This is a genomic window from Cytobacillus sp. Hz8, from assembly GCF_042263505.1.
Lineage (GTDB): Bacteria > Bacillota > Bacilli > Bacillales > Cytobacillaceae > Bacillus_BE.
The window spans coordinates 1-57,671 of sequence record NZ_JBHKFI010000017.1 but is presented as its reverse complement, the minus strand read 5'-3'; the positions used below and the strand labels follow the sequence as shown (position 1 = coordinate 57,671).

The following is a 57,671-nucleotide window of genomic DNA, read 5'->3' as shown; positions in this document are numbered from 1 at the left end:
TACCCAAGGAGATTCATCACTATCGCCTGTGACCACTACGACCTGTTTGATGCCTAATTTATTCTGCAATTTCTTCTCCAGATCGGTTATTCCGGTTAGTTCTCTCATAACGCTCTCGAGGCTATCAAGTAAATTATTTCCTTCGGGTGTTAAACTCATACCAACATTTGTTACTGAGAGGAGGTTCTGATCTTTGAGAAAGTTGACCTCGCTTCTTAGAACTCTTTCAGTAATCCCTAGGCTTATTGATAGGTTTCTTCTCCCCACTGGCTGCATCAAATGTATGTATTGGAGGGTGTGATAGCGTTTTTGCATAACGGTAAGCAGATCAGGTAATAATTTTTTCTGAATATCAATCATAGATGACATCATGATATCCTCCTCTTCCCTGATGGACAATCAATGTCCCGTATAGACATATTATGTCCCACTCACTCTAAAAAAAAACTCCCCTGCTACGAATCTTATTTTAACAGGGGGCACTCTTTTATTCAACTTAAAAAGCTTGTTAATTTCCTGAAAGCGTTTCATATATGAACATTTTGTCAACATGACCGTACTGTACCTCGACTCCATTAATTTTCACCACTGGAATCATTAATCCATATTGCTCTGTAAGCTCATCGCTTTCGTTTATATCAATTTCCTCATAAAAAAAATCAAACTCTCGCTTTAATTCCTTGATGATTTCTTTGGCATGATCACAAAGGTGACAGCCACTTCTTGTATATAGGGTAACAATTGTTGATTTCACTGCTGCTTCTCCTTCTTATTCATATCTTTTTCGTTTCGCTGAGGATGGAATAGACATTTGATCCCGATATTTAGCAACTGTTCTTCGCGAAATAACCAAGCCGTCCTGCTCCTTAATTAAATATACTAGGTCTTGATCAGATAATGGCTTCTGTTTATTTTCCTTCTCAATAAGAGCCTTAATTATATCCTTAACTTGCTTGGAAGATGCCGTATCATTTGTCACCGTTTGTATCGTACTGGTAAAAAAAGAACGTAATTCAAAGGTTCCAAACGGGGTTTGAATGTATTTATCCCTCACGGCACGACTTACCGTCGATTCATGAATCTCTAATTCCTCTGAGACTTCTCGCATGGTCATCGGCTTTAGAAACGATGGACCTTTTTTAAAAAAATCAGGCTGCTTCTGAACGATTTTCATCGAAACATTCTTCAGCGTTTCTTTCCGCTGTTCCAAGCTTCGTACAATCCATTGATAATCCTGCTGCTTTTCTTTTAAAAATCGATTCACCTCGGAATCCTGTTTCGCTGTAAATTTTTTATAATAGGATTCATTAAAGCTTACTCTGGGAATTAATTCATCATAAATGCTAATGGAAAATTCGTCTCCATTCGGAATGATCACAACTTCAGGAATGATATAGGCCGATTTTTCTGAGACAAAAATAGCAGCAGGTTTTGGATTAAGCGTCAAAACCAAATCAAAAGCCGATTGAATGTCTTTTAAATCAAATCCTGTCAGCTTCGATATTTTTTTCCACCTTTTCTCTGCGAAAAGTTCAAAGTGTTCTCGTACCAGGGTCTCTGCCAATTCATTTGGTTTTTCAAGTCGAAGAAGCTGCAAATATAAACATTCCTTCAAATCACGTGCACCAATCCCTGCAGGCTCTACTTCTTCTTGAATACTAAGTAACCCAACCTCCAATTCTTCTGGTGAGAACGGATATTTTTTTCTAATTTCCTCAAGGTCTTCGCTTAAGTAACCGTTTTCATCTATGTGTTTTATCAATATCTTGATTACTTCTATTTCATGAGATTCTAAGCTGGTATAGTTAATTTGTGACAGCAAAAAATCCTGCAGCGACATCACATGTTCACCAATCTGCTCAATCCAAGCCTTCTGGTCCTTCTCACTTCCGCTTCGTTTTGATTTTACATAGTCAAATTGGGGATTAAAGGATTTGATATTGTCTGTTTCTAATTTGATTAGGGGATTTTCTAGAGCCTTACTTTCCAGAAATGAAGCCAATTCTAAAGAGGAGTATTGGAGCAGAGCGATTGCTTGGCTTAACTCTTGTGTCATTGTCATCTTTAAGGTTTGCTGTTGCCATAGACCCGTTCTTAGGTTCATTAAACATCTCCTCCTTCTCTCATTTTACAATATGGAGAAGGAATGTTGTATGAGAAAATCATTGTAATATGAAAATTGAGATATTTTTTAGAAAAGACATTTCCTCGATTTCGGATGTTGAAAATCGATTTACCTTCTTTTTTCATAAAAAAAACATCTCATCCTCCGCTAAGGAAGATCAAATGCTTCTTTTAATTCGACAAAACTCATGTGATTCTTTTCCCAAAATAAGGGATCTTCCGCACGATTGCTGTGGCAAGAAAACTCAAAATAAATATGATGATGGCAATCATGGGAACGGATAAGATCTGATTGAACATCAAATTATCAATCCCGAAACGCATTAAAATGGTGCGGAACATGTCATGAACTAGGTACATTCCAAAGCTATAGGTCGATAGGATAGAAATGACCTTTAAACTTGTTTCACTAAATTGTGTATTCCTAAAAAAGTCTTTAGCAAAAACAAATAGTGCTACTGGTACAAAGAAGACGTTCACTCGTAAATAATAATATAAAAAGGTATCTGGAGCCCCTTTATCTAAAGAAAGCATACGTGTTCCATAAATGGTGAATATTAGGGAAAGGGCACCCAGAATATATAATCCAATCTTAGTCCATTTACTTAAATCATAAGTAGCTAAATAATATCCTAAAATAAAATAAATGGTATATCCTAAAACTAAATTCACCTCAAATTGAATAAAGAACGGTGTAAAAATGTGAAATGGATAAAAATGATCAATTGTTGGTAGTAAGCTTGTAAAAATAAAACTTATCATTAAAAAATACTCAATATCCCTTCTCTTTGCGCTCTGCATAAAGATTCGCAAAATCGGACTAATGAGATATAATCCTAAAATCATATATAAAAACCACAAATGATAATGGGTATTTCCTTGTAAAATCACTTTGATGGTATCTTTAAAGAAATCCCCATCAATCGCATGTTTTAATATGCCTTTGTAGACCTGGTAAACAAATGCCCAAACAACTAATGCTAAAGCAACGCGATAAATATTTTTCGTAAATAGCTTTTTCAAATTTAATGGTTTCTTCGGATTTAAAAAGAACATTCCACTCAACATCGCAAACATTGGCACACACCATCTGGCCAAAGAATCATAAATGTTCAGTATATTCCACTCGTATGTATTTGGGTCTAAATCAGCATAATTCGTTGCACTCACATGAATGATCATGACGGCAAACGTTGCAAGTATTCGTAAAATATCTGCATAAACAACTCGATTTCCCAACCTCAACTTCTCCTGACATTATTATTCTTTATTTCTTCCAAAATAACTATTATTGAGTATAATCGACATTTTCCGCGAGGTCAAACAATCCTTCCCATTTGACAAGCTATTTTCCAAGCCTTAAAAGCAACAAAAAAGCCCTTCGGACACAAGTGACATCTTGCATGCAGAAAGAGCTTTGTCTTTTGTCTTAATCTCCTGTCAAATGAAACCGAGCCCACTTAAAACTAGGATAAGAATAAAACATAAACCATGTATTATTGATTTATTTTTTTGTTGCAATTGCCTTCCTTATTTCATAAATGATCTAGATTGTTTGGATGTTTGCCAGTTTCCAGCCTAACAAATGGAACATAAAAAAACTTTCGTCCATCTTCTACTTAAGAAAATAAAAGGAGTCTTTTTAAACATGGAAAGCACCTCTTACGGTTAATTTGTAATTGCTTATTCTGTCGTATGAATATAGAAAATTTCTTTAAGAATGTTCCATATCATTTAACTAATTAGACCCATTTATACAAGTCAACGGGAAATCCTCTTTCCGACTAGAGTATAAAAAAACAGTAATTTTATACTAACTTAATCACTTGAATGAAAACCACCAATCATGTATGGGCAAACACTTATATTTCCGATCCCTTTTCTTTCTACTCCATAATGGTTGAAATCTTCCAGATGGTGCCAAATTGATTTTTTTATTTTCCAATGGGGCAAATATTTTTCCATTTGATGATGTTTTTTCCGCAAGAGATATAATAAGGTAATAAAACTATGTTGACATATTGCCTCGTTTCTGAATCCATAAAAATACATTTGACATAAACTTTGCTACAAGTGATATGACAATATACAAAATAAAACGATGTAAATAGGTTATATGGTTGTATAGTTTAAATATTTCCATTTTCACTAAAATAGGTTCAAAAATAAATGAAAAGAATATTGAGACAGCCAAGGCTACTATGTAATAATTTTTCTTCTTGTTTAAAGCCCATTGATAGGCAAGCATAAAAGTAACAGGTACAATACTAGAATCCAGAGAGAAACTGGGGAGTAATGGAACCAATTGAATGGGATAATTCCACATGCCCATGTTAACTCCTAATAAACTAATATAAAAAGAAATCATGTGGACACTATATCCAAAAAAGCAAATTAGAAATATTTTCCCTTTATCAATTTTCCAGATTAGAATGAAAAGAGGTACTATCAACATTGCTGTCAAAATCCAGAATTCAAACGATGTGTAAATCGAATAATCTTTCCAATAATCAATCATTGCTTCTGTGGATTCTTTCCTCAACCTCACTGCCTTATCAAACTGCACCATCCGAGAATTTAACAAAGCCATCATCCTCTGCAAAATCATATATTATTTAAGATAACCTTTGTGTGTTTCCCTTATTCAAATTGCCCATTTTTATCATCCCGATAATAAAACAACAAATTATTACTGACTTGATTTTCTGCTTCACCTTTTGTAGCTGATATTTAAACAAGATTGAAAATAGTTATATTAACAATGATTCAACTAAATGCAGTCTTCTCCATATAGATGTGCTTCTCTTCAATTCCCATAAAATAAAACAAGGGTTTCTCAAAGTATTCAGACAAGAATCAAACATCTCAGCCAAAAATACTTGAAAAACCCTTGCATATTAGGTGATTAGCGCCCTCGGAGGGAATCGAACCCCCATTTTAAGAACCGGAATCTTACGTGCTATCCGTTGCACCACGAGGGCCAATATTTAATGAAAGAAAAATTATTTCGCAATAAACATTACGTTATCATATTATATGTCATCTTCCTATTCTTTGCAAGAAGGACTTTTCACGTTTCGCAAGTGTTTATCACAATCAACAAAAAGCTAGGTTTATTTTTAAGCTAAAAGGGATAACATGAAAAAGGTAAAATCCTGAACAGCCACATAGCACGGTAATGAAAGATAAATACCATTGGCAAATATTTCTCAAATAATCAGGCGAATTGTTTGACCTTAATTGACCATCAGTGTATTATAAAGTTACATACAGTAAAAATCGTTTTCTTTTAATGGAGAAATATACTTAAACTTTGTATGTTTTACTCTTATATAAAAGGAGGAAATAAAGATGAACTTAATCCCTACAGTAATTGAACAAACCAATCGCGGGGAGCGTGCTTATGACATCTATTCCCGTCTATTGAAGGATCGTATTATCATGTTGGGCAGTGCTATCGATGATAATGTGTCAAATTCTATCGTTGCCCAATTATTATTCTTAGAAGCAGAAAATCCTGAGAAGGACATATCCATTTACATTAACAGCCCTGGTGGAAGCATTACAGCTGGAATGGCAATTTATGATACAATGCAGTTTATTAAACCAGATGTACAAACGATTTGTATTGGTATGGCTGCATCTATGGGTGCATTCCTTTTAGCTGCCGGTGAAAAAGGAAAACGTTATGCCCTTCCAAACAGTGAAGTGATGATTCACCAACCACTTGGTGGAGCTCAAGGACAAGCAACAGAAATCGAAATTGCAGCAAAACGAATCCTCTTCTTACGTGAAAAATTAAACGGCATTCTCGCTGAACGTACAGGTCAATCTCTTGAAGTCATCTCAAAAGATACCGATCGTGATAACTTCATGACAGCTGAAAGAGCAAAAGAATACGGATTAGTGGACCACATCATTACAAGACATGATTTGAATGAAAAGAAAGACAAATAATAGTCTTCATGACTAAACGACAAAAGCAGCCTTTTTCTGGCTGCTTTTTTTAACGATGTTTTCGTAAAGATTGTGGTTTTTTTTGAACAGAATTCCTTAAAGTCTCTCAACGTAGGGTTTCTAATTCGGACTCAGTTGTTTTGAAGTTCATCTAGGCTGTCCGAATAGGCTTCTAATTCGGACTCGAATGACTAGAAATCTAGCCATCCTGTCCATATGGGCTCTTGTTTCGGACTCGATTGATGAGAAATCTAGCCATCTTGTCCGTATCTACCTCGCTTTCGGACTCAATTGATGAAAAATCCATCCACCCTGTCCAAATAAGATTCTTGATTCCATCACAGATACCGTTCAATTCCCTGAACTGTCTAAAAAACCTCCAACTATCTAACTAAATTATTCCAAAAGAATACAAAGCTTTCAAAAAGAGCCATATAAAAAAGGAAATAACCGAAGTCATCCCCTCTTTTCACACCAAATATTTTTCTAGGCCTTAGGCTTCCTTTTGAATATAGTTGGCCAGCTCTTCAATCGCCTTTTCCTCGTCTCTTCCATCAGCGATTAATTGGATAACCGAACCTGAATGAATGGCCAAACTCATTAACCCCATAATGCTTTTAGCGTTGACCTTTTTTCCATCTTTTTCAATAAAAATTTCTGATGAAAAACGGTTCGCCTCTTGAACAAAAAGAGCTGCTGGTCGCGCCTGTAATCCTGATCTCAGTTTTACTTCAAGCTGTTTTTCCACCATTATTCTCTTCCTCCCACGATGTTTCTCTTATTATTTTATGTTAATTATATGTTTTAACCTAAAGTTGGTCTCCCACACGTAATTTTTCCGCGATTTCATCAATCTTTCTTAAACGATGATTGATTCCTGATTTACTGATTGTGCCAGTCGATACCATTTCACCTAGCTCCTTTAAGGTGACATCTTGGTAGGCGACGCGCAATTCGGCAATTTCCCGCAATTTATCAGGTAAAATTTGCAAGCCAACTGTCGATTCAATGTAACGAATATTTTCAACTTGCCTTAGTGCTGCACCAATGGTTTTATTTAAGTTCGCTGTTTCACAATTGACTAGACGATTAACAGAATTTCGCATATCACGGACAATCCGAATATCCTCGAATTTTAAGAGGGCACTGTGAGCACCAATAATACTCAGAAACTCGGTAATCTTTTCAGCCTCTTTTAAGTAAGTAATAAAACCCTTCTTCCGCTCTAACGTCTTACTATTCAAATGGAATGTATTCATTAATTCACAAAGGGCATCGTTATGCTCTTTGTATAGAGAGGAAATTTCTAAATGGTAGGAGGAAGTTTCCGGATTATTCACCGATCCCCCCGCAAGAAATGCTCCCCGTAGATAGGAACGTTTACAACATTTTTTTCGAATCAAGTCCTGAGAAATATCCTGAACAAATTCAAAGCCTTCTCTAAGGATTCTAAGATCCTCTAATATCTCCTTAGCGGAATGTGTCAGTCGAACGATATAAACATTATTTTTCTTTAATCTCATTTTCTTTCGCACAAGCAGTTCAACCTGCGTCTCATAATTTCTCTTAATCAGGGTGTAAATTCTTCTTGCAATTGCAGCATTTTCTGTCTGAATATCCACTATAAGCTTGCGATTGGAGAAGGATAAGGATCCGTTCATGCGAATCAAGGCCGATAGCTCCGCTTTGCTGCAACAGTCCTTCGGTTCAATATTCGTTAATTCTTTTTTTGTTTCTGAAGCAAAAGACATCTCCTTCACCCCCTGACTTCATTTTTATGTTGTATATATTATCTTGTAAAATTCTCTAAACCAAACAGGATAAAGTGAAACTTCCATCAGTGGGGGTTTTCGACGCACAGAACGTGCTAGTGCAGACGTTGTGATTGACGTCGCACTTTTAGTCTGCCATTCATCCCCCACTGATGGTTAGCCACGCAGAGCCTGATTGATTTTTCTAAGGGCTGAAGCCCAAAGAAAAATCTTATTTCACTTATCACGCTCATAACGCCACGTCCTGTGGCTTCGCCTGACTAGGACCTCCTGTCCGTCGTCGGACCTTTACGGACAGTTGATCTCTCACTTATCTTCTTCGTATTCTCAGAATCTTGAAGTGGGAGTCAAAATGTCCGTTAAGAGTGGGATAAAGGATGATAAAGTGTACTACGATTAAGAGCCTCGTTTAGTTTCATTTATTAAGAGAGAATATAAAATTTTTGCCACTTCCTGTGTGTCATGTCTAATTACATCATTGTCCAAGCAAACAATTTCCCCATGAACAACCTCTAACCCTAAATCATAAAGAGCACTGACATCAAAATGTACGGGCTTAGCTAATTCTTCACTGTATTTTTCTTGGATTTCAAGCGGAATTTCCTCGCTATTGACCAAAATTGTATCTATCATGTGACAGTTCAAATGATCATAAATCGCTTTAACATGGTCACTTGCTGTAAAATCAAGCGTTTCCCCAGCCTGCGTCATCAGATTGCATATGTAAACCTTTTTCGCCTTTGCTTTGCATACCTCTTCACCGATTTTTGGTACAAGTAAATTAGGAAGAATACTTGTATAAAGACTCCCTGGTCCAATAATGATAATATCTGCTTTCCTAATGGCCTGAATCGTTTCAGTAAGAGGCTGGATATCAGGTGGTGTTAAAAACACACGTTTGATTTTCTTTCCAGAATAGGGAATTTTTGATTCCCCAGACACAATCGATCCATCCTCCATTTCGGCATGTAAAATCACACTATGGTTTGCCGCAGGAAGAACCTTTCCATGAACATTTAATACCTTGCTCATCTCTCGAATAGCATGCATAAAATTGCCTGTAATCGACGTCATAGCCGCAATGATTAAATTCCCCAATGAATGGCCTGATAGCTCCTTGGAGGAAGAAAATCGATGCTGGAACATTTCCTCAATGAGTGGCTCCACATCTGAAAGTGCAGCCAAAACATTGCGAATGTCACCCGGTGATGGAATGTCCATTTCATTTCGGATACGACCTGAGCTTCCTCCATCATCGGCCACTGTGACAATAGCCGTAATATCAACAGGATATTGCTTTAGTCCTCTAAGAAGAACTGGGAGTCCTGTTCCCCCGCCAATTATGACAATCTTTGGCTGTCCTTGTGTCATGTATTTTTTTCCTTTCTCTTGTCAATATCACGATGTGAAATGACCGTATGATACTCACTTTCAAAAAAATGACCAATGTATTCAGCAAGAGCAACTGAACGATGCTGTCCACCTGTACAACCAATTGCAATAATTAATTGTGCTTTTCCTTCCCGTTTATAGTGAGGAAGCATAAAGCTAAGCAGCTCCGTCACCTTCTCAAGGAATTTATTTGTATCATTCCACTTGAGGACATAATTATAGACCTCCTCATCTAATCCAGTCTTTGGTCGCATATGCTCGATATAATGTGGATTTGGCAAAAAGCGAACATCAAAGACTAAATCAGCATCAATCGGTAATCCATATTTAAAACCAAATGACATCACATTTACGGTAAAAATCGTTTGTTTATTAGCAGAAAACTCCGTTATGATTTTTTCCCTTAATTCCCGGGGCTTCAATGCAGACGTATTATAAATAATTTGCGCACGCCCCTTCAGCTCCTCAAGCAATTCCCTCTCAAGCTTAATGCCCTCAAGTGGTGACCCGGATTTTGCAAGTGGGTGCGACCGGCGGGTTTCCTTATATCTTTTCACTAATGCAGCATCATCCGAATCTAAAAATAGAATTTGCGGATTGACCCAAGAGGTCTCAGCAAGGTCATCTAGCGCCTTAAACAAGGAATCAAAAAATTCCCTCCCCCTTAAATCCATTACTAGGGCCACTTTATTCATCTTACTCCCGGATTCCTTCATTAGTTCTAAAAACTTTGGTAAAAGAGTCGGAGGTAAATTATCTACACAAAAAAAACCTAAATCCTCGAAGCTCTGAATCGCTACAGTTTTCCCCGCTCCTGACATTCCTGTAATAATTACCATTTGGGTATCTTGGGCTGTACCGGTACTCATAACAATTACCTCCCTTTCATCACTAGCTTGGATCCAGTCGATAGCTAATTAATTCATAATCTGGTGTATAAGTAAAGGTTCCATAAATGATTCCATTACCATGAACCATATAATCTAAAATATGATAATCTCCTTGCGCCATTGGCAGGTTCTTTATTTCCTCAATGGGATGCCAAGTGATTTTTCCTTCCTCAGATTGGTCGAGGTTCAGACCGTCTGCCTCAGTTGTATAAAAAGTAAACATCATCCATTCGGATATGACCTGATCCCCATCCTTCATAATAAAAGTGAAGATCCCTTTTATATTGGGATTTTTTAAGTAAATTCCTGTCTCTTCGCGAAATTCACGGATACAGGAATCCCTAACGGATTCACCAGGCTCCATTTTTCCGCCAGGAGCTACCCACCAGCCTCTTCTTGGCTTTTGGAGAAGCAGGATTTTTCCATCCTTCACCAACACACAATTCGTCACTCTTTGCATTTTCATTCACCTCGGCATTCCCTTATACATCTATAGCAAACATCAGTTTTCTTTTTTTTATTACCTTTATTATACTATTTTATGCAAACGGTCACAATCAATCGGGGTTTCCATTTTACGAGATCCATATCGAACGCTTTGATTCCTCTTGACCTAGGGTAGTGGATAAAGTGAAACTTCCATCAGTGGGGGTTTTCGACGCACAGGACGTGAAGTGTGCAGACTTATGTGTTGACATCGCGCTTTTAGTCTGCCATTCATCCCCCACTGATGGTTAGTCACGCAAAGCCTGATTGATTTTTCTAAGGGCTGAAGCCCAAAGAAAAATCTTATTTCACTTATCACGCTCATAACGCCACATCCTGTGGCTTCGCCTGACTAGGACCTTAATCCCTCGTCGGACCTTTACGGACAGTTGATCTCCCACTTATCTTCTTCGTATTCTCGGGAATCTTGAAGTGGGAGTCAAAATGTCCGTTAAGAGTGGGATAAAAAAAGGACACAGGTGCTTTCCCTGTGTCCAAAAAGGATTATATCTTTAAAGGGGGTCAATTTCTACCTTTATCATACCCCATCTATGTTTCATGATTGTTACAAGAGAATTAAAACACAATTAAGTTTTGTAAATATTGCTAGTCCGCCCAATTTTTACGTTATTCGAATCTGTTCTAATAGGAATTAAGCCTTTGTTTTTAATGATTCTAAAAGCTCTTCTACATAATGTTGAGCGTTTTGAGAGGCAATGCTGCCATCACCCGTTGCCGTAACAATTTGGCGCAATGTTTTTTCACGAACATCTCCAGCTGCAAAGATCCCAGGAATTTTCGTTTCCATTTGATCATTCGTTTCGATGTAGCCATTTTCATTTGTAATACCTAGACTTAAAAATGGTTTAGAAAGTGGCACCATACCGACATAGATAAAGACGCCATCTCCTTGAACCTCTTTTTCTTCTCCATTCACTGTTGACACAAGAGTCAGGCCACTTACTTTTCCATCTTTTCCTTTAATTTCCTTCACGGTATGATTCCAAATAAAATCAACCTTCTCATTGTCGAACGCACGTTGTTGGAGAATTTTTTGAGCACGCAATTCATCGCGACGATGAACGATCGTTACTTTATTGGCAAATCTGGTTAAGTAAACACCTTCTTCAACAGCTGAGTCTCCACCGCCAATCACATAAAGCTCTTTGCCTTTGAAGAAAGCCCCATCACAAACTGCACAATAAGAAACTCCACGGCCCCCATATTCCTTTTCACCAGGAACACCAATTTTCTTGTATTCGGCACCAGTTGAAATAATGATTGCTCTAGCTTTAAATTGCTTAGAACCAGCCACAATCGTTTTATATTCCTTGCCATCGATAACTTCTTTGATATCCCCATATGCATATTCAGCACCGAATTTCTTCGCATGCTCAAACATTTTGGTTGATAATTCAGGGCCTAAAATAGAATCAAAGCCCGGATAATTTTCAACCTCTTCTGTATTGACCATTTGACCTCCAGGGACCCCTCGTTCAATCATTAAGGTTGAAAGGTTAGCCCGTGATGTATAAACGGCTGCAGTCATACCAGCTGGCCCAGCACCAATTATCACAACATCATAAATTTTTTCTTCCGTCAACTTACTCCACTCCTTCTAACTTATAGAACAGTCCCTTATGAATAGTATTTCCTATTTACTCATATCCTATAAGACATCAAATTGAACGTCCAATTATCTGCTCAAAGCAAATGTTGGTTTACCAGTTTCACGTATTTTTGAAGTGTAGAGGGAGATAATCCGTACTTTTTCGCAATCTTCTCCTGAGATATCTTTTCCCCTCGAAGCTGATTCCATAAATAATCTGTTGCAGCTGCCCATGCCAGATGATTCTTGATGCTTGTTTCTTCATCCATCAGTTCAACGAAAATCGTAAACCACATTAGAAAAAGCCCTGCTTCCACAGAACCAACTGGATAGTGACATTGATATAGCTCCTCCGCTGTTTTATGAGCTCCAACAAAATTGGTAAATACTGCACGTGGATTTTCAATTTCCTTCCAATACTGTGCTGCTAAATCTCCCTTATCATAAAGGTTAAACCAATCAGAAGTTATTATTGCGGCTTTTTTTGATGAGATTGATATGAGAAAAAGAGCAAATAATCTTTCCTCCATGAATTCACTGGTGAATCGATTTTGAATATAATGGATATCCTCTTCCAGACTATGAATGGATGATTGTTCCCGATTCCACGGCTCCAATCCTTCCTTTTCTGGATTCAGTTCAATCACCTTTTTCCACATCTCGAGTGCCAGGTTTTTCCGATCGGTAAAGTGGGCAGAATGGGATAACCAATAATAAAAAGCTCCATCTCCTTCAAATCCTTGTCTTTGAAGTTTCCGCAACCAAGAAAAAGCGAGTTCATATTCCCCTACCAGTGCAAAGGTCGCACCTAATTTATACTGATGATCAAGTAACATCGGTTTTACTTTTTTCAAGACTTCCTTCAATTGCTTTGTTGCCTTAAAATCTTTTAAATAAAAGGCAAAAACAAGGAGATTGCAGAGCGCATGCAGATTACCAGGATTTTTGACTAGCACATCATTTAAGATATTGACTGCTTTCTCGACTTCTCCTAAATAAAAATGAGCCAATGCCAAATTATTATAGGCAGACCAATATTCAGGGAAATCCTTGATAACAGCATTTAATAGTTCAACTGCTTCAGAAAATTGACCTGACTCGAGCAGCCCGCGAGCTTCCTCCTGTTTAACAATAAGATCATCCTGTTCAAATAATTCCTCGTTCATTTCCTCTGCTTCTAAGGTGATCACATCCATCAATTCTTCCGCATCATCGATAAAATCACCTTCCAAATCATTTTCCAAATAAACATTTGCGTGATGATACGCATCTTTGAACAGACCTAAGTGGGCATAATTATTTGCCAAAAAATAATGGCATTCCGCCATTTCTTCATCCATTTCTTCAAGAATTCGATACAGCAACTTGTTCGACTGCTGATATTCGTTCATTTCCGTTAAAATAATGGCCAATTGACAAACAATCATCGGTTCACCGGGATCAAGAACCATTGCCCTTTCCATATATTTCTTTGCTTTATAAAAATCACGCCGCCGATAAGCCTTTACTCCCTTTGAGAAATAGTACTCACCCGTTGGATTAAATGTAAGTATTTTTGCTTTTGGTTTTATTGCTTTTGAGTCTTTACTCATGTAGTCCTCCATAACCGAAGTTTAACTATAAAATTATATCATAGGAAATGGATTTACAGAAGGATATCTGGGTAAACTATTAATTTTATGATTATAATTGAACCCAATATATTATTATTGTATAATTTTTTGAAATAGATAGATTATTAAGTTTATTAGCTTAATTATATTTAGATAAACTTACATGTTTGAAAATATTCAATAGCATCATCCTAACCTTATTACAAACTTCATTAAAGAATTTCATTATAGGAGGGGGACATATGGGAATTGATTTAGAATACTTTCAAGATGTTCAAAAAGTATATACTGACTTAACAGGGCTACATATCATCATTGCTGATCAAAAAGGAAACCTACTAACCCAGCAAAAGTCGACTATTTTTGAATTAATAGAAAGCCAGAATAAAATAGAAAATGTATGTAAGGAAATTATTCAAAATATGCCCAAGTTTTTCAGGCCTCTTCTCTATGATATTTTGCCGGGGGTAAAAATTATTTTTACTCCAATAGTTTTAGATGCTGAAGTTGAATATTATATTTTTGCCGGTTGTTTTGCTGAGTATCCAACAAAACAATCAGTTTTAACCTATCTACAAAAAAACTCAAGAAAATCAAAATTATTAAAAAATTTTGATCGATTCATAAGAGAATATACACCAGAAGAAATCCTAGAAAAGAAACACCATCTAGAAAGAATGGCAGAAATTTTATCGAAACAGTTGCTAGCTGAAAAGTTGAAAAGAAAAATAGAAGTCAAGAATAATGAAGTAAACGAAATTTTCCAGCTATTAGCAGAAGATTATTTAAGTATTTCTGATTTACTTAAACGATTTTTTACCAGCAATCCGATAATTGATTTTATTGGATATGCCGGGAGAATAAGCCCAGTTCAATTTGAAATCAAAGAATGCCTTCCCTTAAAAAGGCATTTAAGCGGAAAAACATTTTTTATAGGTGAAGGCTTACTAGGACAAGTCGCTGCCCTAAAGAACGAAAAGGTTTATAGCAATCTGGAATTGGATCCAAGAAGCTCGTTCTTTCAAAAGCATGGAATTTATCCCAAATCCATCTTTTGCTTCCCGGTTATCCAAAAGAATGATATTATCGGTCTGTTTTTTGGAGGAACCTGCAAAGTTGATAGTTTAGAAAATGAGGTAATGTCTCAAGCGAGAAAAACAGCAGCATTTATTAAAATCATTGAAAATAAACTATACTGGCAAAAGCAAGCATTGTTTAATGAATTAAGAGCCACGGTTAAAAATGAGATATTTCATTTCATGACATCTTTACAAAGTCCAAAAAGTATTCAAATGTTTCTATTAGATATGAGTATTAACCTCACTCTAACCCCCTTTGTTTCAATTGCTTTTCTGGATAGACATAAAAGCTCAATAAATATGGTCTCAAGAGGTTTATCTGAAGAAAAGGTCGCTTTATATACAAATGACCTTACGAATCGCTTTCTAAATAACAAAGATTCGAGCCCTGCAACAACTGATCCCATTCCACAACTAACAAATTGGGGGGAAAAAGTAATTGAAATTCCCATAATCTATCTCGACCATCTTTATGGATATCTCTGTATTGGGTTAAATAATGAAATTGACGAAGAGGACTTGTTATTATATAAAATACTTTCAAAGGCAGGAGGGCTTGCACTCTATCTCGAGGACAACGTTCACAACATAAAATCAGATCAAAAAATCGATTCAATAATTGACTTACTAGAATTTATTGATCCCCAATCTTTTATTAAAGCGACGAGGGCAAAAAAAATATTAAACGAGTTTGAACTCTATTTATTAAATCCAGAAATAAATAAAAAAGCTATAACCTACGCCTTTTATTTAATCGGATATGATGAGAAAATCATAAAAAAAATTCACCATCAAGCAACTATCGATGTTTTTAGAGAATATCAATTAATATTAAATCATTCTTTAAGTTTGTCTGAGGCGTCCATCAATGTTCAAATACTTGTCCTCATTTGGACTTATATACAGGAGGAGCCAAACATTCCATTTTTATCCAAAAATACTGAAATCAATCGTGATTTAATAAACAAGTTTATTTTATATCTTTCACGTTCTGAACTAAAAATCAGTGAAGGATTGAATGTTGAACAGTCCTTAAAAACAGATAATAGATTTAAAGCTTTAACCAAGAGAGAATCTGAAATCCTGAAACTCGTTCTAAAAGGAAAAAACAATCAAGAAATTGCAGATCAGCTTTATATTAGTGGACATACTGTAAAAAATCATATGACAAGGATTTTTCAAAAATTAAATGTCAAAGACCGGTCCCAGGTAATCGCAAAAATCTATCAATTAAGTTTATGACAACAGGATTTTATCTTCCTTCTCTAGCCGGTTTTCTACCATTTTCACCTTTAACATAGGAGTATATTCCTATATCATTTATCACAAAAATCTCTTTTATTTTTCTTTGACACCCTAGTGGTGTGTTTAAATTTACTAGATTCCCTATGGAGTAAAAACTACCCAGAAAATTTCAAAATCTCTGGGTAGTTTTTTATATCAAAAAAGATAGGAATCAATTCTCAATTCTTTTTTGAAAGATAAGAGTGCAAGGGGATATACAAAATTCGGAAAAATTTTAATAATAGAATTAATTCCAAATATTTTAAAAGGAGGGAGGGCTCATACATTAATAAGATCCTTATTATCGAAGATGAAATGAGGATTTGTACACTCCTTAAAATGTATTTAGAAAAAAACTCCTTAAAAGCCGACATGACCTGCAGTGGGAGATCTGGACAAATTCAAGCACTAACGAAAAATTATGATTTGATTCTATTAGATATTCTACTTCCAGATATTGATGGGTTCCGTATTCTGAAAAATATCAGAAAACTAAAGTCGACTCCCGTCATTATGATTTCCGCTCAGGGTGATAAAGATGTCGTGAATTTTTTCCTTAGAGCAGGTGCAAATGACTATGTAATAAAGCCATTCATTTGTAAAGATGTCCTTGAGAGGATAAAAAAACAACTTAATTTGCATTTTGATTCATTACAATAAAATGATTCATAGATTCCATTTATCGGCAATGAAGGTAGTAGAATTATATTTTTACCAAAATACTAATCATTAGGAGGGAATTATGAACTTATTATCGAAGATTAGAAAAATTAATTCCATTTTGCAAATGCCAAATACTAATGATTATTTCAAAGTGATTTCTGAAACCTTATGCGAAATAATAAAGGCAAATGTATTTATTGTAAACGCTGCTGGAAAACTACTTGGTTATTCTTTTTTCCAACAAATCGAAAATACTCGGATGGACAAAATCATTGAGAATCGCCAATTCCCCAATGAATATATGATTCATTTATCACATATTCATGAATCAAATATGAATCTTGATATTGAAAACGAATACACTATTTTTCCTGTTGAAAATAAGGATTTATTTAAAAAAGGGTTAACGGCCATTGTACCAATTATTGGTGGAGAAGAAAGACTGGGAACATTGATCTTATCCCGTATGGACCAAGCGTTTGATTATGACGATTTATTACTCAATGAATACAGTGCAACTGTTATCGGGATTGAATTGATCCGAGAAAAATCTGTAAAGTTAGCAGAAAATTCCCGCAAAATTTCAATGGCACAAATGGCAATCAATTCACTTTCCTATAGCGAACTTGACGCTTTAAAATATATTTTTGAAGAACTAAATGGGGTAGAAGGTTTACTTGTTACCTCAAAAATTGCAGATCGGTTTGGCATTACTCGGTCCGTAATCGTTAATGGTTTAAGAAAACTAGAGAGTGCCGGTATTGTGGATGCCCAATCCTTAGGAATGAAAGGAACTTTTATTAAAATCCTAAATGATCAATTTCTTTTCGAACTTAGCAATGTCATTTTTCCTGAACACATATTAGAAAAAAGAGGGTATGCCCCCTTATTTTAAGATAAAGAAGAGATTACTCCATTTTACGTGGTAAAATTTAAATCGTTTTTTAATACCGTATTTAATTTTTAACCAATATAAGAAATCTGACTTTCCCTTTTCATATTAAGTTCAAAGTCAGATTTCCTGTTATCCTTTATTGATCATGCTTTTCATGTCTTTGCGTTAATACATTGAGAACTTCCTTAAACGGCAGCTCTTGCTCCACTAATAAGACAAGCAAGTGGTAAAGCAAATCAGCTGCCTCCCATTTTAATTCTTCATGGTCACGATTTTTCGCAGCGATGATGACTTCCGCTGATTCTTCTCCGACTTTTTTCAAAATTTTATCGACGCCTTTTTCAAATAGGTAAGTAGTATAGGCCCCTTCAGGTCGTTCTTTTTGACGATTAACAATCACCCGCTCTAATGAACCAAGAATTTGATAGTCTTGTAGACTTAATTGATTGCTGCCCACCTCTGATGTAATCAGTTTATCGGTAAAACAGCTTGTAGTCCCATGATGGCAAGCAGGACCTTTGGGATTGACTAAAACGAGAATCGCATCCTGATCACAATCATATTTCATTTCCACAATGGTTTGCGTATTTCCGCTTGTTTCTCCTTTATGCCAAAGTTCCTGTCTAGAACGACTGTAAAACCAGGTTTCTCTTGTTTCCAAGGACTTTTGTAAAGACTCCTTGTTCATATAGGCTAGTGTTAGTACTTCTTTGGTGATGGCATCCTGAACAATCGCCGGAACCAATCCTTGTTCATCAAATTTAATCTCTTCTTCGTAATTCATCGAACGTACACCCCTTTTTCTTTTAGAAAAGACTTCACTTCCGCAACGGATGTCTCCTTATAATGAAATATTGAAGCAGCAAGAGCAGCATCCGCTTTTCCCTCAACAAAGGCAGCCACAAAATCCTCTGCCTTTCCTGCTCCACCTGAGGCAATAACCGGAACTGACACAGCTTCGCTCACCGCTTTTGTGAGCTTCAGGTCAAAACCCTTTTTTTCACCGTCACTATCCATGCTTGTTAATAAGATTTCACCGGCACCACGCCTAACCGCTTCCTGCGCCCAAACGATACAATCCAGATTCGTTCTTTCTCTCCCTCCATGAGTATAGACACGAAAGGAGCCAAGAGCTTCATCAAATTTCGCATCGATCGCTACCACCATGCATTGACTACCAAAGAAGCGAGCGCCTTCACTAATTAATTCTGGATTCAGCACAGCTGCTGTATTTAAGGATACCTTGTCGGCACCCGCTCTGAGGATTTTTTTCATATCCTCAAGTGAATTGATTCCGCCCCCAACCGTAAAAGGAATCGCAAGCTCCGAGGCTACCGCCTTTACGACATCTACCATCGTCTTTCTTCCCTCATGGGAGGCTGAAATATCTAGAAATACAAGTTCATCTGCCCCCTGCTCATCATAAAAACGGGCAAGCTCCACCGGATCCCCGGCATCCTGCAATTGGACGAATTGAATTCCTTTCACAACGCGCCCGTCTTTCACATCCAGGCATGGAATGATTCTTTTTGTTAACACTTATTGGCCCACCTCACTTAATGCCTCTTTCACGGTAAAACAATCTTCATAAATGGCTTTCCCAACAATGGCACCTGCAACACCTGAATTGGATAATGCCTTCAAGGCAACAAGATCTTCTAGCTTACTTACCCCACCTGAAGCAATAACTTTTTTCTTAGTTTCTTGAGCCATCTGCTCAACCGCTTCGAGATTCGGTCCAGAAAGCATGCCATCTGTGGCAATATCAGTAAAAATAAATGTATCCGCTCCCGCTTCTGCAAATCGCTTTCCTACTTCAACAGCCTTCATTTCAGATGTCTCAAGCCATCCATGAGTCGCAACATAACCATTCTTCGCATCTATTCCCACTGCAATTCGAGATCCGTACTTTTTAATCATTTCCATCGCAAAGGCGGGATTAGAGATCGCCATGCTTCCAATAATCACCCGATCGACTCCATGCTCTAAATAATGAACGATATCCTGCTCTGTACGAATGCCCCCTCCAATTTGCACCTTCACATCCAACTGTTCTGCAGCTCGAATGACAAAAGCATCATTTACTCTTTTTCCATCTCTTGCACCATCTAAATCAACCATATGAATCCATGAAGCACCATCACCCGTAAATTGCTGTGCAATAGAAAAAGGAGAATCGCCGTAAACGGTTTCCTGATTATAATCTCCCTGCAGGAGTCTGACACATTTTCCGCCTCTCATATCAATCGCTGGATAGATTGTAAAGTTCATGCGGACACCTCCTCATCTAAAGCAAGCTTGGTGAAATTTCGCAAAAGCTCCATTCCTGTTTTCCCACTCTTTTCTGGATGGAATTGCATTCCAAAAACATTCTTTTTGCCAACAATAGCTGGTACTTTCACATCATACTGACATTCGGCAATGACAACTTCTTTCTCGTTTGTCCGTGCATAATAGGAATGAACGAAATAGACAAAATTCTCCTCTATATTTTGTAAAATCGGAGACGGATGATGAAATAAAAGTCGATTCCAGCCCATATGTGGTACTTTATAGGGCTCTCCTTCTTGGGTTACACCAGGAAAATGAACCACTCTACCAGGAAGTAGCCCCAAACCCTTCGTTAGACCATGTTCTTCACTTTCCTCAAACAACAACTGCATTCCAAGACAGATTCCTAATAGTGGTTTTCCCGTCTGTACAAATTCTTTAATCATTTCGCTTAAGCCTGCTTCATTTAGACGATTCATAGCATCCTTGAATGCCCCGACTCCTGGTAAAATCAAACGGTCTGCCTTTATCAGTTCTTCTTTATTCTCTGATAAAAAATAGGGAACATCGAGGCGCTTCAAAGCCTGACTCACACTAAATAAATTGCCCATGCCATAGTCAATAATCCCGATCATCTACAACATTCCCTTCGTCGATGGAATTCCTTTAATGCGTGGATCAATGGTTGTCGCTTCATCTAAAGCACGCGCTAATGCCTTAAAAACAGCTTCGATCATATGATGAGTGTTTTGCCCATAATGAACAATCACATGAAGATTCATACGGGTCTCAAGGGCAAGCTTCCATAAAAATTCATGGATTAATTCCGTATCAAAGGTTCCTACTTTCTGACTCGGGAATTGTGCCCGCATTTCTAAATGAGGACGATTGCTTAAATCAACAACCACCTGGGCCAGGGCTTCATCCATTGGAACAAATGAATTTCCATAACGTTTAATTCCTTTTTTATCTCCTAAAGCTTCTCTTAACACCTGCCCTAGGCATATTGCGATATCTTCCGTAGTATGATGATCATCTACTTCCGTATCCCCATTTGCTTCTATATCTAAATTAAATTGACCATGCTTTGTAAATAAATCAAGCATATGGGTTAAAAACGGCACCCCTGTATGTAAATTTGCTTTGCCCTCACCATCAATTTGAAGACTTAACCTAATATCTGTCTCATTGGTTGTTCTTTTAATACTTGATGATCTGCTCATTGACTTTTCCTCCACCCCAAATATTAACGTCATACTCATCTTACGAGTTTTTCAATCTTGCTTCGACTGCTCTTGCATGCGCCTCTAATCCTTCTAAGCGAGCGAATGCCGCAATTTTTTCTCCATTTTCCTTGAGGGCCTGCTCACTATACATGATAATGCTTGATTTCTTTTGAAAATCATCGATATTCAATGGACTGGAGAAACGTGCTGTTCCATTAGTTGGAAGCACATGATTCGGTCCGGCAAAATAGTCCCCCACTGGCTCCGAGCTAAATCGTCCAAGAAAAATGGCCCCTGCATGTCTGATTTTTCCAAGCAATTCTAACGGATTTTTTGTTACCACTTCTAAATGCTCTGGCGCAATGCGATTCATCGTTTCAATCGCTTCCTCTGTGGTCTCGGCAAGATAAATCACCCCATGACTTTCAATCGACTGACCAGCAATTTCCTTTCGTGGCAACTCTGCTAGCTGTTTTTCAACCTCTGATGCTACCTCTTCAGCCAATTGCTCTGATGTTGTCACTAAGACGCTTGAGGCTAAGGCATCATGCTCAGCTTGGGAAAGTAAATCAGCCGCCACCTCATTGGCCTTCGCTGTTTCATCTGCTAATATGCCAATCTCACTTGGTCCAGCAATCATATCGATATCGACATCCCCATATACTTCCCTTTTGGCCAAAGCAACATAAATATTTCCTGGTCCCACAATTTTATCAACAGGGCGAATGACTTCCGTTCCATAGGCCAATGCAGCGACAGCCTGGGCCCCGCCGACCTTATAAATTTCCGTTACTCCGGCCTCTTGTGCCGCAACTAAAACAGCTGCTGGTAATTTCCCGTCACTACCTGGAGGAGAAACCATCACAATTCGTTCCACTCCTGCAACCTTCGCTGGCATCACATTCATCAAAACAGAAGAAGGATAGGCTGCTGTTCCACCTGGTACATAGACACCAACAGAATCTAGAGGTGTAATTTTTTGACCAAGAATCGTTCCGCTTTCATCCGTCGTCAGCCATGAATTGCGAACTTGTTTTTCATGATAAATGCTAATATTTTCTGCTGCTTCACGAATAATTGCCACAAGATTTTTATCTACCAATCCGTATGCTTCTTTGATTTCCTCTTTCGAGACAAGGAGAGAATTTAAGCGGCAACCATCAAATTTAGCAGTTAACTCGAATAAAGCGTTATCTTCGTCTGATTTCACTTTAGCAATGATTTCTTTGACAATCTGACGTTGTGACTCTGTACCATTTTCGACAGAGCGTTTTATATTAATATTTTCATTTACTTTGAGAATTTTCATTTTTCGCCCTCCATTTACGGGAATCTTACGAATACAGTATGACCGAATTAAGTCGAGAAACTAGCTCTTTAATGCGTACATCCTTTAACCGATAGCTCACAGGATTCACAATCATTCTGGATGTTATATCAACGATGCGCTCATATTCCACCAATCCATTTTCAACTAGGGTCCGGCCCGTTGAAACAATATCAACAATGCGGTCGGAAAGGCCAATAATCGGTGCTAATTCAATCGATCCATTTAGTTTGATAATTTCGACCTGCTGTCCTTGTTCACGGAAAAAGGCAGCGGCCACTTTGGGATACTTCGTTGCTACTTTTGGTGCAACATCATTCATTTTCGTATTTGGGAGTCCCGCTACAGCCAGATAGCAATGACTAATTTTCAAATCAAGTAATTCATAGACATCCCTTTCCTCTTCCAGCATAACATCTTTTCCGGCAATGCCTAAATCAGCCACACCATGCTCAACATATGTAGGAACGTCCATTGGTTTGGCTAAAATAAAGCGAAAATTTTCCTCTGGAACATCAATAATGAGTTTCCGATTTTCTTCAAATTCAGGAGGAAGATGATAGCCAGCCTGCTTTAATAACTCCACCGCTTCTTCAAAAATTCTGCCTTTTGGCATCGCAATTGTTAAATGATTTCTCATTGTCCCACTCTCCCTTTGCTGCCAACAAGAAAGGTAACATCCTCAAATTGACCCGTGCAAGCATCAATGTTTTTAACACCGTTTATATCCTGAAGTACAACCTTTTTCCCTGCAGCCCGATATTCCCTTGCCAATTGGAAGGCCTCTTGTCTTCTTTCATCACTGAAAAGTATGCAGTACTCAGGCTTGCTGTCGATGATTTCACCAGTTGCTTCTATTAATCTATCTAGGGTTAAAGCAAAGCCCGTTGCCGCAGTTTGCTTGCCAAACTTTTCAAAGAGCAAATCATATCTGCCGCCATTCCCAATTGGAAAGCCAACTTGATCGGCATATACTTCAAAAAGAATTCCCGTATAATAGCTCATATGACTGACAAGGGTTAAATCAAACTTGATATTGGCTACCTCTCCATAATCGACAATAATGTCCCATAGTTGTTTTAATTGAAGAATGGCTTCCTTTCCTTTATCATCCTCAAGTAAAAGAAGGGCCTCCTCTATAACCTCTGGTCCACCCTGCAGCTTCAAAAAGTCAAGCAGGCGTGCCTTATCGATAGAAGATAACGATAAGCTTTCAACATGTTCTCTATATCCAACATAGTTTTTCTCATATAAAAATTGTGTCAGAGCATTAGCGCGTTCCTTTGTTCCCACGATCTGGGTAAATAAATCCCGAACAAAACCAATATGGCCAATAGAAATTTGAAAATTATCCAAGCCGATTTTTTTCAGAGATGAAGTCATAAGGGCAATGATTTCCCCGTCCGCACTAATGGTACCATCGCCAATACATTCAACACCGATTTGCTCAAATTCAGCTGGTCTTCCACCTTCTCTTTGCTGTGCTCGAAAAACATTTTCGGAATAAGCCAAGCGTATTGGTAGATCCTCGTGAAGAAGTCTTGATGCTGCAACACGTGCAATCGGTGCCGTCATATCTGGACGAAGAACCAGTCCATGTCCTTGCTTGTCCAAAAGCTTGAACAGCTGCCGATTTAAAATCGCGGAAGCTGCACCAACCGTTTCGTAATATTCTAATGTGGGCGTACTAATAAACTGATAGCCCCAATTTTTCATTTCCTGTTCCATTTTTGACCGTACTAAATTTTTGCTTTCATATAAATCTGGTAATGTATCTCTCATTCCCAGCGGTTTCTCAAACATAAATAACCGACTCAATGTATTCACCCCAATGAAGATAAATTCCACAAATCCTTTAGTTCGCTAATATATTAGCAAGATAAAGTTATTTGTATTTTACTCTCGAAATGTCAATCCGTCAATGAAAACCTACTTCATCTGATTTCATTGATACACCCCCATTATTCCATACTTGAGGGGATTATTGTTTATGTATTTTGAAAATTTAAATAAAACTAACTATGTGAGGTTCCATCAGCTTTAAAATTGGTTGGATTTTTGGAGGGAGTGAGTTATTTTGAATTAAGATTTAAGTCTTTGATCATGATTTGGCTATTTATGATTCACGAAAAATAGGGTCTATCGTTTGCTTTAGATTCAATCAATTTTTAAAAAATCACCATTAACACATATAAAGAAAACTCGCCGATTGGCGAGCCTTCAGGCGAAGACAGAGGCGTAGTTCACCGAAAAAAAGCGCTTTTTTCGGCTGCGAAGCGTCTCTCGGAAGCCTCCCTTTGTGCACTTATACTTAATTCCTAAAATTGGCTTCTACGTCGAATTTTCATCATTGCTGCCAATTTATACTTCTTTAAGTACAAAAAAAGCATTCTGCTCCATTCAGAACAAAATGCTTTTCCCAAAAACCTTATTAAAGATCCTTCTTCCCATATATCGGATCCTTTGCCCATTTTTCCGCTAATTCTCCCTTTGTATAGATTACCTTCATCGGATTTCCTCCAACAAAGGCACCTGGAGGAACATCTTTATGGACTAGTGTACCTGCGGAAACGATAGCGTGATCACCGATAATGACACCGGGAAGGATGGTTGAATTAGCTCCAATCATGACCTGATTGCCAATTTTGACTTCGCCAAGGCGATATTCCTTGATTAAATATTCATGAGCAAGAATGGTCGTATTGTAGCCAATGACTGTGTTTTTTCCGACACTGATTTTTTCTGGAAACATGATATCCAACATAACCATTAAAGCAAATGAAGTTTGTTCTCCTACCTTCATGTGTAAAAAAGTACGGTAGAGCCAGCTTTTCATCCCTAAAAAAGGAGTATAGCGAGCAAGCTGGATGACGATAAAGTTTTTAACGACTTTCCAAAAAGGAACCGTTTGATAGACATGCCACAACGAATTAGCTCCGTCGACTGGATGGCGCTCAGTCCGTCTCATTATTCCTTCACTCCAAGAATCGGTAACAAATCACGCATATTTTCAAGCATAAAATCCGGCTTAAATTGCTGTAAATAGTCTCTTCCCTTGATTGACCAAGAAACCCCAGCCGTTTTCGTACCTGCATTTTTTCCACCAAGAATATCGTGATAGTTATCTCCAACCATCAAGGCTTCCTCTGTATTTGCCTCTAACAGATCGAGAGCCTTATATATTGGCTCCGGATTAGGCTTTGCTTTTACCACCTGATCGAGGCCGATAATACAATCAAAAAAGGAGTGAAGCTTTGTTAAATGCAAGCCCTTCAGAATGACATCATACATTTTGGTTGAAACAATTCCTAATTTAAAACCTTTATCTTTTAAGGATTGGATCGTGTCATAAACACCATCAAACTCCTCAACGAGATCATCATGATTGGCGATATTAAATTCCCGATACACGCGAACCATTTCATCCATCTTTTCTTCATCAATTGCACTAAAGGTTTCAAACAAAGAGGGTCCAATAAACGGAAGTACGTCCTTCCGCTCATATTTTCCAGGATAAAAGTGATTAAGCGTATGTAAGAAAGAGGCAATAATCAATTCATTTGTATTGATTAAGGTTCCATCCAAATCAAATAATATAGTAGTAATTTTATTGTTCATATAATGCTTTCTTCCCTTTCAAAACGAGACTTCTGTTCTAGAAAAACGAAACAGCATCGTCAGGATAATGGCTACACATAAAGGTATGAGTTAGACATAATCAGAAAAATGATTTACCCAAGACCTAGGTTGTTTTTACACCTACGAAAACCCCATGCTTAATTGAATTTTGCCGCATCTCCATCCCCTTGTCAAAAAAATTAATATCGGTCCAAATATCTTTTATCTGCGTAGCCCTTTGCTCTTCTAATGAACAAAATAATGATGGAAGCTACAACTAAAACAATGGAAATCATTTGTGCCATTCTTAAATGTTCCGTAAGCATTAAGCTGTCTGTCCGCATACCTTCAACGAAGAATCGCCCAACAGAATACCAGATCACATAAGTAAGAAACATTTCTCCGCGTCGTAAATTGACCTTTCTCAATAACATTAGAAGAATAAAGCCTAATAGATCCCAAATGGACTCATACAAAAATGTAGGGTGATAGTACGTACCATCTATGTACATTTGATTAATAATAAAATCAGGTAAATGGAGATTTTCTAAGAATGATCTAGTTACTTCTTTTCCATGTGCCTCTTGATTCATAAAGTTTCCCCAACGGCCAATAGCCTGACCTAAAATAATGCTTGGTGCTGCAATATCCGCTAACTTCCAAAAGGACACATTTCGCTTATGAGCAAACACATATGCGGTAATCACTGAGCCAATTAATGCTCCATGGATGGCAATTCCCCCATGCCATATCTTTGGAATTTCAGAAAGATTTTGCGCATAAAAATCCCATTTAAAAATAACATAATAAATTCGTGCGGAAATGATGGCAATGGGAATCGCCCAAATCATTAGATCTGAGAAGATATCCTTTTCCAAATCCCTTTTGTCAGCTTCCTTAATCGCTAAAAACAAGGCAAGTAATAGTCCACTGACAATAATTAATCCATACCAGCGAACCTCCATTGGACCAATTGTGAACGCAATGGGATCTAACGGTTGAATCTTTTCTTCCATCCTAATTCTCCTTCACTTTGCTTTTATTTTTAATTATCCGTTTCATCAATGACATCTGCCAGCTTTTCCGTAAATTCTTGGGCAGCGTTGACGCCCATTCGTTTTAATCGGAAATTCATAGAGGCAACTTCAATAATAACAGCAAGATTTCGTCCAGGGCGTACAGGGACTGTCAACTTTGTAATTTCTGTATCGATGATTTTCATTTTCTCCTCATCTAAGCCAAGACGATCATATTGCTTGTTTTGATCCCAAAGTTCCAAGCTAATAACCAAAGAGATTTTTTTATTGCTACGGACAGCTCCAGCTCCAAATAAGGTCATAACATTGATAATCCCTAATCCACGGATTTCAAGGAGATGCTCAATTAAATCGGGCGAATTCCCAACAAGGATATCATCATCCTCTTGTCTAATTTCTACGCAGTCATCAGCAACTAAACGATGCCCTCTTTTAACTAGCTCTAATGCTGTTTCACTCTTACCAACCCCGCTTTTTCCCGTAATTAAAACGCCCACCCCATAAATATCAACTAAGACGCCATGAATAGCCGTTGTTGGCGCTAATTTGCTTTCAAGAAAATTAGTAAGACGTCCCGAAAAGCCGGTTGTCTTTTGCTTAGATCGCAATAGTGGAACAGATTCTCTCTCCGCTGCTTCAATCATTACTAATGGGACCTCTAAATTTCTTGTCACAATGATAGCAGGAGTAATATCTGTACATAAGCGTCCCATTCGATCTTGACGGTCTTTCTCTGTTAATCGTTCAGCAAACGATAATTCTGTTTTCCCAAGCAATTGGATTCTTTCTGAAGGATAGTAATCAAAGTATCCGGCCAATTCGATTCCTGGACGAGAAATATCACTTGTTGTAATGGGGCGATTAAGCCCTTCTTCCCCAGCAATCAGCTCTAAATTAAATTTTTCAACAATGTCCTTAGTCCGTACTTTCGCCATTTGGTTGTCCTCCATTTGTGATTAAACTATTATGTATTCCTTGGCAAACCCGCTAAATTGACTCATTTTGCCACGATCCACTTTCACTTGAGAAAATGTCATCTTCCATTTTAGCATTTTTTATATTAGAACCAAAAGCAACAGTTATGAATTATTCCTAATTAATAAAGAAAACTCGTCGATTGGCGAGCCTTCAGGCGAAGACAGAGGCGTAGTTGCACTTATACTTAATTCCTAAAATTGGCTTCTACGTCGAATTTTCATCATTTCTGCCAATTTATACTTTCTTTAAGTATGAAAAAGACTCTTCCCATGCAACGCTCCCAAGAAGATTACAAATTCCCTCTTAGCAGAAGTTGAATAAGATGAGTCTATTTTTTTCTTATCATGTTGGTTTCTTGTCCTTTTCAAAAACAACCTTCTGAATGATGACGTTCACAATGGACATGATGATGGACACGAGCAGAGTCATTCCGAATCCACTAATATCAAATGAGCTCCCCATAATAGAGTCCGTTAATACTAACGTAATAGCATTAATCACAAGGAGAAAAAGCCCAACCGTTACAATCGTAATCGGCAGGGTCAAAAGGATCAAAATCGGTCGAACTAAAATATTCAGTATTGATAAAACAATGCTCGCTCCTAATGCTGCACTAAATCCATCAAGATAAAATGAATGGTCAAAATATCCTGCAAGTGCCACAAAAAGGATCGCATTAATGACAATTCCCAAAATCCATTTCATACTTTAATCATCCTTTATTTCACTTATCCATACTTGAAGAATCTTCTTCTCTAAAAGCTTTTGCAGCCACCATTCTATTTAACCTTTCGAATCGAAATCGTGCCTGTCTTCGTATCAGCTGCAATACTGGTGATACTAGTAGATTCAACAATTGGTTTAAAGCGCAATAACTTTTGAACCATTTCACTCTTTTCCTCTAAAACCTGTGAACCTTCGAGATCTACCTTAAAGCTTCCGAGATTCGTTTTCAAGATTCCTTGTAAGGCCAATTGATCAGGGAAGTACAAATCGATGCTTCCTGTTGTAGCCTTCACATCCATTTCTTTACAGGAATCATCATTCACTGAGCAAACAATGTTTCCATTAAACGCCTGGATCTCCGCTTGTTGAACCGTGCCATCAAATTTAACCGCTCCATTTATCGTTTCAGCCTCCAGCTTATCAATTGCGCCTCGATTGATAAAAATAGGGCCATTCGCTGTCTCTGCTTCTACCCGATGACTAGTAATACCTTCAATCAGTATTTTCCCATTCGCTGTTTTCACATTAAAATCGTCGACTTGAAGATTCTCAGTTTCAATCGGGCCATTAAACATCCGAATTTTTAGGCGATGATATAAAGATTTAGGAATAAAAATCTTCGCATCAAGCTTAATCCACTTTGCTTCCGTTAAAAAGCGAAGCCGCTCATCTTCAATTGAAAATAATACGTTTTTTAAGAAGATATCCCGTGCTTCCTCTTGCCCTTCAACCCGGTAAACCTTCGCTTGGCATTCAATTCGTACATCCTTTTGATCCCAAGGAATGACCTTCACCTTACCATTAGCAATATCGATATCCACAGTCTGTAAGTTGACATCAGCTTGGTAAAAAATATGCGAAAGGTCAACTGAAGAACCAAAATTAAAATCTAAATCAAGCTCTTTTACTTTTTTAAAGGCAGAATCAATAAAATCAAAAATCTTATCCTTGACGGATTGTGTTTTATAGCTATTATCCGTTCGCTGATTCTTATGATTTTCCTCGGAATGGACAACTGTAGATAATTCTCCAATAATCTCTTTTTGCTTTTCTTCCATTGTTTTATTTGATTTTTCAAGTTCTTCCAATAGAGTTAACGCTTCATCAACGGTTATTTTTCCTTCTTCCACCATATTTAAAATTCGTTTTTTCTCTTCTTTCACTTTCGTTCGCCTCCTAATGATAGCTTATTAGCCACTTCCCATATTTACGATAGCAAAATGCGAAAGTTTCAAAGTATCTAGGAAATCAGTCCCCCGACCTATTTCTAACGCTATTTTCTCAAATTATTGTTGCATTTTGGAACACATTTCAATCTCTTATGTATAATCTGTTTCAGATCTGATTGCTTTAGCAATCATTTTAGCTGTTCAAATAGCAATTTATTCAAACTCAATGGTCTGGCAATTTATTCAAAAAGAAGGCGTGAACCTGTTTATTCGCGACCTTCCTTTATATTCGCATTTGCAAAAAAAAGCGAAAGGACAGACTTTTTTCTCTGTCCCATTTGCTTCATCTTACACACCCGACACATTCGCTTCCTTTTCCTTCAATTGCTTGGTCATCCGCAATCGATCCCGTTCTAGAATTGGCTTTAGGTAATTCCCTGTATAGGATTCTCGGACCTCGACAATTTGTTCTGGGGTACCGGTTGCGAGAATCGTTCCTCCCTTATCCCCACCTTCAGGTCCAAGGTCAATGATATAATCTGCTGCCTTAATGACATCGAGATTATGCTCGATGACAACAACAGTATCCCCGTTCTCAACTAGTCGCTGCAATACTTCAAGCAATCGTGAAATATCATCCACATGGAGACCTGTAGTCGGTTCATCCAGAATATAGAAAGAGCGGCCGTTCGATCTGCGATGCAATTCCGATGCAAGCTTTACCCGTTGAGCTTCCCCTCCAGATAAAGTCGTTGCTGGCTGTCCAAGTGTAATGTAACCAAGACCAACATCTGCAATCGTTTGGAGCTTCCGTTTGATTTTAGGAATATTTTCAAAGAAAGATAGCGCATCCTCCACAGTCATATCAAGAATTTCTGAAATACTTTTTCCTTTGTATTTCACCTCTAGCGTTTCACGATTATAGCGTTTGCCGTGACATACCTCACAAGGAACATAGACATCAGGTAAAAAGTGCATCTCAATTTTAATAATGCCGTCACCTCGGCAGGCTTCACATCGTCCACCCTTAACATTAAAACTAAAGCGGCCTTTCTTATAGCCACGTACTTTTGCTTCATTAGTTGCAGCAAACACATCGCGGATATCATCAAAAACACCAGTATAGGTTGCTGGATTGGATCGAGGTGTACGTCCAATGGGAGATTGATCAATATCGATAACCTTTTCAAGATGCTCGATCCCTAAAAGGCTGCGATGCTCTCCTGGTTTACTTTTTGCATGATGAAGCTTTTGTGCCAATGTCTTATGCAAAATCTCATTGATTAAGGTACTTTTCCCTGAACCAGAAACACCAGTTACTGCGATAAATGTTCCAAGAGGAAATTTCACATTTATATTTTTTAAATTATTTTCTTTTGCCCCTTTAATTTCGATATATCGGCCATCGCTTTTTCGCCGTTCAAACGGCAGTGGGATAAACTTCTTCCCTGAGAGATATTGTCCAGTGATGGAGTTTGGATCATCCATTACTTCTTTTGGCGTTCCCGCAGAAATAATCTCTCCCCCATGAACACCTGCCCCAGGACCCACATCAATTAAATAATCAGCAGCAAGCATGGTATCCTCATCATGCTCTACGACAATTAATGTATTCCCGATATCCCGCATACTTTTTAATGTATCGATTAACCGATCATTATCCCGTTGATGAAGTCCAATGGACGGTTCATCTAAAATATAGAGTACTCCCGTTAGACGTGAACCAATTTGCGTTGCAAGTCGAATCCGTTGTGCCTCTCCTCCAGATAACGTTCCTGCTGCCCGATTTAAGGTTAAATAATCTAATCCAACATTAATCAGAAAACCTAATCTTTCCTTGATTTCTCGGAAAATTAAATGGGCAATCTTCATTTCCTTATCAGATAAGGCAAGGTTATCAAAAAAGTGGTAGGCCTCTTCAATGGATAAAGAAGTGACGTTTCCGATATGTTCACCAGCGATTAACACGGCTAAGGTTTCCTTTTTCAAACGATATCCTTTACAAGTTGGGCAAGGCTGCTCTGCCATATATTTAGACATTTGTTCACGAATGTAATCAGAGCTTGTGTCTTTATAGCGGCGTTCGACGTTATGAATGACACCTTCAAATTCAATATCATTTTCCCTGATTTGACCAAAATCATTTTCATAACGGAAGTGTATTTTTTCACCATTCGATCCATATAAAATTTTATCTAATAGATCCTTTGAAATGTCTTTAACCGGGATGTCCATGTCAATTCCGTAATGATTACAAACTGCTTCCAATAATTGCGGATAGTATTGAGAGCTTGTTGGTTCCCATGGGGCAATAGCATTCTGTCTTAGTGTAAGATCAGCATTCGGAATCACTAATTCCAGATCAACCTCAAGCTTCGATCCCAGTCCATCACAATCCGGACAAGCCCCAAATGGACTATTAAAGGAAAACATTCTTGGCTCAAGCTCTCCGATCGAAAAGCCACATAATGGACAGGAATGATGTTCACTAAATAAGAGCTCCTCCTGACCAATCACATCAATGATGACTCTCCCTTGACCCAATTGTAAAGCCGATTCAAGTGAATCAGCGATTCGAGCGGAGATTCCTTCCTTGACGACAATCCGGTCAATGACCACTTCTATGGAGTGTTTTTTATTTTTTTCAAGCTCTATGTCCTCACCAAGGTCATACATATGTTCGTCAATGCGCACACGTACATACCCTTGCTTTTTAATATCCTCCAGCACTTTTACATGTGCTCCTTTTCTCCCGGAGATGATAGGAGCAAGGATTTGCAGTTTTGTCCGTTCAGGATATTCCAAAATGCGATCCACCATTTGCTCAACCGTTTGTGAGGTAATTTCAATATGATGGTTCGGACATGTAGGACGTCCCACCCTCGCAAACAAAAGGCGGATATAATCATAGATCTCTGTAACGGTTCCAACCGTTGATCTTGGGTTTCGACTAGTCGTTTTCTGATCAATAGAAATTGCCGGAGATAGTCCTTCAATCGTATCGACATCCGGTTTGTCCATTTGGCCGAGAAATTGACGAGCGTAGGCAGATAGCGATTCAACATATCTCCTTTGGCCTTCTGCATAAATCGTGTCAAAGGCTAACGAGGACTTTCCTGATCCGGAAAGTCCTGTTAAGACTACAAGCTGATCTCTCGGAATGGTGACATCGATGTTTTTTAGGTTGTGGGCCCTTGCGCCCTTAATGATTAATTTATCCATTGCCATGATTCTGTCATCCTTCCGCTTTTAACTCTAAAAGGAGATCGCGAAGCTCAGCCGCACGCTCGAAATTTAACGCCTTCGCTGCTTCCTTCATTTCCTTTTCCATATCGGCAATAACGATCTCTCTTTCTTTTTTACTTAACTGTTCTAGCTTTTTAGCTGGTTGATATTCTTCTTGTTCCTCTGCTGCATGGGTAGCACGGATGACGTCGCGAATTTCCTTTTGAATCGTTTGAGGTGTGATTCCATGAGCTTGATTGTATGCCTCCTGGATTTCCCGACGACGTTTTGTTTCACTAATTGCCATTTCCATCGAATTTGTCATCCGATCCGCATACATAATGACACGACCATTAGCATTTCTTGCGGCACGTCCAATGGTTTGAATTAAGGAACGCTCGGAACGGAGGAATCCTTCCTTATCTGCATCCAAAATAGTCACCAATGATACCTCTGGAATATCTAAGCCTTCTCGCAACAAGTTAATTCCAACTAAAACATCATATTTCCCTAATCGCAGGTCCCGAATAATTTCTATTCGTTCAAGGGTCTTGACTTCAGAGTGCAAATACTGAACCTTAATCCCAATTTCCTTTAAATAATCCGTTAAATCCTCTGACATTTTCTTTGTTAAGGTTGTGACAAGAACCCGTTCATTCTTTTTAACCCGATCCTGAATTTCACCAATCAAATCATCAATCTGGCCTTCAATCGGACGAACATCGATTACTGGATCAAGTAGTCCAGTAGGGCGAATAATTTGTTCAATCATTTCTGGCGTATGCTCGATTTCGTATGGACCCGGGGTCGCTGATATATAAACGATTTGATTGATATGCTTTTCGAATTCTTCAAAGGTTAAAGGTCTGTTATCCAATGCAGAAGGCAAACGAAATCCATGTTCAACCAGCACATTTTTCCTCGCTTGGTCCCCATTATACATTCCACGAACTTGAGGTAAGGTCACATGAGATTCATCTATAACAATAAGAAAATCCTCAGGGAAATAATCCAATAGCGTATATGGAGTAGATCCTGCTGGTCTTAACGTTAAATGACGTGAATAGTTTTCAATTCCTGAACAAAATCCCATTTCCCTCATCATTTCTAAATCATACCGAGTTCTCTGCTCTAGACGCTGAGCTTCCAGCAGCTTGCCTTTATCTCGTAAATCAGCAAGTCGTTCCTCTAATTCGGCTTCAATATTCTTAATCGCAACCTGAAGTTTTTCATCACGGGTAACAAAGTGAGAAGCTGGGAAGATCGCAACATGCTCTCTTTCTCCGATAATTTCTCCTGTTAAAGCATCCACTTCACGAATACGGTCAATCTCATCTCCGAAAAACTCGACACGCATGCAATGTTCATCACGGGAGGCTGGGAAAATTTCAACAACATCCCCACGAACTCGGAAGGTGCCCCGTTGGAAATTAATATCATTTCTTTCGTACTGGATATCTACTAAACGGTGCAAAAGTTGATTCCGTTCAATTTCCATTCTCGTTCTTAATGAAAGCACCAAATCGCGGTATTCTTCTGGTGAACCGAGACCATAAATACAGGAAACACTGGCAATGATGATAACATCCTGCCGTTCGAATAATGAGGATGTCGCTGAATGGCGCAGTTTATCAATTTCATCATTAATGCTTGCATCCTTTTCGATAAAGGTATCGGTTTGTGGAACATAGGCCTCAGGTTGATAATAGTCATAATAGCTCACAAAATATTCAACAGCATTGTTCGGGAAAAAATCCTTAAACTCACTGTATAGCTGTCCAGCTAATGTTTTGTTATGTGCAATAACAAGCGTTGGCTTATTGACTTCTTTTATCACATTGGAGATTGTAAAAGTCTTACCTGTACCTGTTGCCCCTAAAAGTGTTTGATGCTTTTTCCCTGTTCGGATTCCATCCACTAATTTTCGAATTGCTTCTGGTTGATCACCTTGAGGAGAATATTTAGAGACTAATTCAAATTGATCACTCACAAGAATGTCCCCCTATTTCCATTTTCATTTATTTAATCATTTTTTCTATTTCATTGAATGTTTGATTTTTCCAAGTGTTTTTTCTAGAATCCATTCTACCACAAAGCACTCCTATTTAACCAACAATTTGCGAACAAATATTCGTTTTTTAAATTATGTTTGATACAAAAAAGCTGCCAATCATTTGATGTGACAGCTACTCTATATTTACTGTTATTTTTCAAACTCCGTTAAGAAAAAACCTTTTTCTACTTCTAACTCCCTTTTCTCAACAAAGCCTAACTTCTTATATAATGCTTTAGCCGGATTATTTTTAGCACCGGTACGAACGATTACTTTCCTGTCTTCAGCAATATTTATCAAAAGATAGGTTACTAATGCGTTCCCAATTCCTTTTCGGAAATACTTTGGATGAACCACAAGCCGGTGAATATCCACAATCTCATGGTTAAGCTGATAGGATACGGCTCCCGTCAATTCCTCTCCGAAAAAATAGCCAATAAAAATTTCTCCGCAATGTTGCAAGGATTCCAGCGTATCCCGTAATGGGGGAATTCCAGCAAAACCGATTAAATCCGCTTCCACTTGATAGGAAGGGATTTGAATCGCAAGAACTTGCTTCGCAATATCTGGTTTTTTTATTTCTAAATATCGAATCATCTCTTTGCCCTTTCTTTTGTCCATCTCAATGTTCTATTTCATTTAAATTTTAAACGGACATAATAGGAGACCCAATAAGAAAATCCTGCTAAGTCCATCAGCAAGATTAATAGAAGAATTATATCGATTTAAAAAGGAGTTAGGCACGACTTCTTACTCGATCCCGCATTTTCCGTGAAATAGCAAAACCAACCGTTAAAGAAAAAGCATCCACTATAATGAGCAACCATGTATGCGTATACCCCTTATATACAGAACCAGCAATGAGAGCAACGGTTAAAATAAGTCCCAAAATATGACTGTAGGTCACTCTAGTGAAGAGTACAACAAGTACGCCAGGTAAAATCAACGCCGCTAAAAATTTAATAAACATTTTATACACCTTCTTAAATTCACTTTAACGAGTTTATTTATGAGGATTATTGCTACTAGCAAGAAACATAATCTGTATATGAATAAGAAAAACCAATGATTCTCTTTATAGAATAGTCTCCCACTCAAGTAAAAACAAGTTCTATTTGAAGGATTTTACCGAATTATCAGTTCCATCATCCTGTATAGATGTCCCCATTCGGATACCTAATCTTCGTTTTCTCTTTTCTTGTTAATGAAAAAGCAATAGTAAGAGGGCCAAGCTTTCCAAATAACATAACCAAAATAATCACGCATTTTCCAAATATCGACAAACTCGAAGTCAATCCAAGAGTCAATCCCACAGTACCAAAAGCAGATACGACTTCAAACATAATTTGCAACATACTTCCCTTTTCCGTTATCGACAGGATTAAACACATTAGAAAAACAAACAAGAAGCTTAAAACCGCGATGGCCACCGAACGTAAAATGACCTCGTTTTGTATCCTTCTTTTAAATAAATTTGTCTCCGATTTTCCTTTTAAAAAAGCGGTAACTGCCAGGATGATGACAACAAATGTGGTTAATTTAATCCCCCCACCTGTCGAAGTACTGCCTGCACCAACAAACATAAGAAACATCATAAATAATGAGGTTGATGGTTCTAAGCCCGTAATATCGATCGTATTAAACCCCGCTGTCCTCGTTGTTATAGCTTGGAAAAACGCTCCCCACAGTTTCCCCGCACCACTCAGACCGCCTAATGTTTTAGGATTATCATATTCCGTTGCGAGAATAAAAAGAAAGGCGATTACATTAATAATAATCGTTCCAAAAACCATCACCTTAGTATGTAATGTTAATTTATGAAATTGATTTTTTATGAATAAATCAGCCATCACTGTGAACCCTAATCCACCGACAATAATTAGAAAGGCGATCATCAAATTCACCACTGGATCGACCTCAAAGGAACTTAGATTATCTGGCCATAAAGCAAATCCAGCATTATTAAATGCAGCAATGGTATGAAAAAGCGCATAATAAATCCCTTTCCCCCATCCATATTCAGGGGCCCATCGCAAGGATAAAGCGAAAACAGAAAATGCCTCAATTGAAAAGGAAAAAAGCATGACAATCCTTACAAGCCGAATAATCCCCCCAATTGAAGGCTGATTTAAAGCTTCCTGCATAATTAGCCGTTGACGAAACCCTATTTTTTTTCGCAACATCACCATGACTAAAATCGCAAAAGTCATGATTCCTAATCCCCCTACTTGAATTAATAACATAATAACGACTTCACCAAATGTAGTAAATGTGCTTCCTGGGTCAACTGATGTTAATCCTGTAACGGTTGCAGCAGATGCAGCGATAAAAAAGGCATCGATCCACGAAACAGGCTTTTCCGCGGCAATTGGAAGCTTTAATAGAAGCCCGCCTAATACAACCAATAAGATAAAGATCAGGGCCAATACTTGAGGGGGATTAAATTTTATGGGGCGATTCAAATTTCTTTTCATATTCCGACATCTTCCTTATATAATTCATCCTATTTTTTATATGACAAATGCACTATTAAATGAAGATATTATAATCCTCATTGATATAAAAGAAAAGATACTTTCTTCCTCATTTTGCAATATATGTCATCATTATTAATTTTACCAAAATAATATTTAACTGAATCCCATAGCTAATCATGCAAATTTCATTTCGTCAATTATTCACATCACAATTAATCATTGGATAAAAAATCCTTAACATTTTTGTCACAACTTTTTCAAGATAAATTATGTTACCATCATATCAATAGTGTAAATACATAAAAACTACGAACAAAATTGTGACATATTTGTGAATTTACGTTCACTATTATTTGTTCCTGCATTGTATTTATGACAAAAATTTTACATTCAACTTTGTGAATACATGAACAAGTGTACACTTTGAAAGGAGAGAAACCCATGAAATCAAAGCTTACATTGATTTCACTATTAGCATGTAGCTCCATATTATTCTTGAGCGGTTGTGAATCAAAGCTCGTTGTTTTCGACCCTCAAGGACCTGCTGCTAAAAGCATTTTAGATTTGATTAACTGGTCGCTCATTTTTATGGTGATTGTTGTCATTGTTGTCTTTGGACTATTCGGATATATTGTCTGGAAATATCGTGAAAAGGACGATAACAAGGATTACGAGCCCCCAGAAGAACATGGCAATAAGAAATTGGAATTCATTTGGACCGCAATTCCAATTATCATCGTGATTGCTCTAACAATTCCAACTGTCAAAACCATCTACAATCTAGAGAAAGTTCCAAAAGGATACGAGGACAAAAAACCGATCACGATCCATGTTACTTCTGCTGATTGGAAATGGATATTTAGTTATCCGGATCAAGGAATTGAAACCGTCAATTACATTAATATTCCTGAGGATACACCTGTACACTTTAAGTTGACCTCTGCCAGCACCATGCAATCCTTTTGGATTCCAGCATTGGGAGGACAAAAGTACACGATGAACAAAATGGAAACACAAATGTATTTAGTGGCTGATAATCCTGGTTCTTATCTCGGCAGAAATACCAACTTCAATGGCCGCGGCTATGCAGACATGGAATTTGAAGTTCAAGCACAAACAAAGAAAGATTTTGATAAATGGGTAAAAGAAGTAAAGCAAACTGCTCCAAAATTAACGGAGAGCAAATATAATGAGCTGTTAAAACCAACTCATTTAGGAAGAGAAACCTTTGTCAATACTCATCTCCAATGGGTAAACCATGCGGATATGAATTCAAAAACCTACACCAACCCTGAACTCTATAAAACTCACGGATATCAAGGAAAGATTTTTGATGACGAAAAGGCAGAAAACCAAGAGAAAACGACCGATCATAATATGGATGGTATGAACATGGATATGGATGAATCAAAAGACGGAGGTGAACATCATGAGCACTAAGTTGAAAGAATTTTTCATGCTTGATGGAGATCCACTCATTATTGGATCGCAAATTGCGATTCTCCTAACGATGATTGGAATTGTAGTCGGTGTAACCGTTTTTAAAAAATGGAAATGGCTTTGGCGTGAATGGCTCACAACGGTTGACCATAAGAAGATTGGAATTATGTATATTCTAGCTGCTGTACTGATGTTTTTCCGTGGCGGTATGGATGGTTTATTGATGAAGGCTCAAACCGCCAGACCAGAAATGGATTTTTTAAACGCACAGCATTACAATGAAATATTCACTACGCATGGCGTTATCATGATTCTCTTTATGGCGATGCCATTCTTAATTGGATTAATGAACTTTGTCATTCCTTTGCAAATCGGAGCGCGTGATGTTGCATTTCCGCAACTGAATGCTGTTAGCTTCTGGCTCTTCTTTAGCGGAGCGATGTTATTTAATATTTCCTTTGTCGTCGGTGGTTCACCAGATGCCGGCTGGACTTCTTACTTTCCGCTTGCTGGAAAAGAATTTAGTCCGGGAATTGGAAACAATTATTACGCGGTCGCAATCCAAATTGCCGGAATCGGAACATTAATGACAGGTATTAACTTCATTGTCACGATACTTAAGATGAGAACTAAAGGCATGACTTTATTGAAAATGCCGATGTTTACTTGGACATCTTTTATCACATCAGTCATTATTGTCGCATCCTTCCCAATCTTTACAGTTGCTTTAGCATTAATGACATTCGATCGTATTTTTGGAACTCATTTCTTTACGCTTTCAGGCGGAGGAATGGATATGCTTTGGGCAAACTTGTTCTGGCTTTGGGGACATCCAGAAGTATACATTGTGGTCCTCCCAGCTTTCGGGATCTTCTCAGAGGTTATTTCAACCTTCTCCCGTAAAATGCTATATGGCTATAAATCTATGATTGGCTCTATTATCGGAATTGCTTTTTTAAGTATGCTCGTTTGGGTCCATCACTTCTTTACAATGGGTGCAGGGCCAGCAGTTAACTCTGTCTTCTCGATTACGACCATGATGATTGCTATCCCGACCGGGGTTAAAATGTTTAACTGGTTGTTCACAATGAGAAAAGGAAAAATTCGTTTCACGACTGCCATGCTTTGGGCATTAGCCTTTGTCCCAACCTTTGTCATCGGTGGGGTAACAGGGGTTATGCTTGCGATGGGGGCAGCTGACTACCAATATCATAACACCTTATTCTTAGTGGCCCATTTCCACTATGTATTAATACCTGGTGTAGTTTATGCCGTATTTGCTGGACTTTATTATTGGTGGCCAAAAATGTTTGGCTTCCTCTTAAACGAAAAGCTTGGGAAGATCCATTTCTGGCTCTTTAATATTGGCTTTAACTTAACGTTTATGCCAATGTTCTTCCTAGGACTTGATGGTGCGGTTCGCCGCTCTTACACTTATTCAGCAGAATCAGGATTTGCACCTTTATTTATGGTATCCGCCATCGGTGCCGTTATCCTTGCCTTAGGCTTCGCCGCATTCTGCTATAACATTTACTGGAGCACACGATATGCAGACCGCAACATCTCTAATGATCCTTGGGGTGCGAGAACACTAGAATGGTATACTGCCTCACCGGTTCAACATTATAACTTTGCAAAAGTTCCTGAAGTAACAACCTTAGACGCCTTCTGGAATATAAAAAAGAACAATTTAGGCTTAGAACTTAAAGATGAAGAAGTAGAGGAAATCCATCTGCCAAATAGCAGCGGGTTACCATTTTATATGTGTGTTGTCTTCGGTCTTGCCGGCTTCTTCCTCGTCTTTGAATGGAAAATTGCTGCAGCCATTGCTGCTATTGGAATCCTTGTTGGATTAATCATTCGTTCCTTTGATTATGATGAAGGATTCCACGTTGGTGTCGATGAAATTATTAAGACGGAACGAGCATGGAGAGGTGAAAAATAATGTCTACAAAAGTCGTCGATACGTCTCTTCCATTAGAGTATCAAACCGAACAAAGTAAAATGAATATTCTCGGATTCTGGATTTTCCTAGGAGCGGAAATCATCCTTTTCGCTACGTTATTTGCCGTATTTTTTGTACTAAGCGAACGATTTGCCGGAGGTCCAACTCCACAAGAGTTATTTGAAATAAAAGATGTCTTGATCGAAACAGTTTTACTTTTAACCAGTAGTTTCACTTGCGGACTAGCAATCTATGAAATGCGTCGTTCTAATGTAAAAGGATTATTAACTTGGTTGATTATCACCCTCTTACTTGGCGCAGGCTTTATTTTCATGGAAGTATCTGAATTTATTCACTATGTCGATGAAGGAGCAACAATGCAAACCAGTGCCTTTTTATCTAGCTTCTTTGTCTTACTGGGCACGCACGGGGCTCACGTTAGCCTTGGGATTGGCTGGGCAACAATGATTATTATTCAGATTTTAAAAAGAGGAATCACTCCTGTTACAGCAAGAAAAACTTTTATCATCGGACTTTACTGGCATTTCCTTGATGTTGTATGGATTTTCATCTTCACATTCGTATATTTAGCAAGGATGGTGTCCTAAAATGGCTCATAAATCAAAAGGATTTCCTATCAGTCATGTCATTGGTTTTATTACATCTTTAGTCTTAACCTTTGCTGCAGTAGGACTTGCGCTAAAAACCTCTCTACCCTTGAAAACAATCATGTGGTCAATTGGTTCTTTAGCGATTATCCAAGCAGCGCTTCAATTATATATGTTCATGCATATGAGTGAAGGAGAAGACAATAAATCTCAGACAATTAATATTCTCTATGCATTCTTCATCGCTTTAGTAACAGTTGTTGGGACGGTTTGGGTTATGTCGTTTGGAATGTAAAAAAAGGAAGCCGACTCGAGTGAGTTGGCTTCCTTTTTACTTATATTTTCGAATAATGTTGTATACCACTAATTTTCCAAAATGGTTTATTGCTGATCGGCTGGGAAAACTACACCTACTTGTTTTCTCACCTCATCCATAATCTCCATTACAATCATGGAATTGGCAAATGTATTAACTCTCGATTCCACTTCACCATTTTGAATTAATTCAATAAATTCCTTTGCTTCATAGTACATTGAATTTTCAATCGTCTCATTCACAAGCGTTTCAACTTCTCCGCTGCGATAACGAATTTCAGCCTTCTCTGGAGCACTTATTCGATCGATTATCATACTTCCTTTTTCCCCTTGAATTTCCGAAGGCAAGAAGGAATCGGAAATTTTGGAATACATAATCACAGCATCTTTATCTTCATATTTTAAAAGAATGCTTCCCTGTCCATCGATTCCTGAATCTAACAAGAGTCCGGATGCCTTAATTTCCTGTGGTTTTCCAAATAAAGCCACAAGTGGATAAATACAATAAATACCGATATCCATTAAGGAACCGTTGGAAAATTTCGGGTCAAAGGCATTCAGAATAGTTCCCTCTTTATAAGCATCATAACGGGAGGAGTATTGGCAATAGCTTGCAAAATATCTTCTCACATCACCAATTTTATGTAAATGATCCTGGACAGCCTTAAAGCCAGGCATAAAGGTAGACTTCACCGCTTCCATTAATAGGACTTGATTTTCTTCGGCAGCCTGAATCATTGCGCTCAATTCCTTTTGATTAGAGCAAATCGGCTTTTCACAAATCACATGCTTTTTATTTTGTAAAAAAAGAATGGCTTGTAGAGAATGAAAGGAATTGGGACTTGCAATATAGACAGCATCGATTTCATCACTGCCAGCCATTTCTTCTAAATTCGTAAAAGTCGTTGATGCGCCAAATTTCTCAGCAAATTCTTTCGCTTTTTCTTTTGTACGGGAATAAACTGCCGCGAGTTGGAAATCCTCTATCTTGCTAGCAGCATCAATAAATTTTTCTGTAATCCAGTTTGTACCGATTATTCCAAAGCGAATCATTTTATTTCCTCCTTTATGTTTGTTCATCACATATGGTGGTTCATCTTCCATTTCTTCCTCAATATAATAGATAAACGAGACATTGGCAACCATTCCGTATTCAATCGCCCCTTTATCTGGGATTTATACATTCAGTTTTGCTCTAGCTTCCTTTCGTGCCTTTAGAAAATGGATAAAATTGACGACAATGGTTTTCGCACAAGCATAAAATGGGATGGCGAGAATCATTCCTAAAACACCTGCTAAATTTCCAGCCACAAGTAATAATATAATAATGGTTGCCGGATGGGTATCAAGACGTTTTCCCAATATTAAAGGAGATAAGACATTTCCTTCGATTTGTTGAGCAATCACTATCACAACAACGACGAGAATCGCCTTTGTTGGTGAATCAAACAGAGCCACAATCACGGCAGGCGCCCCGCCAAGAAACGGGCCAACATAAGGAATAATATTGGTAACAGCCACAATCAGAGCCATCACAAGAGCATAAGGCAAACCAATGATAAAATAACCAATAAAGGCAAGGGTTCCAACAAATAGCGCGACAGTAATTTGCCCTTGAATATAGGCAGATAACGTTTCAGCGGTTTCCTTTAAAGTCTTCTCACCCTCCTCACGATAGATTTGAGGCATAAATTTCGAAATGGCATTCGGCAACTTGTAACCATCCTTAAACATATAAAACAAAAGAAAAGGCACAGTGACAATTAAAACAGCAATATTTGTAATTACACTAACGACGTTCTGCAATCCAGTCGTCATTCGATTGGGCAAAGTATTAGCAAATGCCACGACTCTCTGCTCAATTTCATCCTTCGAGATATAATCCTGTTCCATAAACCACTTAAACTGCTTTGTATCGGAAAGCTCATTAATAAACCTCTCTGTCTTTTGTGCATAGCTTGGCAAATCATTGAACAGAGCGGTCACCTGCTTGGAAATCACCGGAGCCAAATTCCCAATTACAAGCACAAGTAACCCAATCACAGCCAAATAAATGATCAGAATGGCAATGGTTCTGGGAAGCTTCATTTTTTGTAATAAATTAACCATCGGGTTTAAAAGGAAATAAAGAAATCCAGAGATCATGATAGGAAAAAACAAAGTAGAGACAAACACTCCCACTGGTTGAAAAAGAAAGGAAATTTTCGTAGAAACATAAATAATCGTTACGATCATTAAAATCTGCAAAGTCCAAAACTGAAATTTTTTCTTAACCACATTTTCACCTTTTTCTAAAAGATTTGGAAATTATTATATCAAAGATTGTGAAAAATTACCTTCAGTTACTGGAGTTTTAGGGCAACAATTTTGTTTTTTGAATAAGAGCATTGGAAACTTGGTAGAGATAAGAGCAAAATGATAGACTCGGATTTATTACGAGTCTTTTTCTTATATTCTGGGGCAAGTTGTATCAGTCATTTGTATATTTGGGCTTGGTTATCCGCTATATGAGTTACCTACTGAGTGATTCAGTATAATATCGAGATGTTCAAGTGGTTTCTGTTCGAATTTGGGCTTGTTTTCGGACTCCTTTTGGCTGTTTTCCGGGTTTCCTGTCCAATACGGACCCGCTTTTGGACTCCTTTCGGCTTTTTTCCGGGTTTCCTGTCCAATACTGTCCCGCTTTTGGACTCCTTTTAACTGTTTTCCTTGTTTCCTGTCCATTACCGCTCCTCTTTTGGACTCCTTTTAGCTATTTTCCTTGTTTCCTGTCCAATACGGACCCGCTTTTGGACTCCTTTTGGCTGTTTTCCGGGTTTCCTGTCCAATACCGACTCGTTTTTGGACTCCTTTTGACTTTTTTCCTCGTTTTCTGTCCAATACGGACCTGCTTTTGGACTCCTTTCGGCTTTTTTCCGGGTTTCCTGTCCAATACTGTCCCGCTTTTGGACTCCTTTTAACTGTTTTCCTTGTTTCCTGTCTAATACCGACCCGCTTTTGGACTCCTTTCGGCTTTTTTCCGGGTTTCCTGTCCAATACTGTCCCGCTTTTGGACTCCTTTTAACTGTTTTCCTTGTTTCCTGTCCAATACCGCTCCGCTTTTGGACTCCTTTTAGCTATTTTCCTTGTTTCCTGTCTAATACCGACCCGCTTTTGGACTCCTTTTGGCTGTTTTCCGGGTTTCCTGTCCAATTCAGTCCCGCTTTTGGACTCCTTTCGGCTTTTTTCCAGATTTCCTGTCCGATACCGCCCCTCTTTCGGCTCTTTTTGGCCATTTTATCATCTTCCTCTAAAAAAAACGTGAACCCCAACTGAGATTCACGTTCCAAACTCAAACGAAAGCACAGGCTCTATTGCCGATGTAACCGCAAAAGCTCTAAAGTCATTTTTTCTTTTTCCGTTTCATTCTCGATGATTTTCAAGACTTTGCCATCCTTCATGAAAAGAATTTTGTCGCCCATTTCTGCGGCAACATCCATCATATGGGTAGAAAAAACGAGGATGGTTCCCTCTGCTTTCATTTTTTTCAAGAGATCAATGAAGACATTCACCCAATAAGGATCAAGACCATTGGTTGGTTCATCCAAAATTAATAGGTCCGGCTTATGCAGACAGGCTTGAGCAAATAATAATCGTTGCCTCATTCCTTTTGATAGCTGTTTAACGAGTACCTTCTTTTTCTCGGATAGACCAATCATGTCGATCACTTCGAGAACACGTTCACGATTTACCTTTCTGAGTGACGCATAGAAGGAGAGAAATTCCGAAACGGTCATCATTTCCTGTGCTTGGAAATCATCCGGCATATAGCCAATATTGGTTAAATAGCGTTTACGATTATCCTTCAGGTCTTTCCCATTTAGAGTAACCCTTCCTGTTGTTGGCCCCAATATACTTGCCAGCATTTGCAGCATCGTGCTTTTTCCAGCGCCATTGCCACCGCATAGAACAATGCAGGTTCCAGAGGAGGCCTCGAAGGAAATCGGATAAAGCGCAGTTTTCTTCTTATATTTTTTGGAGAGATCGTGAACCTTCAATTCGCTCATTGTCTTTTCTTCCTTTCCAGAATCAAGGTAGAGATCATGATACACACCACAGTAAAGACAAGAACATAGAGAAGCAGAATCCATATCGCTGAAGTGGAATGAAATAATTGAACAATGGAATCATAGGATTGTCCGAAGACAGAACCACCGTCTAATTTCACTACCATCACCATCCGTAATAATTCCGCTGGATTGGCAAATAACGCTATTTTTAATAAAATGGCTATCCAAGTATATGGAACTAGCCCAAGAATACCAATCAATGCCGTTGGCCAAATCATGATAAAGAAAAACCATATAATAACAGAAACGGTTAAGGCCTGCCATCTAGTCGTGATGATGGAACCGACCAGCATTCCGATTAAAAGAAAGAAATACATTAAGGCAATGGAAAATAGATAAAGAACAAGGATCCAATGAACGACAAAGCTTCCCCCCATTAGAAGGCCCACACATAGACTAAGACCATAACTAAAGGTAAAAACGATGATCTGCGAGGTGAATTGCCCTCCCATTTTTCCTAAGACATAGGAAAAACTGTCAAGTGGATACGTGCATAATAGCCGCCATTGCCCATTTTCCTTTTCATTTGCAATTGAGAAGGAGCCGATTATCGTCATAAATAACGGAATAATATAAAGTATGACATTCATGATCGTCCCTGCCATATTGGTATATTCCGTCAAAGCAGCAGCATTACGTTGCAATAAAAATAAGAGTGAGAGTACCGCTACCCAAAATAGGAGAAACATGTAATAGGATGTCTGTCTAACGGACATTCTCAGCTCTACCTTCCAAATATTCCACATCTTCCTTCCCCCTTTCGAAGCTCAACATGGTGAAAACAAAAACCCAAACCCATCAGGAAAAAAGATTGACCCGGTTCAACAGTCAATCTTCCACCCATCTTTATGTGAAGATATTACATATCCATTTTGCTATCCTTGCTATTCTTTTTCATCATATCCTTGTTCATATTCCATTCATGCTGATCTAAATCCTTCGCGCTTAAAATCGTCCCTTTCTTTTTAGTGACAAAGCTTTCAGCGTCTTTTTTATCAGCAAAAGAAATGACATTATAAGCCATCGGTGTATTGACATCCGGGTTATAGACATAGGTAGCCTTGTCCAATTCGACCCAATCCTTTGTGTTGTAATCACGAACAAATTTTGCCTTTACCTTTTTATCTTTGTTTTCACTCATCCATTGGTACATGCAGCCAATATCATCAAATACATAGGTCTTGCCATTTTCTAAAATAATCTCTGTAGCAAATTGGTTGTCCATAACCGCCATATTGCAAATATCGCATTCATCCTTGTCTTCATCAATCGCTTTTGGTTTCACTTCATCTTTTCCACAAGCGGCAAGATACATTGAAAGAATGCCAATTAATAAAACAAGTAAAGCCTTATTCTTCTTCATTGCTGCTTCCTCCCCACCCAAAATAAAATACTGCTGCCAATCAGCATCACAGCACTAATCATCCAGATTCCCCCACTGGAATTGGCTGTTTCTGCTTGTTTCGTTGTCATTACCATTAAAGGTTGATTATCAATTAATAAAGCATCCTTTGGACTTTTCAATAACTTTTGTAAAAAAACCATTCCTGGTGCTTGAAAGAAGATTTGATATTCAGGCACATCTGCTGTTAATGTTAGAAAAAACGGATCTGCCGTATAAGGGATGGCGCTTAGCCCCTTCCCATAAATATCAAGCTTCTGTGCAGAGTCCCAATAGTTTTTTTCAATTGAATTATGATGACTTTCAATCGCCTGGGCATCATTAACGTTTCCCGTAAAGGTATTGCCGCTTAATTGATTGTTTTGAGATTTAAGAAATTGAACTCCAATAAAATTCCCTTTCAATTGATTTTGTTGGAATTGATTCTTCTCTGCCTCTTCCACGAATATTCCGACTCGATTCGAAACAAATGTATTATTTACAATGTCCGTTTCATAGGCATGATAAAGAAGCATCCCTTGTGAATGGACATTTTCATTGTTAAAAGAAAAATCATTTCTCTGGATGGTGGTGCTTTTTGCTTCCATCAGCATCAATCCAGAGGTATTTTGCTGAGAGGTATTTCCCTCTAGTAAACATTGGTCGGAAAACATTAAATGCATACCATACCGTGAGTTTTGAACCGTGTTATTTCTTATTATATTCGCATCGCTTTGCTCAAGATAAAATCCATCAAGGGCTTTATTAATCATATTGTTTTGCAGAGTATTATCCTTTGATTTCCATAAATCTATCCCGTTACCCTTATGATTTCCTTGAATGTTTGTTTTTTGAATCGTTACGTTTTCCGCATCCTTCAGCTGAATCCCAAACTTATTCGTTTGTATCGCGATATTCTCAAGATGATGACCGCTTCCGCTTACAAGAATGCCGGCTGTCTTATCCCCCTTACTACATTGTTCGACCTTGACATGCTTTAAGACGACGTTCTTCCCCTTCACTTGTATGACTGCTTGTTCACTGCAGGAGCGAATCACAACATTCCCCATTCCTTCCAGTGTTATCGGTTTGTTGATCTTGATTGATTCGTCATATTCCCCTTCAGCAATTTTGATTATATCCCCCTTTGAAGCTTTATCGATCTGTTCCTGCAACGTCATTTTACTTGCTGCAAAACTTGAAAAAGGGAAACAAAGTGAGAGAACAAGGAAGATTATCAACATGGATATGGTCGTTTTTTTCATCTCTCATCACCTGTCCTCTGGAACACATTCCTAATTTCATCATAGATAAAAAATGTGAAGAAAATTTGAAAACCATTTGTGCAATTTCTGAATCTTCTTGTAATTGAGCAAATATTCGCCGAAAAAAGGGTCTTAGAATGGGATAATCCCTTTAATCCTAAGACCCTCTTACAGATAGTATTAACTTTTAGCTATGTTAATCATAAGCTTAATTCGATTAATTTGATTTACCTTGCTGATACTTGAATCGTAATCGATGGAGATCAGATTCGCATTAGGATACTCTTTTTTAATGGCATTAAACATCCCTCTGCCGACGATATGATTAGGCAGACAGCCAAATGGCTGTACACAAACGACATTTTCGACTCCACTTTCCATTAATTCAGCCATTTCACCTGGTAAAAGCCATCCTTCCCCCATTTGATTGCCAAGGCTTAAAAATTGAGACGCCTTTTCAGCTATTTTCGTGAATTCCATTGGAGCACTGAATCGTCTACTTGCTTGAAGTGCCTCACGAATTGGGCCACGATAGTATTCGATGTACTGTGTCGCCATTTTTCCAATAGCGGCATCGATTTTTGATTTTCCTAAAAAGGCAGCATTAAATTCACGATTATTTAAACAATATAAGAAGAAATCGATAAAGTCTGGAATAACTGCTTCGCCCCCCTCTTGTTCAATTTGCTCAACAAGCTGGTTATTGGCATATGGATGAAATTTAACAAGAATTTCTCCAACAATACCTACACGAGGCTTTTTCTCAGCCGTGATTTCAATTTGCTGAAAATCAGTGACCATCGTCTGAATCAAGCGTCGATATTCTTTCATTGAAAAATTCTCTAACAGTTCTTTTGCTCTTTCTAACCATAACTCATATAAGACTTCTGTACTGCCTGGGATTCTTTCATAAGGTCTGACTGCATGTAAAAGGCGCATGAGCAGGTCGCCTAAACAACCAGAGATTACTAGTTTCTTCGCTAAAGGCAAACTAATCTTAAATCCCTTCTGATTGACACTATCCATTCCCCCAGAATTCAGGGATAATACAGGAACCTGTGGCATTCCGGCATTTTTCAGTGCTTTTTTGAGGAGAGCAAAATAATTCGTTGCCCGACATCCTCCTCCTGTTTGTGAAATAACGACAGCAGTTCGATAAAGGTCATAGTCCCCGCTCTTTAACGCGGCGACCAACTGACCAATCGATACAATGGCTGGATAGCAAGCGTCATTATTAACATACCGTAAGCCTTCTTCCACCTCTTGCTCGGTAACATCCTTCATCACTTGAAGATTAAATCCATGGAGTTGGAAGGCCTTCTCAAATAAAGCAAAATGAGTAGGAATCATTTGTGGAGCAAGAATCGTATAGGTCTCTTTATCCCCTTTATCAAACGTAGGCTCCTCTCTTTTTTGAACCAAAACGGCTTTACGCCTTCCCTGCTGTTTATCTCTTTCAGCAATAGCCGCCTTTAAGGAACGAAGTCGGATACGTGCAGCACCTAAATTACTGACCTCATCCATTTTAATCCAAGTGTAAAGTTGCTGATTCTCTTCCAATATTTCTTCTACAGCATCCGTTGTAATCGCATCTAGTCCACAACCAAAGGAAGAGACCTGCAGCAATTCAAGATGCGGATGATTTTTCACCACTTTAGCAGCTTCATATAACCGGGAATGGAAGGTCCATTGATTCACGACTCGCACATCCGTATTGTCAGTCGCCAAGTGACTAATGGAATCCTCTGTTAAAACTGCCATTCCTAAACGATTAATTTCCTCAGGCAAGCCATGATTGATGGCTGGATCGATGTGGTAGGGATGCCCCGCAATCACAATCCCTTTTTGATTATTTTGTGTTAATTGTTCCAGTACTTCTTCACCGCGCTTTTGGAGCCATTGCTTGGAATAGTCTGCTTCCTCCTGAGCTTTTTTCAACGCATGTTTTAGCTCTTGCTTTGGAATATCCGGAAATGTTGTAGATAGCTGTTTCAGCATGGATGCAGGATGATCAATAGATAAGAAAGGACTGATAAATTCTACCTGATGCTCCTTAAGAATTCTTTCCATATTTACCCGAATGACTTCCGGATAAGAAGCCACAATCGGACAGTTAAAATGATTTTGCTGTGCCTGATTTTCCTGCTTTTCAAACACGACAGCCGGGAAGAAGATCTTCTTCACACCCTTTTTCAGCAAATTTAGTATATGCCCATGCGTTAATTTCGCTGGATAACAAACGGATTCTGACGGTATGGTTTCAATCCCACTCTCAAACATACGCTTGCTTGAAGGGTCAGATAACACAATGGCAAAACCAAGCTCGGTAAAAAAACGATGCCAAAATGGATAGTTTTCAAACATATTCAATACTCGAGGAATACCCATTTCTCCTCGAAAGGCTTCATCCCCCACCAACACAGGACGTTGAAATAAATGAGCCAGCTTTTCTTCCACTAAATTAGGGAAGGCGCTCTTCACCTTTTGCTTTCCTGCTCCCCGCTCACAACGATTACCTGTAATAAATGTTCGCTTATCAGCAAAACGGTTAATCGTAATAGGACAGTGGTTTTCGCATATTCCACATCTTCTGTGTGTCGTTTTCACTTGAAATTCATGAAGCTTTTGTCTAGAAAGGAGTTTAGTCTTTTCTTCTTTCGTCCATCTTTGCTTTGCAAGAAGTGCACTGCCGTAAGCTCCCATTAATCCTGCAAGATCGGGACGAATGACCGCTCTACCAGTTAATTTTTCAAAAGCCCTTAATACCGCTTCGTTTAAGAACGTTCCACCTTGAACGACAATACGCTCTCCCAATTCCTCAGCGGATTTTAGTTTAATAACCTTATAGAGAGCGTTGTTAACAATGGAATACGATAGACCTGCTGAAATATCGGCAATGCTTGCCCCTTCCTTTTGTACTTGCTTCACTTTTGAATTCATAAAAACCGTGCAGCGTGAGCCTAAGTCAACTGGAGCGGTAGCTGTTAGAGCAAGCTTGGAAAAATCTTGCACACTTTGCCCTAAGGTTTCCGCAAAGCTTTCTAAAAATGAGCCACAGCCTGCAGAACAAGCTTCATTTAAAATAATCCGATCAATGACTCCATCCTTAATCTTGATACATTTCATATCCTGTCCGCCAATGTCGAGAATAAAGTCAACATCGGGTTGGAATTTTTTCGCTGCTTGATAATGGGCAACCGTTTCGATTTCGCCATCGTCCATTTGGAAAGCGGCTTGAATTAATTTTTCTCCGTAGCCTGTAACAGTAGAGCGCAAAATATCTACCTTATCAGGTATAGCTGCATATAGCTTGATTAAGCCTTCTCTCACGGTTTCAATCGGATTGCCTTTATTTTTTTCATAAAACTGAAAGAGCACTTCCTCCTTGTCACTTATCAAAACCATTTTGGTAGTGGTTGAGCCGGCATCTACTCCTAAAAAGGCATTCCCTGAATATTCTCCCAGTGATGCTGTTGCAACCTTTGCCTGTTGATGTCTTTTCTGAAATTGCTCATAATTTTGATTGGATGAAAAAAGGGGAGAAATTCGTTTAGATGCAGACATCTCTGTATTCCGTTTCATGTCCGTTAATAACGAAATCACATGACCAATATCAATGGATTCATTCTTTTCACTTTCCAGCGCAGCACCAATGGCGACGTAATAATGACCATCCTGGCTATGCAAGACATGCTCATCCTGTAGATGAAGTGTTTCGATAAAACGATGTCTTAATTCCGTTAAAAAAGTTAATGGTCCGCCAAGAAAGGCAACATTTCCACGAATCGGTCTTCCGCAGGCAAGCCCGCCAATCGTTTGATTGACAACCGCTTGAAATACGGAAGCAGCAATGTCCTCCCTTCTTGCCCCTTCATTTAAAAGCGGCTGAATATCCGTTTTTGCAAACACACCGCATCTTGAGGCAATTGGATAAATTTTTTCAGCAGATGCTGCAAGCTGATTCAATCCTTCCGCATCCGTATTTAATAGAGAAGCAATTTGGTCAATAAATGCCCCTGTTCCCCCTGCACAAGCAGCATTCATTCGCTGTTCCAACCCATTTGTTAAATAAATTAGCTTCGCATCCTCACCACCGAGTTCAATAATGACATCAATATTGGGTTCTTTTGATTTGACCGCTTCCGTACAGGCAACAACCTCCTGAATAAATGGAATCCCTAATGCTTCACACAGCCCTAAACCTGAGGATCCGCTCGCATTCATTTTCAATTCAGCATTTGGAAACTGATTGGATACACGCTGCAATAGCCCTAGAGTCGTATTTCGAATATCGGAGAAATGGCGCTCGTATGATTTAAATAAAATTTCATTTTTCTTATTTATGACTACTAGCTTCGCCGTAGTCGAACCAACATCAAGCCCAACTTGTAGTTCCATCCTTCTCTCTCCCTTTTCTTGATAGAATTCCTCTTTGTGAATCCGAAAATACTGACTATGTAGCAAAATAGCGTTCTAACAATATCTCAACCTGCGTTTCCCTATCAGAGAACGAATAACCCGTAACCTTTTGATACATAGGCTCGATTAAAATAGGTAAAAATACTGCCCCCAACAAATGAGACATCATAATCGTTAACTTATCCGGATCCTTTTCACCCGTTATTTCCTCAATTGTATGCCTCATTTTTTTTAATCCCATTGCTCTTAAAAAATTCACAAAATCAATCTGACTTTCAAAAAGCAGTGGCTCTTGATTCACAAGCTTCCTTACGATAAATGGATATTCTCGGTAAGAATCAATGTATTGAATTAAGAAAGATTTTAGCCTTTTTCGCGGTTCAATTGAATCATTATCTAAAATGGCAAAAGTTTCTTTAAAGGAAGAAACCAAAACCTGAATGGCCGCATTAATCAAACGGTCCTTCGATCCAAAATGGTAGTTTATAAGAGCGACATTCACATTAGCCATTGCGGCAATTTTTCTGATTGTTACCCCCTCAAATCCTTCTTGCTGAATAAGCTCCAATGTTGTATTTAGAATCAACTCTTTCTTTGAACATTCCTTTTCTTCACATGATTTCATTCATATCCCTGATTTCTTCTCCTAGTTTAAACATTGTTTTAAACAATGTTTAGCTTCTAATTTGAGTATAAATCAAAGGAGCAGCATGAATAAGTGACAATTTTTCAAAATTTGGTCCAATTGGCAATATATTGTTTTATCCCTGTGCTTATAGTAAAAATAATTATATAAACGAACTTAGTGGAATAAAGTATTAAATCCATAAAGAAAACTCGCCGATTGGCGAGCCCCTAAGGGCGAAGACAGAGGCGTAGTTGCCTTTATACTAAACTCCTAAAATTGGCCACTACGTCGAGTTTCTTCTTTGCTGCCAATCTATGCTTTCTTTATGTATAAAAAAGAGAAGCAGAACAAGACAATTCCTTGTCTCATCCGCTTCTCTTTTTTATTTTTCCGCATCTTGGATGATGGATTCAATAAAATGCATCGGCAGGCTTAATCTGTCTCCTGTAAATTGGGGCAATAAGGGCTTCTCCTCATTCCGATCCATTTCTTTAAAAACACCGATTTCTTTATTTAGCCGCTCCATTTTCAAGTCTAATTCGGCAGCAGCTGTAGCGGCATTCTTTAACTCAGACACCAAATGACTGGGAACATCTTTATTGTATTTGTAGAAAATCTTATGTTCTAAGCTCGCCCAGAAATCCATCGCAATCGTGCGAATTTGAATCTCAACAGGAATCAATTCCTCACGATCGGACATAAAAATAGGGATTTCAACGATTAAATGCAAGCTGCGGTATCCATTGGGCTTTGGATTTTCAATATAATCCTTATAATCAATCACCTTAACGTCCTTTTGTTTTTGCAGCATCTCACTAATTTTATATATATCCGTTACAAAGGAACATGTAATCCTCACTCCGGCAATATCGCGAATATGATTTTTAATCGAGTCCAAAGTCAGAGGTAAATTTTTTCGTTGAATTTTCTTAAAAATGCTTTGCGGGGATTTGACCCTTGATTTCACATGCTCAATTGGATTGTATTCATGGATATAATTAAATTCTTCTTTTAGGATATTGATCTTAGTATTCACTTCATCCAAAGCAAATTTATATGCCATCATAAATCGAGTTAATTCAACCCTAATTGCCTTCATATCATGTACATTGAAATTTTCTAACAATTGGCCGCATCCTCTTTTCTTACTTAAATTCGTAAATCATTCTTAATTTATTTTACCTTGTTAACTATTTATATCAAAACATGGTTCCATAAATTACACAACTAAAAAGCCTCCCAAGCAATAATCATCAGCCTTCAAAATGGCGAGGCTCATTCTCTTTACGTGGCTTGCGCTTGTGCCTTTTATACCAGACATTAAATCCATAAAATCCTCCAAAGATTAGCAGGATAATGATCCCCATTTCAAATTCATTTAAAGAGGAAGAAAAAATTCCTGCTGGTATGAGGGCTAAAAGGAAAAAATAAAGGAAATTCCCCAATATGGTTCCCAAAAGGAAATGACTAAAACGAATCGTACTCAGCCCCGCTAAAATATTCGTTAAACTCGTAGGAATAAAAGGAAAAACCCTTGCCTGAAACACATAAACAAAGCCTTTTTGCTCCACAAGAGCAATCTGCTCTGGTTTAAATTTCTTCACTAACCAATCTTGGAAAATAAAGCGAACACAAAAAAAGACCAGAATCGCTGCCACAATACTTGTAATCCAGCTCCATAGAAATCCATTAATAAAACCAAAAAGAGTCACGTCGATGGTAATCATTAGGATAAGTGGGACAATCGTAAAGGAATTTTGAAGAATCATCAACAATAAAGTGAAAATATAAGAGTATATCTCTCCATCCAACATTTCCCGAATGGATTTCAAATCACCCTTCATGATTAAATCAAATAATTCTTGGTTCCAGACAAAAAAAATGCCAAATAAAATCAATGTTACAACCAAAAATAGGAATTGATAATTTATTTTCTTTGCTAGTGTCACCCAAAATTTCTTCCTGTCATTATTCATAAATCACCCTTCTAATGAATGTTAATTAGCCCCTTTTATTCTATTCTATACCATTCACAAAAGTTAGCAATCCTTAAACAAGCTTATTTTTCCAACTTTGTGTCGATGGATTACTATGGACCTGCTCAGATTTTATTTTGAGGTGTATAGTGATAATTTCGCTATTCACCCAGCATTTGTTTAATCCAATTGTCCCATACAATCTAGTAAATCACTTTCTTTTTTCCTATATATTAGTATAATTATCAACATAAACAATAAAGAATTGATTTCAGGAAAGGATTTCTCTATATGAAAAAATTGAAATTTGGAAGTCTTAGAAACAAAATTATTGCCGTCATTATCGGTTCATCTATTATTAGCACTCCATTATCTGCAAAAATTAATTCAATTATAATGGAATACGCCCATGTTAATGATAGTTTTGGAATCTACGTGAATACGTTAATTAGTCTGATTATTACGACGGTGATTGCGCAGTTATTTATTAGTGGAATTGTCATCAAACCTCTAAAAACGCTGCTAGCTGCAACGAAAAAAATTGCCGCTGGTGATCTGAGTGTTGAACTGGAGCACACGAAGCGAGGAAACGATGAAATTAGCGAATTAGCAGAAGGCTTTCAACAAATGACAAGTCATTTGCGTTCAGTCGTAAGGAATATAAATGAAACAACCAACCATATTGCCGCAGCAGTTGAACAGCTTGCTACCAATTCTGATAATACTGCCACCGTATCTGAGCAAATTTCCGCAGCCATACAGGGAGTTGCCTCTGGCTCTGAAGAACAAGCCTCTGGAATCGAGCGAATTGCTTCCGCTATGGACATTGTAAGTAATGAAATTGATGATATTAGCGAGAATACAAGAACCATTAATGAACTTTCTCAAGCCAATACGAAAATCGCTGAAAATGGGGTTGAAGCCGTCGATCGAACTGTTAATCAGATGGGCTCTATTCAGAATTCAGTAAGTGAATCAGATTCCTCTATTTTAGTTCTTCAGGAGCGTTCAAAGGAAATCGGTCAGTTCTTGACGGTAATCACCAATATCGCCGAGCAAACCAATCTATTGGCCTTAAATGCTGCCATTGAAGCCGCTCGTGCTGGTGAATCAGGAAAGGGATTTGCCGTTGTAGCAGAGGAGGTTCGCAAGCTGGCGGAAGAATCCAGTCAGTCCGCTCAACAAATTGCTGTTTTAGTCAATGAAATCCAAAATCAAACGAAAACCTCTGTTGATACGATGAAACAAGTGATTGAAGAGGTGCAATTAGGAATTAATATGACGACGGATACGAAAGATATTTTCCATCATATTTCGAAATCCATGCTGGATATGAATGGACAAGTTCAAAATATTCTCGAAGGAAGCCAAAAGATTTTCGATAGTACTCACGTCGTCACCTCTGAAGTCGGAGAGGTCAGTTCTATCGCACAGCAAAATAGTCAAAATTCAATGAGTGTTTCCGCTGCATCTCAAGAACAGCTGGCCGCCATTGAAGAAGTATCCACATCCACAAAAGAGCTCGCCAAGATTGCTGAGAATCTTCAAGCTTTATCTGCCAAATTTCAAGTATAAAAAAGCACAGGCTTGAAGTGACCCCTAAAAGTTAGACACGGTTATTTCATTAGGCTGCTTGCTCAAAATGAGTTCGGTATTGCACCGGGCTCATTTTTAATTTTGCCTTCATCCGTTTCGTATTATAATATTCCATATA

54 protein-coding genes and 1 tRNA gene (1 of these 55 running past the window's edge) are annotated in these 57,671 nt (G+C 38.1%); 9 read left to right on the top strand and 46 right to left on the bottom strand.

Annotated elements, in window-relative coordinates; translation table 11 throughout:
- From ACE38V_RS17800 to ACE38V_RS17775, 6 genes are all read right to left on the bottom strand, one after another.
- Nucleotides 1-369 carry the 5' portion of a sugar-binding transcriptional regulator gene (locus ACE38V_RS17800; protein WP_375843334.1) on the bottom strand. Its footprint begins 672 nt before the window's first position, so only the first 369 of its 1,041 coding nucleotides appear in the window; the start codon lies at nt 367-369; its stop codon lies beyond the left edge, outside the window.
- A gap of 139 nt (nt 370-508) precedes the next feature.
- Nucleotides 509-754 carry a glutaredoxin family protein gene (locus ACE38V_RS17795; RefSeq protein ID WP_375843333.1) on the bottom strand — a complete coding sequence of 82 codons (246 nt, stop codon included), beginning with the start codon at nt 752-754 and terminating at the stop codon, nt 509-511.
- Nucleotides 755-769: 15 nt separating this feature from the next.
- The gene (rpoN, locus tag ACE38V_RS17790; RefSeq protein WP_375843331.1) at nt 770-2,104 is read right to left on the bottom strand and encodes an RNA polymerase factor sigma-54; all 1,335 of its coding nucleotides are present in this window, start codon (nt 2,102-2,104) and stop codon (nt 770-772) included.
- 206 nt (nt 2,105-2,310) lie between these two features.
- Nucleotides 2,311-3,363, bottom strand: a complete 1,053-nt coding sequence (locus ACE38V_RS17785; RefSeq protein WP_375843329.1) for an acyltransferase — start codon at nt 3,361-3,363, stop codon at nt 2,311-2,313.
- A gap of 769 nt (nt 3,364-4,132) precedes the next feature.
- Nucleotides 4,133-4,579, bottom strand: coding sequence for a CBO0543 family protein (locus ACE38V_RS17780; RefSeq protein ID WP_375843412.1), 447 nt, complete (start codon nt 4,577-4,579; stop codon nt 4,133-4,135).
- Nucleotides 4,580-5,033: 454 nt separating this feature from the next.
- Nucleotides 5,034-5,105 (bottom strand) — tRNA-Arg (locus tag ACE38V_RS17775).
- 370 nt (nt 5,106-5,475) lie between these two features.
- On the opposite strand from ACE38V_RS17775, the gene clpP reads away from it, so the two are divergent.
- Entirely contained in the window at nt 5,476-6,081 is a 606-nt protein-coding gene (gene clpP, locus ACE38V_RS17770) for an ATP-dependent Clp endopeptidase proteolytic subunit ClpP (RefSeq protein ID WP_375843327.1), read from the top strand.
- 493 nt (nt 6,082-6,574) lie between these two features.
- Here clpP and ACE38V_RS17765 read toward each other — a convergent pair whose 3' ends face one another.
- The 7 genes from ACE38V_RS17765 to ACE38V_RS17735 all read right to left on the bottom strand — a co-directional run bounded on the left by ACE38V_RS17765 (nt 6,575) and on the right by ACE38V_RS17735 (nt 13,822).
- Nucleotides 6,575-6,832, bottom strand: a complete 258-nt coding sequence (locus ACE38V_RS17765; protein ID WP_375843325.1) for an HPr family phosphocarrier protein — start codon at nt 6,830-6,832, stop codon at nt 6,575-6,577.
- 58 nt (nt 6,833-6,890) lie between these two features.
- Complete coding sequence (whiA, locus tag ACE38V_RS17760) at nt 6,891-7,832, bottom strand: DNA-binding protein WhiA (RefSeq protein ID WP_375843323.1); 942 nt, start codon at nt 7,830-7,832, stop codon at nt 6,891-6,893.
- A 417-nt stretch (nt 7,833-8,249) separates the two neighbouring features.
- Nucleotides 8,250-9,224 carry a gluconeogenesis factor YvcK family protein gene (locus ACE38V_RS17755; RefSeq protein ID WP_375843322.1) on the bottom strand — a complete coding sequence of 325 codons (975 nt, stop codon included), beginning with the start codon at nt 9,222-9,224 and terminating at the stop codon, nt 8,250-8,252.
- The gene (rapZ, locus tag ACE38V_RS17750; RefSeq protein WP_375843321.1) at nt 9,221-10,114 is read right to left on the bottom strand and encodes an RNase adapter RapZ; all 894 of its coding nucleotides are present in this window, start codon (nt 10,112-10,114) and stop codon (nt 9,221-9,223) included. The genes ACE38V_RS17755 and rapZ overlap by 4 nt, the downstream gene beginning before the upstream one ends.
- 22 nt (nt 10,115-10,136) lie before the next feature.
- The gene (locus tag ACE38V_RS17745) at nt 10,137-10,595 is read right to left on the bottom strand and encodes an 8-oxo-dGTP diphosphatase (protein WP_375843319.1); all 459 of its coding nucleotides are present in this window, start codon (nt 10,593-10,595) and stop codon (nt 10,137-10,139) included.
- A gap of 678 nt (nt 10,596-11,273) precedes the next feature.
- Entirely contained in the window at nt 11,274-12,224 is a 951-nt protein-coding gene (gene trxB / locus ACE38V_RS17740; RefSeq protein WP_375843317.1) for a thioredoxin-disulfide reductase, read from the bottom strand.
- A gap of 101 nt (nt 12,225-12,325) precedes the next feature.
- Entirely contained in the window at nt 12,326-13,822 is a 1,497-nt protein-coding gene (locus ACE38V_RS17735; protein WP_375843316.1) for a tetratricopeptide repeat protein, read from the bottom strand.
- A gap of 263 nt (nt 13,823-14,085) precedes the next feature.
- On the opposite strand from ACE38V_RS17735, the gene ACE38V_RS17730 reads away from it, so the two are divergent.
- The 3 genes from ACE38V_RS17730 (at nt 14,086) to codY (ending at nt 17,764) form a co-directional block, all read left to right on the top strand.
- Nucleotides 14,086-16,164: a LuxR C-terminal-related transcriptional regulator gene (locus ACE38V_RS17730; RefSeq protein ID WP_375843314.1), complete on the top strand. Its 2,079-nt coding sequence runs from the start codon at nt 14,086-14,088 to the stop codon at nt 16,162-16,164.
- A 255-nt stretch (nt 16,165-16,419) separates the two neighbouring features.
- Nucleotides 16,420-16,866 (top strand): response regulator, encoded by a 447-nt coding sequence (locus ACE38V_RS17725; RefSeq protein ID WP_375843411.1) that lies wholly within the window; start codon nt 16,420-16,422, stop codon nt 16,864-16,866.
- Between the two features lie 82 nt (nt 16,867-16,948).
- Nucleotides 16,949-17,764 carry a GTP-sensing pleiotropic transcriptional regulator CodY gene (gene codY / locus ACE38V_RS17720; RefSeq protein WP_375843313.1) on the top strand — a complete coding sequence of 272 codons (816 nt, stop codon included), beginning with the start codon at nt 16,949-16,951 and terminating at the stop codon, nt 17,762-17,764.
- Between the two features lie 136 nt (nt 17,765-17,900).
- Here the strand turns inward: codY and hisIE are convergent, their stop codons facing one another.
- From hisIE to ACE38V_RS17625, 19 genes are all read right to left on the bottom strand, one after another.
- Nucleotides 17,901-18,548: a bifunctional phosphoribosyl-AMP cyclohydrolase/phosphoribosyl-ATP diphosphatase HisIE gene (gene hisIE, locus ACE38V_RS17715; RefSeq protein ID WP_375843311.1), complete on the bottom strand. Its 648-nt coding sequence runs from the start codon at nt 18,546-18,548 to the stop codon at nt 17,901-17,903.
- A complete protein-coding gene (gene hisF / locus ACE38V_RS17710; RefSeq protein ID WP_375843309.1) occupies nt 18,545-19,303 on the bottom strand; it encodes an imidazole glycerol phosphate synthase subunit HisF in 759 nt (252 codons plus the stop codon). The genes hisIE and hisF overlap by 4 nt, the downstream gene beginning before the upstream one ends.
- Nucleotides 19,304-20,035: a 1-(5-phosphoribosyl)-5-[(5-phosphoribosylamino)methylideneamino]imidazole-4-carboxamide isomerase gene (gene hisA, locus ACE38V_RS17705; protein ID WP_375843307.1), complete on the bottom strand. Its 732-nt coding sequence runs from the start codon at nt 20,033-20,035 to the stop codon at nt 19,304-19,306. It abuts the gene before it with no gap.
- A complete protein-coding gene (gene hisH, locus ACE38V_RS17700; protein WP_375843305.1) occupies nt 20,032-20,670 on the bottom strand; it encodes an imidazole glycerol phosphate synthase subunit HisH in 639 nt (212 codons plus the stop codon). Before hisH ends, hisA begins: the two co-directional genes overlap by 4 nt.
- Nucleotides 20,671-21,258 (bottom strand): imidazoleglycerol-phosphate dehydratase HisB, encoded by a 588-nt coding sequence (gene hisB, locus ACE38V_RS17695; RefSeq protein ID WP_375843303.1) that lies wholly within the window; start codon nt 21,256-21,258, stop codon nt 20,671-20,673.
- A gap of 40 nt (nt 21,259-21,298) precedes the next feature.
- On the bottom strand, nt 21,299-22,570 hold the full coding sequence (gene hisD, locus ACE38V_RS17690) for a histidinol dehydrogenase (RefSeq protein WP_375843302.1): 1,272 nt from the start codon (nt 22,568-22,570) through the stop codon (nt 21,299-21,301).
- A 25-nt stretch (nt 22,571-22,595) separates the two neighbouring features.
- Entirely contained in the window at nt 22,596-23,228 is a 633-nt protein-coding gene (hisG, locus tag ACE38V_RS17685) for an ATP phosphoribosyltransferase (RefSeq protein WP_375843301.1), read from the bottom strand.
- Nucleotides 23,225-24,406, bottom strand: coding sequence for an ATP phosphoribosyltransferase regulatory subunit (locus ACE38V_RS17680; protein WP_375843299.1), 1,182 nt, complete (start codon nt 24,404-24,406; stop codon nt 23,225-23,227). The genes hisG and ACE38V_RS17680 overlap by 4 nt, the downstream gene beginning before the upstream one ends.
- A gap of 613 nt (nt 24,407-25,019) precedes the next feature.
- A complete protein-coding gene (locus ACE38V_RS17675) occupies nt 25,020-25,556 on the bottom strand; it encodes an acyltransferase (protein WP_375843298.1) in 537 nt (178 codons plus the stop codon).
- Nucleotides 25,556-26,206 carry a pyrophosphatase PpaX gene (gene ppaX, locus ACE38V_RS17670; RefSeq protein WP_375843296.1) on the bottom strand — a complete coding sequence of 217 codons (651 nt, stop codon included), beginning with the start codon at nt 26,204-26,206 and terminating at the stop codon, nt 25,556-25,558. Before ppaX ends, ACE38V_RS17675 begins: the two co-directional genes overlap by 1 nt.
- 200 nt (nt 26,207-26,406) lie before the next feature.
- Nucleotides 26,407-27,222, bottom strand: a complete 816-nt coding sequence (lgt, locus tag ACE38V_RS17665) for a prolipoprotein diacylglyceryl transferase (protein WP_375843294.1) — start codon at nt 27,220-27,222, stop codon at nt 26,407-26,409.
- Between the two features lie 29 nt (nt 27,223-27,251).
- Entirely contained in the window at nt 27,252-28,178 is a 927-nt protein-coding gene (hprK, locus tag ACE38V_RS17660) for an HPr(Ser) kinase/phosphatase (RefSeq protein WP_375843293.1), read from the bottom strand.
- Nucleotides 28,179-28,563: 385 nt separating this feature from the next.
- Nucleotides 28,564-28,926, bottom strand: coding sequence for a phage holin family protein (locus tag ACE38V_RS17655; protein WP_375843291.1), 363 nt, complete (start codon nt 28,924-28,926; stop codon nt 28,564-28,566).
- A 74-nt stretch (nt 28,927-29,000) separates the two neighbouring features.
- Nucleotides 29,001-30,110 (bottom strand): DUF4097 family beta strand repeat-containing protein, encoded by a 1,110-nt coding sequence (locus ACE38V_RS17650; RefSeq protein ID WP_375843289.1) that lies wholly within the window; start codon nt 30,108-30,110, stop codon nt 29,001-29,003.
- A gap of 354 nt (nt 30,111-30,464) precedes the next feature.
- On the bottom strand, nt 30,465-33,344 hold the full coding sequence (gene uvrA / locus ACE38V_RS17645; RefSeq protein WP_375843288.1) for an excinuclease ABC subunit UvrA: 2,880 nt from the start codon (nt 33,342-33,344) through the stop codon (nt 30,465-30,467).
- A gap of 7 nt (nt 33,345-33,351) precedes the next feature.
- Nucleotides 33,352-35,331 (bottom strand): excinuclease ABC subunit UvrB, encoded by a 1,980-nt coding sequence (gene uvrB / locus ACE38V_RS17640; protein ID WP_375843287.1) that lies wholly within the window; start codon nt 35,329-35,331, stop codon nt 33,352-33,354.
- A 213-nt stretch (nt 35,332-35,544) separates the two neighbouring features.
- Nucleotides 35,545-36,015: a GNAT family N-acetyltransferase gene (locus tag ACE38V_RS17635; protein WP_375843285.1), complete on the bottom strand. Its 471-nt coding sequence runs from the start codon at nt 36,013-36,015 to the stop codon at nt 35,545-35,547.
- Nucleotides 36,016-36,130: 115 nt separating this feature from the next.
- Entirely contained in the window at nt 36,131-36,364 is a 234-nt protein-coding gene (locus ACE38V_RS17630) for a CsbA family protein (protein ID WP_375843408.1), read from the bottom strand.
- A 175-nt stretch (nt 36,365-36,539) separates the two neighbouring features.
- A complete protein-coding gene (locus ACE38V_RS17625; protein WP_375843283.1) occupies nt 36,540-37,868 on the bottom strand; it encodes a TrkH family potassium uptake protein in 1,329 nt (442 codons plus the stop codon).
- A 444-nt stretch (nt 37,869-38,312) separates the two neighbouring features.
- On the opposite strand from ACE38V_RS17625, the gene qoxA reads away from it, so the two are divergent.
- From qoxA to qoxD, 4 genes are read left to right on the top strand one after another with little or no spacing between them, the layout of a single operon-like run.
- Nucleotides 38,313-39,311 carry a cytochrome aa3 quinol oxidase subunit II gene (gene qoxA, locus ACE38V_RS17620; protein WP_375843281.1) on the top strand — a complete coding sequence of 333 codons (999 nt, stop codon included), beginning with the start codon at nt 38,313-38,315 and terminating at the stop codon, nt 39,309-39,311.
- Complete coding sequence (qoxB, locus tag ACE38V_RS17615; protein WP_375843279.1) at nt 39,301-41,256, top strand: cytochrome aa3 quinol oxidase subunit I; 1,956 nt, start codon at nt 39,301-39,303, stop codon at nt 41,254-41,256. The genes qoxA and qoxB overlap by 11 nt, the downstream gene beginning before the upstream one ends.
- Nucleotides 41,256-41,864 (top strand): cytochrome aa3 quinol oxidase subunit III, encoded by a 609-nt coding sequence (gene qoxC / locus ACE38V_RS17610; RefSeq protein ID WP_375843277.1) that lies wholly within the window; start codon nt 41,256-41,258, stop codon nt 41,862-41,864. Before qoxB ends, qoxC begins: the two co-directional genes overlap by 1 nt.
- A gap of 1 nt (nt 41,865) precedes the next feature.
- Nucleotides 41,866-42,159, top strand: a complete 294-nt coding sequence (qoxD, locus tag ACE38V_RS17605; protein WP_375843275.1) for a cytochrome aa3 quinol oxidase subunit IV — start codon at nt 41,866-41,868, stop codon at nt 42,157-42,159.
- Nucleotides 42,160-42,245: 86 nt separating this feature from the next.
- Here qoxD and ACE38V_RS17600 read toward each other — a convergent pair whose 3' ends face one another.
- The 13 genes from ACE38V_RS17600 to ACE38V_RS17540 all read right to left on the bottom strand — a co-directional run bounded on the left by ACE38V_RS17600 (nt 42,246) and on the right by ACE38V_RS17540 (nt 55,957).
- Nucleotides 42,246-43,232 (bottom strand): Gfo/Idh/MocA family protein, encoded by a 987-nt coding sequence (locus ACE38V_RS17600; protein ID WP_375843406.1) that lies wholly within the window; start codon nt 43,230-43,232, stop codon nt 42,246-42,248.
- Between the two features lie 123 nt (nt 43,233-43,355).
- A complete protein-coding gene (locus ACE38V_RS17595) occupies nt 43,356-44,456 on the bottom strand; it encodes an AI-2E family transporter (RefSeq protein ID WP_375843273.1) in 1,101 nt (366 codons plus the stop codon).
- Between the two features lie 219 nt (nt 44,457-44,675).
- Nucleotides 44,676-44,903 carry a hypothetical protein gene (locus tag ACE38V_RS17590; RefSeq protein ID WP_375843272.1) on the bottom strand — a complete coding sequence of 76 codons (228 nt, stop codon included), beginning with the start codon at nt 44,901-44,903 and terminating at the stop codon, nt 44,676-44,678.
- A 24-nt stretch (nt 44,904-44,927) separates the two neighbouring features.
- The gene (locus tag ACE38V_RS17585; protein WP_375843270.1) at nt 44,928-45,215 is read right to left on the bottom strand and encodes a hypothetical protein; all 288 of its coding nucleotides are present in this window, start codon (nt 45,213-45,215) and stop codon (nt 44,928-44,930) included.
- An 80-nt stretch (nt 45,216-45,295) separates the two neighbouring features.
- The gene (locus ACE38V_RS17580; protein WP_375843268.1) at nt 45,296-45,454 is read right to left on the bottom strand and encodes a hypothetical protein; all 159 of its coding nucleotides are present in this window, start codon (nt 45,452-45,454) and stop codon (nt 45,296-45,298) included.
- Nucleotides 45,455-45,529: 75 nt separating this feature from the next.
- Nucleotides 45,530-46,225: an ABC transporter ATP-binding protein gene (locus ACE38V_RS17575; protein ID WP_375843267.1), complete on the bottom strand. Its 696-nt coding sequence runs from the start codon at nt 46,223-46,225 to the stop codon at nt 45,530-45,532.
- Nucleotides 46,222-47,034, bottom strand: coding sequence for an ABC transporter permease (locus ACE38V_RS17570; protein WP_375843266.1), 813 nt, complete (start codon nt 47,032-47,034; stop codon nt 46,222-46,224). Before ACE38V_RS17570 ends, ACE38V_RS17575 begins: the two co-directional genes overlap by 4 nt.
- Before the next feature lie 113 nt (nt 47,035-47,147).
- Entirely contained in the window at nt 47,148-47,651 is a 504-nt protein-coding gene (locus ACE38V_RS17565; RefSeq protein ID WP_375843263.1) for a nitrous oxide reductase accessory protein NosL, read from the bottom strand.
- Nucleotides 47,648-48,934: a right-handed parallel beta-helix repeat-containing protein gene (locus ACE38V_RS17560; protein ID WP_375843261.1), complete on the bottom strand. Its 1,287-nt coding sequence runs from the start codon at nt 48,932-48,934 to the stop codon at nt 47,648-47,650. Before ACE38V_RS17560 ends, ACE38V_RS17565 begins: the two co-directional genes overlap by 4 nt.
- A gap of 180 nt (nt 48,935-49,114) precedes the next feature.
- Nucleotides 49,115-53,332, bottom strand: coding sequence for an acyl-CoA dehydratase activase-related protein (locus tag ACE38V_RS17555; protein WP_375843259.1), 4,218 nt, complete (start codon nt 53,330-53,332; stop codon nt 49,115-49,117).
- Nucleotides 53,333-53,387: 55 nt separating this feature from the next.
- Nucleotides 53,388-53,978 (bottom strand): TetR/AcrR family transcriptional regulator, encoded by a 591-nt coding sequence (locus tag ACE38V_RS17550; RefSeq protein WP_375843258.1) that lies wholly within the window; start codon nt 53,976-53,978, stop codon nt 53,388-53,390.
- A 385-nt stretch (nt 53,979-54,363) separates the two neighbouring features.
- Nucleotides 54,364-55,080, bottom strand: coding sequence for a GTP pyrophosphokinase (locus tag ACE38V_RS17545; protein WP_375843404.1), 717 nt, complete (start codon nt 55,078-55,080; stop codon nt 54,364-54,366).
- A 154-nt stretch (nt 55,081-55,234) separates the two neighbouring features.
- A complete protein-coding gene (locus ACE38V_RS17540; RefSeq protein ID WP_375843255.1) occupies nt 55,235-55,957 on the bottom strand; it encodes a TVP38/TMEM64 family protein in 723 nt (240 codons plus the stop codon).
- Nucleotides 55,958-56,248: 291 nt separating this feature from the next.
- On the opposite strand from ACE38V_RS17540, the gene ACE38V_RS17535 reads away from it, so the two are divergent.
- Nucleotides 56,249-57,532, top strand: a complete 1,284-nt coding sequence (locus ACE38V_RS17535) for a methyl-accepting chemotaxis protein (RefSeq protein ID WP_375843253.1) — start codon at nt 56,249-56,251, stop codon at nt 57,530-57,532.
- Nucleotides 57,533-57,581: 49 nt separating this feature from the next.
- Here ACE38V_RS17535 and ACE38V_RS17530 read toward each other — a convergent pair.
- Nucleotides 57,582-57,671: IS3 family transposase (locus ACE38V_RS17530; protein ID WP_375841177.1), on the bottom strand; the 90-nt coding region annotated here is incomplete at its 5' end.

Bases quoted from the DNA above. Each gene is read 5' to 3' on its own strand.
- rpoN (WP_375843331.1), bottom strand. From the start codon at position 2,104: ATGAACCTAAGAACGGGTCTATGGCAACAGCAAACCTTAAAGATGACA.
- ACE38V_RS17780 (WP_375843412.1), bottom strand. From the start codon at position 4,579: ATGTTGATAGTACCTCTTTTCATTCTAATCTGGAAAATTGATAAAGGG.
- clpP (WP_375843327.1), top strand. From the start codon at position 5,476: ATGAACTTAATCCCTACAGTAATTGAACAAACCAATCGCGGGGAGCGT.
- ACE38V_RS17765 (WP_375843325.1), bottom strand. From the start codon at position 6,832: ATGGTGGAAAAACAGCTTGAAGTAAAACTGAGATCAGGATTACAGGCG.
- whiA (WP_375843323.1), bottom strand. From the start codon at position 7,832: ATGTCTTTTGCTTCAGAAACAAAAAAAGAATTAACGAATATTGAACCG.
- ACE38V_RS17755 (WP_375843322.1), bottom strand. From the start codon at position 9,224: ATGACACAAGGACAGCCAAAGATTGTCATAATTGGCGGGGGAACAGGA.
- rapZ (WP_375843321.1), bottom strand. From the start codon at position 10,114: ATGAGTACCGGTACAGCCCAAGATACCCAAATGGTAATTATTACAGGA.
- ACE38V_RS17745 (WP_375843319.1), bottom strand. From the start codon at position 10,595: ATGCAAAGAGTGACGAATTGTGTGTTGGTGAAGGATGGAAAAATCCTG.
- ACE38V_RS17735 (WP_375843316.1), bottom strand. From the start codon at position 13,822: ATGAGTAAAGACTCAAAAGCAATAAAACCAAAAGCAAAAATACTTACA.
- ACE38V_RS17730 (WP_375843314.1), top strand. From the start codon at position 14,086: ATGGGAATTGATTTAGAATACTTTCAAGATGTTCAAAAAGTATATACT.
- codY (WP_375843313.1), top strand. From the start codon at position 16,949: ATGAACTTATTATCGAAGATTAGAAAAATTAATTCCATTTTGCAAATG.
- hisIE (WP_375843311.1), bottom strand. From the start codon at position 18,548: ATGAATTACGAAGAAGAGATTAAATTTGATGAACAAGGATTGGTTCCG.
- hisA (WP_375843307.1), bottom strand. From the start codon at position 20,035: ATGAACTTTACAATCTATCCAGCGATTGATATGAGAGGCGGAAAATGT.
- hisH (WP_375843305.1), bottom strand. From the start codon at position 20,670: ATGATCGGGATTATTGACTATGGCATGGGCAATTTATTTAGTGTGAGT.
- hisB (WP_375843303.1), bottom strand. From the start codon at position 21,258: ATGAGCAGATCATCAAGTATTAAAAGAACAACCAATGAGACAGATATT.
- hisD (WP_375843302.1), bottom strand. From the start codon at position 22,570: ATGAAAATTCTCAAAGTAAATGAAAATATTAATATAAAACGCTCTGTC.
- hisG (WP_375843301.1), bottom strand. From the start codon at position 23,228: ATGAGAAATCATTTAACAATTGCGATGCCAAAAGGCAGAATTTTTGAA.
- ACE38V_RS17675 (WP_375843298.1), bottom strand. From the start codon at position 25,556: ATGAGACGGACTGAGCGCCATCCAGTCGACGGAGCTAATTCGTTGTGG.
- ppaX (WP_375843296.1), bottom strand. From the start codon at position 26,206: ATGAACAATAAAATTACTACTATATTATTTGATTTGGATGGAACCTTA.
- lgt (WP_375843294.1), bottom strand. From the start codon at position 27,222: ATGGAAGAAAAGATTCAACCGTTAGATCCCATTGCGTTCACAATTGGT.
- hprK (WP_375843293.1), bottom strand. From the start codon at position 28,178: ATGGCGAAAGTACGGACTAAGGACATTGTTGAAAAATTTAATTTAGAG.
- ACE38V_RS17655 (WP_375843291.1), bottom strand. From the start codon at position 28,926: ATGAAATGGATTTTGGGAATTGTCATTAATGCGATCCTTTTTGTGGCA.
- uvrA (WP_375843288.1), bottom strand. From the start codon at position 33,344: ATGGCAATGGATAAATTAATCATTAAGGGCGCAAGGGCCCACAACCTA.
- ACE38V_RS17635 (WP_375843285.1), bottom strand. From the start codon at position 36,015: ATGGACAAAAGAAAGGGCAAAGAGATGATTCGATATTTAGAAATAAAA.
- ACE38V_RS17630 (WP_375843408.1), bottom strand. From the start codon at position 36,364: ATGTTTATTAAATTTTTAGCGGCGTTGATTTTACCTGGCGTACTTGTT.
- ACE38V_RS17625 (WP_375843283.1), bottom strand. From the start codon at position 37,868: ATGAAAAGAAATTTGAATCGCCCCATAAAATTTAATCCCCCTCAAGTA.
- qoxA (WP_375843281.1), top strand. From the start codon at position 38,313: ATGAAATCAAAGCTTACATTGATTTCACTATTAGCATGTAGCTCCATA.
- qoxB (WP_375843279.1), top strand. From the start codon at position 39,301: ATGAGCACTAAGTTGAAAGAATTTTTCATGCTTGATGGAGATCCACTC.
- qoxC (WP_375843277.1), top strand. From the start codon at position 41,256: ATGTCTACAAAAGTCGTCGATACGTCTCTTCCATTAGAGTATCAAACC.
- qoxD (WP_375843275.1), top strand. From the start codon at position 41,866: ATGGCTCATAAATCAAAAGGATTTCCTATCAGTCATGTCATTGGTTTT.
- ACE38V_RS17600 (WP_375843406.1), bottom strand. From the start codon at position 43,232: ATGATTCGCTTTGGAATAATCGGTACAAACTGGATTACAGAAAAATTT.
- ACE38V_RS17590 (WP_375843272.1), bottom strand. From the start codon at position 44,903: ATGGACAGGAAACAAGGAAAACAGTTAAAAGGAGTCCAAAAGCGGGAC.
- ACE38V_RS17580 (WP_375843268.1), bottom strand. From the start codon at position 45,454: ATGGCCAAAAAGAGCCGAAAGAGGGGCGGTATCGGACAGGAAATCTGG.
- ACE38V_RS17575 (WP_375843267.1), bottom strand. From the start codon at position 46,225: ATGAGCGAATTGAAGGTTCACGATCTCTCCAAAAAATATAAGAAGAAA.
- ACE38V_RS17570 (WP_375843266.1), bottom strand. From the start codon at position 47,034: ATGTGGAATATTTGGAAGGTAGAGCTGAGAATGTCCGTTAGACAGACA.
- ACE38V_RS17565 (WP_375843263.1), bottom strand. From the start codon at position 47,651: ATGAAGAAGAATAAGGCTTTACTTGTTTTATTAATTGGCATTCTTTCA.
- ACE38V_RS17560 (WP_375843261.1), bottom strand. From the start codon at position 48,934: ATGAAAAAAACGACCATATCCATGTTGATAATCTTCCTTGTTCTCTCA.
- ACE38V_RS17555 (WP_375843259.1), bottom strand. From the start codon at position 53,332: ATGGAACTACAAGTTGGGCTTGATGTTGGTTCGACTACGGCGAAGCTA.
- ACE38V_RS17550 (WP_375843258.1), bottom strand. From the start codon at position 53,978: ATGAAATCATGTGAAGAAAAGGAATGTTCAAAGAAAGAGTTGATTCTA.
- ACE38V_RS17545 (WP_375843404.1), bottom strand. From the start codon at position 55,080: ATGAAGGCAATTAGGGTTGAATTAACTCGATTTATGATGGCATATAAA.
- ACE38V_RS17540 (WP_375843255.1), bottom strand. From the start codon at position 55,957: ATGAATAATGACAGGAAGAAATTTTGGGTGACACTAGCAAAGAAAATA.
- ACE38V_RS17535 (WP_375843253.1), top strand. From the start codon at position 56,249: ATGAAAAAATTGAAATTTGGAAGTCTTAGAAACAAAATTATTGCCGTC.